The 54,992-nt window shown below is 67.2% G+C and carries 55 protein-coding genes and 2 pseudogenes (1 of these 57 running past the window's edge); 23 read left to right on the top strand and 34 right to left on the bottom strand.

All coding sequences use genetic code 11. The features are described 5' to 3' along the window. From cpaB to ACE3SG_RS11090, 9 genes are all read right to left on the bottom strand, one after another. Positions 1-656, bottom strand: partial view of a Flp pilus assembly protein CpaB gene (cpaB, locus tag ACE3SG_RS11130; protein WP_374564980.1) — the 5' portion only. It extends 274 nt beyond the left edge of the window; 656 of the gene's 930 nt are visible here — the first part of the coding sequence; it begins with the start codon at positions 654-656; its stop codon lies off the left edge, out of view. Positions 657-674: 18 nt separating this feature from the next. Continuing rightward, positions 675-908: a Flp family type IVb pilin gene (locus ACE3SG_RS11125; protein WP_374564978.1), complete on the bottom strand. Its 234-nt coding sequence runs from the start codon at positions 906-908 to the stop codon at positions 675-677. Further along, a complete protein-coding gene (locus ACE3SG_RS11120; RefSeq protein WP_374564977.1) occupies positions 905-1,582 on the bottom strand; it encodes a hypothetical protein in 678 nt (225 codons plus the stop codon). Before ACE3SG_RS11120 ends, ACE3SG_RS11125 begins: the two co-directional genes overlap by 4 nt. Before the next feature lie 38 nt (positions 1,583-1,620). Further along, a complete protein-coding gene (locus ACE3SG_RS11115; protein ID WP_374564976.1) occupies positions 1,621-2,409 on the bottom strand; it encodes a TadE family protein in 789 nt (262 codons plus the stop codon). Continuing rightward, complete coding sequence (locus ACE3SG_RS11110; protein ID WP_374564974.1) at positions 2,406-3,314, bottom strand: hypothetical protein; 909 nt, start codon at positions 3,312-3,314, stop codon at positions 2,406-2,408. Before ACE3SG_RS11110 ends, ACE3SG_RS11115 begins: the two co-directional genes overlap by 4 nt. Continuing rightward, complete coding sequence (locus ACE3SG_RS11105) at positions 3,311-4,786, bottom strand: hypothetical protein (RefSeq protein WP_374564972.1); 1,476 nt, start codon at positions 4,784-4,786, stop codon at positions 3,311-3,313. Before ACE3SG_RS11105 ends, ACE3SG_RS11110 begins: the two co-directional genes overlap by 4 nt. An 80-nt stretch (positions 4,787-4,866) precedes the next feature. Further along, positions 4,867-5,730: an OmpA family protein gene (locus ACE3SG_RS11100; RefSeq protein WP_374564970.1), complete on the bottom strand. Its 864-nt coding sequence runs from the start codon at positions 5,728-5,730 to the stop codon at positions 4,867-4,869. A 79-nt stretch (positions 5,731-5,809) separates the two neighbouring features. Beyond that, positions 5,810-6,046 carry a hypothetical protein gene (locus ACE3SG_RS11095; RefSeq protein WP_374564969.1) on the bottom strand — a complete coding sequence of 79 codons (237 nt, stop codon included), beginning with the start codon at positions 6,044-6,046 and terminating at the stop codon, positions 5,810-5,812. Positions 6,047-6,175: 129 nt separating this feature from the next. Beyond that, positions 6,176-6,466 carry a Flp family type IVb pilin gene (locus ACE3SG_RS11090; protein WP_374564967.1) on the bottom strand — a complete coding sequence of 97 codons (291 nt, stop codon included), beginning with the start codon at positions 6,464-6,466 and terminating at the stop codon, positions 6,176-6,178. 346 nt (positions 6,467-6,812) lie between these two features. On the opposite strand from ACE3SG_RS11090, the gene lnt reads away from it, so the two are divergent. From lnt to ACE3SG_RS11075, 3 genes are read left to right on the top strand one after another with little or no spacing between them, the layout of a single operon-like run. Next, entirely contained in the window at positions 6,813-8,435 is a 1,623-nt protein-coding gene (lnt, locus tag ACE3SG_RS11085; RefSeq protein WP_374564965.1) for an apolipoprotein N-acyltransferase, read from the top strand. After that, positions 8,432-9,181 carry a TadE/TadG family type IV pilus assembly protein gene (locus ACE3SG_RS11080; protein WP_374564964.1) on the top strand — a complete coding sequence of 250 codons (750 nt, stop codon included), beginning with the start codon at positions 8,432-8,434 and terminating at the stop codon, positions 9,179-9,181. Before lnt ends, ACE3SG_RS11080 begins: the two co-directional genes overlap by 4 nt. Positions 9,182-9,194: 13 nt before the next feature. After that, on the top strand, positions 9,195-9,578 hold the full coding sequence (locus ACE3SG_RS11075) for a hypothetical protein (protein WP_374564963.1): 384 nt from the start codon (positions 9,195-9,197) through the stop codon (positions 9,576-9,578). Here the strand turns inward: ACE3SG_RS11075 and ACE3SG_RS11070 are convergent. Then, a complete protein-coding gene (locus tag ACE3SG_RS11070) occupies positions 9,559-9,792 on the bottom strand; it encodes a hypothetical protein (protein WP_374564962.1) in 234 nt (77 codons plus the stop codon). The genes ACE3SG_RS11075 and ACE3SG_RS11070 overlap by 20 nt on opposite strands. Here ACE3SG_RS11070 and ACE3SG_RS11065 point away from each other — a divergent pair. Both ACE3SG_RS11065 and ACE3SG_RS11060 read left to right on the top strand, forming a co-directional pair. Continuing rightward, positions 9,785-9,979 carry a hypothetical protein gene (locus ACE3SG_RS11065; protein WP_374564961.1) on the top strand — a complete coding sequence of 65 codons (195 nt, stop codon included), beginning with the start codon at positions 9,785-9,787 and terminating at the stop codon, positions 9,977-9,979. The two genes, ACE3SG_RS11070 and ACE3SG_RS11065, sit on opposite strands and share 8 nt — an antisense overlap. A gap of 65 nt (positions 9,980-10,044) precedes the next feature. Next, positions 10,045-10,953: a hypothetical protein gene (locus tag ACE3SG_RS11060; protein WP_374564960.1), complete on the top strand. Its 909-nt coding sequence runs from the start codon at positions 10,045-10,047 to the stop codon at positions 10,951-10,953. 90 nt (positions 10,954-11,043) lie between these two features. Here the strand turns inward: ACE3SG_RS11060 and ACE3SG_RS11055 are convergent, their stop codons facing one another. Beyond that, the gene (locus tag ACE3SG_RS11055; protein WP_374564959.1) at positions 11,044-11,844 is read right to left on the bottom strand and encodes a hypothetical protein; all 801 of its coding nucleotides are present in this window, start codon (positions 11,842-11,844) and stop codon (positions 11,044-11,046) included. Between the two features lie 185 nt (positions 11,845-12,029). Between ACE3SG_RS11055 and ubiA the strand changes: the two genes are divergently transcribed. Next, positions 12,030-12,950: a 4-hydroxybenzoate octaprenyltransferase gene (ubiA, locus tag ACE3SG_RS11050; RefSeq protein ID WP_374564957.1), complete on the top strand. Its 921-nt coding sequence runs from the start codon at positions 12,030-12,032 to the stop codon at positions 12,948-12,950. 33 nt (positions 12,951-12,983) lie between these two features. On the opposite strand, the gene ACE3SG_RS11045 is transcribed toward ubiA, so the two are convergent. Both ACE3SG_RS11045 and proC read right to left on the bottom strand, forming a co-directional pair. Next, complete coding sequence (locus ACE3SG_RS11045; RefSeq protein ID WP_374564955.1) at positions 12,984-13,442, bottom strand: DUF3617 domain-containing protein; 459 nt, start codon at positions 13,440-13,442, stop codon at positions 12,984-12,986. A gap of 106 nt (positions 13,443-13,548) precedes the next feature. Next, a complete protein-coding gene (gene proC, locus ACE3SG_RS11040; RefSeq protein ID WP_374564954.1) occupies positions 13,549-14,376 on the bottom strand; it encodes a pyrroline-5-carboxylate reductase in 828 nt (275 codons plus the stop codon). A 183-nt stretch (positions 14,377-14,559) separates the two neighbouring features. Between proC and ACE3SG_RS11035 the strand changes: the two genes are divergently transcribed. The 3 genes from ACE3SG_RS11035 to ACE3SG_RS11025 all read left to right on the top strand — a co-directional run bounded on the left by ACE3SG_RS11035 (position 14,560) and on the right by ACE3SG_RS11025 (position 18,195). Next, positions 14,560-15,834 carry a Glu/Leu/Phe/Val dehydrogenase gene (locus tag ACE3SG_RS11035; RefSeq protein ID WP_374564953.1) on the top strand — a complete coding sequence of 425 codons (1,275 nt, stop codon included), beginning with the start codon at positions 14,560-14,562 and terminating at the stop codon, positions 15,832-15,834. Between the two features lie 152 nt (positions 15,835-15,986). Further along, complete coding sequence (locus ACE3SG_RS11030; protein ID WP_374564952.1) at positions 15,987-17,108, top strand: CsgG/HfaB family protein; 1,122 nt, start codon at positions 15,987-15,989, stop codon at positions 17,106-17,108. 103 nt (positions 17,109-17,211) lie between these two features. Next, entirely contained in the window at positions 17,212-18,195 is a 984-nt protein-coding gene (locus tag ACE3SG_RS11025; protein ID WP_374564951.1) for a Bug family tripartite tricarboxylate transporter substrate binding protein, read from the top strand. Between the two features lie 40 nt (positions 18,196-18,235). On the opposite strand, the pseudogene ACE3SG_RS11020 reads toward ACE3SG_RS11025, so the two are convergent. Next, a pseudogene (locus tag ACE3SG_RS11020) lies at positions 18,236-18,784 on the bottom strand (aldehyde dehydrogenase family protein); the annotation flags it as partial. Between the two features lie 144 nt (positions 18,785-18,928). Beyond that, positions 18,929-21,922: pseudogene (locus ACE3SG_RS11015) on the bottom strand (L-glutamate gamma-semialdehyde dehydrogenase); the annotation flags it as partial. A gap of 154 nt (positions 21,923-22,076) precedes the next feature. On the opposite strand from ACE3SG_RS11015, the gene ACE3SG_RS11010 reads away from it, so the two are divergent. Next, positions 22,077-22,571, top strand: coding sequence for an Lrp/AsnC ligand binding domain-containing protein (locus ACE3SG_RS11010; RefSeq protein WP_329718860.1), 495 nt, complete (start codon positions 22,077-22,079; stop codon positions 22,569-22,571). 224 nt (positions 22,572-22,795) lie between these two features. Beyond that, on the top strand, positions 22,796-23,125 hold the full coding sequence (locus ACE3SG_RS11005; RefSeq protein WP_374564949.1) for a hypothetical protein: 330 nt from the start codon (positions 22,796-22,798) through the stop codon (positions 23,123-23,125). A 17-nt stretch (positions 23,126-23,142) separates the two neighbouring features. Here the strand turns inward: ACE3SG_RS11005 and ACE3SG_RS11000 are convergent, their stop codons facing one another. Next, on the bottom strand, positions 23,143-23,844 hold the full coding sequence (locus tag ACE3SG_RS11000; protein WP_374565263.1) for a YggS family pyridoxal phosphate-dependent enzyme: 702 nt from the start codon (positions 23,842-23,844) through the stop codon (positions 23,143-23,145). Positions 23,845-23,937: 93 nt separating this feature from the next. On the opposite strand from ACE3SG_RS11000, the gene ACE3SG_RS10995 reads away from it, so the two are divergent. The 4 genes from ACE3SG_RS10995 to ACE3SG_RS10980 all read left to right on the top strand — a co-directional run bounded on the left by ACE3SG_RS10995 (position 23,938) and on the right by ACE3SG_RS10980 (position 27,890). Beyond that, on the top strand, positions 23,938-24,981 hold the full coding sequence (locus tag ACE3SG_RS10995) for a type IV pilus twitching motility protein PilT (protein WP_374564948.1): 1,044 nt from the start codon (positions 23,938-23,940) through the stop codon (positions 24,979-24,981). Positions 24,982-25,015: 34 nt separating this feature from the next. Beyond that, a complete protein-coding gene (locus ACE3SG_RS10990; RefSeq protein WP_374564947.1) occupies positions 25,016-25,690 on the top strand; it encodes a cyclic nucleotide-binding domain-containing protein in 675 nt (224 codons plus the stop codon). A 34-nt stretch (positions 25,691-25,724) separates the two neighbouring features. After that, positions 25,725-26,861: a PilT/PilU family type 4a pilus ATPase gene (locus ACE3SG_RS10985; RefSeq protein ID WP_374564945.1), complete on the top strand. Its 1,137-nt coding sequence runs from the start codon at positions 25,725-25,727 to the stop codon at positions 26,859-26,861. A gap of 141 nt (positions 26,862-27,002) precedes the next feature. Further along, the gene (locus ACE3SG_RS10980) at positions 27,003-27,890 is read left to right on the top strand and encodes an NAD(P)-dependent oxidoreductase (protein ID WP_374564943.1); all 888 of its coding nucleotides are present in this window, start codon (positions 27,003-27,005) and stop codon (positions 27,888-27,890) included. A gap of 39 nt (positions 27,891-27,929) precedes the next feature. Here the strand turns inward: ACE3SG_RS10980 and ACE3SG_RS10975 are convergent, their stop codons facing one another. From ACE3SG_RS10975 to ACE3SG_RS10965, 3 genes are all read right to left on the bottom strand, one after another. Then, a complete protein-coding gene (locus tag ACE3SG_RS10975) occupies positions 27,930-28,556 on the bottom strand; it encodes a BON domain-containing protein (RefSeq protein WP_374564942.1) in 627 nt (208 codons plus the stop codon). Positions 28,557-28,603: 47 nt separating this feature from the next. Further along, complete coding sequence (locus ACE3SG_RS10970) at positions 28,604-29,212, bottom strand: SIS domain-containing protein (protein WP_374564941.1); 609 nt, start codon at positions 29,210-29,212, stop codon at positions 28,604-28,606. A 65-nt stretch (positions 29,213-29,277) separates the two neighbouring features. Then, positions 29,278-29,703 (bottom strand): YraN family protein, encoded by a 426-nt coding sequence (locus ACE3SG_RS10965; RefSeq protein WP_374564940.1) that lies wholly within the window; start codon positions 29,701-29,703, stop codon positions 29,278-29,280. Here ACE3SG_RS10965 and rsmI point away from each other — a divergent pair. Further along, entirely contained in the window at positions 29,702-30,649 is a 948-nt protein-coding gene (rsmI, locus tag ACE3SG_RS10960; RefSeq protein ID WP_374564938.1) for a 16S rRNA (cytidine(1402)-2'-O)-methyltransferase, read from the top strand. The genes ACE3SG_RS10965 and rsmI overlap by 2 nt on opposite strands. A gap of 8 nt (positions 30,650-30,657) precedes the next feature. Here the strand turns inward: rsmI and ACE3SG_RS10955 are convergent, their stop codons facing one another. After that, on the bottom strand, positions 30,658-31,074 hold the full coding sequence (locus tag ACE3SG_RS10955; protein WP_374564937.1) for a hypothetical protein: 417 nt from the start codon (positions 31,072-31,074) through the stop codon (positions 30,658-30,660). Between the two features lie 132 nt (positions 31,075-31,206). Between ACE3SG_RS10955 and tldD the strand changes: the two genes are divergently transcribed. After that, on the top strand, positions 31,207-32,670 hold the full coding sequence (tldD, locus tag ACE3SG_RS10950; RefSeq protein ID WP_374564935.1) for a metalloprotease TldD: 1,464 nt from the start codon (positions 31,207-31,209) through the stop codon (positions 32,668-32,670). Between the two features lie 22 nt (positions 32,671-32,692). Here the strand turns inward: tldD and ACE3SG_RS10945 are convergent, their stop codons facing one another. From ACE3SG_RS10945 to ACE3SG_RS10935, 3 genes are all read right to left on the bottom strand, one after another. Continuing rightward, positions 32,693-33,460, bottom strand: coding sequence for a hypothetical protein (locus ACE3SG_RS10945; RefSeq protein WP_374564934.1), 768 nt, complete (start codon positions 33,458-33,460; stop codon positions 32,693-32,695). A 101-nt stretch (positions 33,461-33,561) separates the two neighbouring features. Continuing rightward, a complete protein-coding gene (locus ACE3SG_RS10940) occupies positions 33,562-34,923 on the bottom strand; it encodes a hypothetical protein (protein ID WP_374564933.1) in 1,362 nt (453 codons plus the stop codon). A gap of 251 nt (positions 34,924-35,174) precedes the next feature. Then, the gene (locus ACE3SG_RS10935) at positions 35,175-36,572 is read right to left on the bottom strand and encodes a sulfatase (protein WP_374565262.1); all 1,398 of its coding nucleotides are present in this window, start codon (positions 36,570-36,572) and stop codon (positions 35,175-35,177) included. Positions 36,573-36,883: 311 nt separating this feature from the next. On the opposite strand from ACE3SG_RS10935, the gene ACE3SG_RS10930 reads away from it, so the two are divergent. Next, a complete protein-coding gene (locus ACE3SG_RS10930) occupies positions 36,884-38,020 on the top strand; it encodes a 3-deoxy-7-phosphoheptulonate synthase (RefSeq protein WP_374564932.1) in 1,137 nt (378 codons plus the stop codon). A gap of 19 nt (positions 38,021-38,039) precedes the next feature. Here the strand turns inward: ACE3SG_RS10930 and ACE3SG_RS10925 are convergent, their stop codons facing one another. Then, positions 38,040-38,636, bottom strand: a complete 597-nt coding sequence (locus ACE3SG_RS10925) for a cob(I)yrinic acid a,c-diamide adenosyltransferase (protein WP_374564931.1) — start codon at positions 38,634-38,636, stop codon at positions 38,040-38,042. Between the two features lie 116 nt (positions 38,637-38,752). On the opposite strand from ACE3SG_RS10925, the gene ACE3SG_RS10920 reads away from it, so the two are divergent. From ACE3SG_RS10920 to ACE3SG_RS10910, 3 genes are all read left to right on the top strand, one after another. Next, positions 38,753-39,118 carry a YciI family protein gene (locus ACE3SG_RS10920; RefSeq protein ID WP_374564929.1) on the top strand — a complete coding sequence of 122 codons (366 nt, stop codon included), beginning with the start codon at positions 38,753-38,755 and terminating at the stop codon, positions 39,116-39,118. A gap of 147 nt (positions 39,119-39,265) precedes the next feature. Next, a complete protein-coding gene (locus ACE3SG_RS10915) occupies positions 39,266-39,679 on the top strand; it encodes a YciI family protein (RefSeq protein ID WP_374564928.1) in 414 nt (137 codons plus the stop codon). Positions 39,680-39,754: 75 nt separating this feature from the next. Beyond that, complete coding sequence (locus ACE3SG_RS10910) at positions 39,755-41,071, top strand: RNA polymerase sigma factor (protein WP_374564927.1); 1,317 nt, start codon at positions 39,755-39,757, stop codon at positions 41,069-41,071. Positions 41,072-41,123: 52 nt separating this feature from the next. Here the strand turns inward: ACE3SG_RS10910 and ACE3SG_RS10905 are convergent, their stop codons facing one another. Further along, on the bottom strand, positions 41,124-42,068 hold the full coding sequence (locus tag ACE3SG_RS10905) for a hypothetical protein (protein WP_374564926.1): 945 nt from the start codon (positions 42,066-42,068) through the stop codon (positions 41,124-41,126). Positions 42,069-42,404: 336 nt separating this feature from the next. On the opposite strand from ACE3SG_RS10905, the gene ACE3SG_RS10900 reads away from it, so the two are divergent. Continuing rightward, complete coding sequence (locus ACE3SG_RS10900; protein ID WP_374564925.1) at positions 42,405-43,811, top strand: FAD-binding oxidoreductase; 1,407 nt, start codon at positions 42,405-42,407, stop codon at positions 43,809-43,811. Positions 43,812-43,827: 16 nt separating this feature from the next. Here the strand turns inward: ACE3SG_RS10900 and ACE3SG_RS10895 are convergent, their stop codons facing one another. The 6 genes from ACE3SG_RS10895 to ACE3SG_RS10870 form a co-directional block, all read right to left on the bottom strand. Beyond that, positions 43,828-45,444 carry a SpoVR family protein gene (locus ACE3SG_RS10895; RefSeq protein ID WP_374564923.1) on the bottom strand — a complete coding sequence of 539 codons (1,617 nt, stop codon included), beginning with the start codon at positions 45,442-45,444 and terminating at the stop codon, positions 43,828-43,830. Beyond that, positions 45,441-46,724 carry a YeaH/YhbH family protein gene (locus ACE3SG_RS10890; protein ID WP_374564922.1) on the bottom strand — a complete coding sequence of 428 codons (1,284 nt, stop codon included), beginning with the start codon at positions 46,722-46,724 and terminating at the stop codon, positions 45,441-45,443. Before ACE3SG_RS10890 ends, ACE3SG_RS10895 begins: the two co-directional genes overlap by 4 nt. Positions 46,725-46,762: 38 nt before the next feature. Next, entirely contained in the window at positions 46,763-48,685 is a 1,923-nt protein-coding gene (locus ACE3SG_RS10885) for a PrkA family serine protein kinase (RefSeq protein WP_374564921.1), read from the bottom strand. Between the two features lie 125 nt (positions 48,686-48,810). Beyond that, positions 48,811-48,981, bottom strand: a complete 171-nt coding sequence (locus tag ACE3SG_RS10880) for a hypothetical protein (RefSeq protein ID WP_374564920.1) — start codon at positions 48,979-48,981, stop codon at positions 48,811-48,813. 110 nt (positions 48,982-49,091) lie between these two features. Beyond that, the gene (locus tag ACE3SG_RS10875; RefSeq protein ID WP_374564919.1) at positions 49,092-50,018 is read right to left on the bottom strand and encodes a ParB/RepB/Spo0J family partition protein; all 927 of its coding nucleotides are present in this window, start codon (positions 50,016-50,018) and stop codon (positions 49,092-49,094) included. Positions 50,019-50,033: 15 nt separating this feature from the next. After that, entirely contained in the window at positions 50,034-50,603 is a 570-nt protein-coding gene (locus ACE3SG_RS10870; protein WP_374564917.1) for an RBBP9/YdeN family alpha/beta hydrolase, read from the bottom strand. A 101-nt stretch (positions 50,604-50,704) separates the two neighbouring features. Between ACE3SG_RS10870 and argC the strand changes: the two genes are divergently transcribed. Next, a complete protein-coding gene (argC, locus tag ACE3SG_RS10865) occupies positions 50,705-51,646 on the top strand; it encodes an N-acetyl-gamma-glutamyl-phosphate reductase (protein WP_374564916.1) in 942 nt (313 codons plus the stop codon). 65 nt (positions 51,647-51,711) lie between these two features. Here argC and ACE3SG_RS10860 read toward each other — a convergent pair whose 3' ends face one another. The 3 genes from ACE3SG_RS10860 to rsmG all read right to left on the bottom strand — a co-directional run bounded on the left by ACE3SG_RS10860 (position 51,712) and on the right by rsmG (position 54,748). Then, positions 51,712-53,331 (bottom strand): S41 family peptidase, encoded by a 1,620-nt coding sequence (locus ACE3SG_RS10860; protein WP_374564914.1) that lies wholly within the window; start codon positions 53,329-53,331, stop codon positions 51,712-51,714. Between the two features lie 80 nt (positions 53,332-53,411). After that, entirely contained in the window at positions 53,412-54,203 is a 792-nt protein-coding gene (locus ACE3SG_RS10855) for a ParA family protein (protein WP_374564912.1), read from the bottom strand. A 125-nt stretch (positions 54,204-54,328) separates the two neighbouring features. Continuing rightward, a complete protein-coding gene (gene rsmG, locus ACE3SG_RS10850) occupies positions 54,329-54,748 on the bottom strand; it encodes a 16S rRNA (guanine(527)-N(7))-methyltransferase RsmG (protein ID WP_374564911.1) in 420 nt (139 codons plus the stop codon). Positions 54,749-54,992: the final 244 nt, after the last annotated feature.

Raw genomic sequence — 54,992 nt, 5'->3', positions numbered from 1 at the left:
GCGACGATGATGCGGTTGGCGTCGTACGGCGACACCTCGAGCGTGACGGTCGAGAACGAGCGCTCCTTGCCGGACTCGTCATCCCGCTTGGTCAGCGATTGGTCGGTGGCCAGCACGGTCACGTTGGACAACAGCGGCGCGGTGACGTCCACGTCTTCGGAACCGGCATTCACCGGGCGGGCCGAATAGATCAGGTCGATTCGGTCGCCCGGACGCAGCATGCCCGAAATCGAGTTGACGGCATCGACCTCGAATGTCAGTGCCCGCAGGCCTTTCTTCAACGTGGCAGAAAAGACCTGCCCACCATTGCCCTCGGAATGCACCGGCAACAGCACGTCGCCGCGCTTGATCGGCACCGCCAGGCGCTGATGCTCCATGGAGGCGAACTGATCCGGTCGAATTGCATCGGCATGCACGAACTCTGCCGGCATCTCGCGCACCGCCATCGACTCGGACGAGATCGTTTCTCCGCGCTGCAGATCACGCTTGGCGACCACCACGCTGACGGTCTGCTTGCCGCTGTTGGCCGCTTCCTCGAGCTGCGCCATGCGGCGCTGGATCAGGTGGTTGCTCATCACCACGGCGCCGACGCCAAGCGCGATCGCTACGCCCAAGAGGAGCCAATTGGTGTTGATCTTTGGTTTCTGAAATGCCATGGAGCACGCCCATCCCCCTCAGGGGAGCGAAATGTAGTAGGTGAGATTGCGAAAGAAGGCCCGGATCATCTCGGTCAGGTACTGCGCACCGGTCTTGCCGTCGAACTCGAGCACGAACAACGCGGAAGCCAGCACGGCGCCGATGAGGGCGTACTCGACCATGGCCTGCCCGCGCTGGGACGAACCCAGCCGGCGCCAACGGTGCACGCAGGCCATTGGCGACTTCGTCAGCGACACATGGAGATGCTTCATGGGCGTGCTCCGTCCACAGGGCCGAGCAGGTTGACGGTGAGGTAGGTGCGGCGGTCGGTTGGGCGCCAGGTCATGGCGAGATCCACCGACTGCGGAGGCTTGCTGAAACTGGCCAGCCAGGTCTTGATGCCGTCGCGGTCGACTGGCGACTGCTTTTCGAAGGCCACTTGCCAGCCCCGCCGCAGCCATTCGCCACGCCAGCGTGAAATGTTCAGGTCGAAGCTTTCGTTGCTGACCATCGAGACCAATTGGCTGCGCTGATTGCCGTCGATCGACTCGGTGATCTGCGTGATCCGCGTGTCGGTGAACCGGGGCAGCTGGGACGGGAACGGATCCTTGCGCACGCCGCCGAAATGGGCGGTGCTGATCAGCCCCTCGCTACCCGAAGGGCTGCGCGGCCTGACCTGGACGGCGACCTGGAAATCGTCCACCAGGGTCGACATGCCTTGCCACCCGCCCGCGTTGGTTTCGCGCGGCGGGCCGGCCTTGGCACCGGCCCATCGTGCCCGGTAGAAGTCGAGCACTTCGCTGGGCGTGAGGTCCGATTCGAATCGCTCGACGCGGCTGGGCAGGCCATTGACCACGGCATCGCGCGCCACCCATTCCGATTTGGAACGCGGCGGGTCGGGCACGTCGGGCCAATTGGGGCCGGCCAGGGCAGGCGTCGCAAACATGGCAGACATCACCCAGCACACCCATCGTTGTGTCTGGGCTATTTGCATGCGCTGTTGTCGGGCGCGCCATCGAGACGCTCGTGGGCCACCACGTCCGGCTTGATGCAGCCGATGATCGGCCCTTCGGGTTCGAACAGGCTGAGGGCTTCCTCCAAGAGGCCCTTCAAGACGCCGGGCACCTTGGACGTTGGCACAAGGGTCGATGCCGCGTCCCGCGTGGGCATCGACCCCCCGCTGTTGAGCGAGTCGCCGATGGCGGCGGTGGCCGCAGCGATGACGATCGGCTTGGGCGAATCCGACACCAGATCCAGCTTGTTGGCGAGCTTGACCTCCACCTGGGCAACCTTGCCCCCGTTGTAGCTCTTGCCGGCCGTCTTGGTCATGAGCCCCATGGCCTTGGCGGCACCGGCTGAACCCACCGGCGCATCCGTCCAGTTCACCGTGATGTTCTTTTCGGGTGTCGTCAGCAGCGGCGCGCCGCTCAGGTCGGTCCACAACGCCGGTTGACCTTTCTCCTTCTTCAGCTTGTCGATGCTGTCGTCCGACTGGAGATGGCCCTTGTTCAAATACTTGCCGTCGGCGAAGAAGCGGGTGCGCATCTGGTCTTCCAGCACACTGTTGCCCAAGCGGCTCTCGCTGGGTTCGCGCGCGCGCTGAAATGCCGCATAACGACTGGCCTGGGTGGCCGTCATCTGCAGGTCGCCGTAGCGGCCAGCGTAAGTGACGGCCATGAACAAGGGCGTTAGCACCGCCAACGCCACCAGGAATTCGGCGATTGATTGACCGCGCTGCATGGAACGGCCGGAATGGGCGCTCGAATACTTCATCGGTTATCTCCCAAAGGCGTCTTCGCCGGTTGAGCCAAGAAATTCCGCACGGCGATCGCGCCGAAACGATCGGGGGGAATGGGTGTGCCGTCGGTGAAGCCGACCAGGCGGTCGTTCAGGTAGGCGGTGTTTTCACCCAGCAGTTGATCCAATACGTCGCCTTCTGTCGATCCCGAACTCTTCAGTACGACCAGTTCGTGGTGCCCGTTGTGGACATAGATCGGCTGGCGTGCATAGAGACAGAAATCCGCTTCGGGGCTGCCCTTCTTGTGCCCTTGGGCCGCGACCCCTGCCTTGCGCAGGTCCTTGGCGATCACGTCTGAATCCCACACGCACGACGCGCCCCCGGCGTCCTCGGTCGGCAGCCCGGTGATGTCGTACACCTGGGGCTTCTTGCCACAACCCGCCCGCGGCGCGGCCACGTTGTTCACCGTCACCTTGGGCGGCTCCGGTTGGGCGTAGTCGAGCAGCTTGTTGACCGAGGTGCTGCTGCCCTGGGTGGCATTGCCGCAGAACTGCCCCGACCACGCCGACCGCTCGATGAACAACATCAGCTGGCAATTCGAGCTGGCAGGGTCCGCGGCCACGCGACGGACCGTGTGGAAGGTCGCATGGTTGGGGCCGTCGAAGTATTCCTCAGCCTCGACCACCGCCAGCTTGCCCAGGTAGGTGTCGGACGGCAGTTGCACCGGACCCGCGGGCAGCTTCTTGGCGGCGCGGCAGGCCTCGACACTCAGGCCGATGGCATTCTTCAAGCCCTCCACGTTGCCCGTGGCCACGCGGTGGACGTGGATCGGCGAACGGCTGTCCTGGGCCAGGCTCACCGTACAGGCGACTGCCAAGGCGGCGCCCATCACAGGGCCCAGCGCCTGATTCAGCGCCGACGATCCGGGCATCCACCTCATGGCTTGTCCTGCCCCCCTGGCGTGTAGAGCACCTTGTCGGGCAGCATGTCCATCGCCGCCAGCATGCCGGCCTTCTCGAGGGGCGTCAGGTCCGTCAACCGGGCCTGCCAGTACGGGCTGAACAGCGAGCCGTATTCCTTGGCGTTATCGGGGCGCCACAAGGGGCCGCCCGTCTTGTCGTTGGCCAGGCCGCGCTGCGGACGCTCGAAGAACACTCGGGACTTGGCCAAGGCGGTGTACTGGTCGGCCTCCGCCCGCTCCTTCATGTCGCCCGAACCCGTCACGGCCGGCGTGTCCTCACCCATGCCCATCTGGTTGGTCGTCAGCACGGCGGCCCGCGACTTGCGCGTGGCCACGATGAAGTCGACCCCCAGCGTGGCACGGGCCTTGGCCGACTTGTCCTTGACGTCCCACACCTCGGGCACGCCGCTCCAGTTCATGAACTTGCCGCCGTTGCCGCCGTGCGACGTCGCTTCTTCATAGGCGAACTTCTGCGCCATGCGCTTGGGCTCCCAGACCTCGCCGGCACTGCCATTCTTGTCGGCATTGGAGCGGCCCCAGCCGATCGGCTGGTACTCCTTGCACATGCCCGACTTGCAAGGCACCTTCTCCCAGAGCTCGAGGGTGTCCTCGGTCTCCCAATGGTTGAAGTCCTTGAGCGTGGAGCCGCCGCGCTTCTCGGTGCCGACCAGGCCCGCGTTGAGGTTGAAATACCACTTGCCGTTGCGCTCGGCCGAGAAGCGGTCGCGCGACTCCAGCACGACCTCGGCCGAATCCTTGCGGCCCGCACCGGTGTACTGGGTGGTGAAGTTCAGCCAGTCCTTCTCGTTGGCGATGAACGTGGCCGCGCGCACTTTGGGCCGCTTGTCGATCTCGACGCCCACGTCTTCATGGGTGCCAAAGTTCGTTCGGTTGGCTTCGACGACCTTGGTGGCGGCGTCTTCGGCCAACACCCCACCGACCTTGATAACGGCCATGTGCGCGTTGACGAGGGCGTACTTGGACGCTTCGATCAGCGGGATGATGGCCTTGTCGTCGACCTTGACCAGCACGTCGTGGACCTTGTTGGTCGCAGTGGCGAGCTTGTCGAGAATCTGGCCGATGACCTCGATCGGCGGAATGAAGATACCGACGATGTCGGCCAGCGTGCCGAAGTTGTTGGCGGTGGTGCCGAAGTACTGCAGCCAGCTCTCGATGCTGAGCATCTGGATCAGGAAGGCCTCATTGGCCACCATCGCCCGGTTGTTGTACGCCGCCAGGTTCAGCACGCGGGCCTGCACCGTGGAGGCGGCCAGCGCCGCGGCATCGGCCGCGTTGATGGTGCGCTGCTTGGCCACCGTGATCTGAGCCGTGCTGAACACGCCATACAGGATGGCGGCGCAAGCGACCATCGTGCCCATCAGCCAGATCACGGCCTGGCCGCGCAGATGGCGGCGTGACGGACCAGCGACTCTACGCACGGTGAACTTCATCGCATCTCCCTTTCCACATCCTGTGCCTCCCGAAGCCCTGGCGGCGGGGGACGCATCACGTTGCTCCACACCCCGAAGGGTCAGCTCTGTTTGACCAGCTCGACGCGACGGTTCTTGGCGCGTCCTGCCTCGTTGCGGTTGTCGGCAACCGGCGACTCCTGCCCGCGGCCCACGGCCACCAGGCGCTTGGCATCGACCCCCTGGGCGACGACGGCCTTCACAACGGCTTCGGCGCGCGCCTGAGACAGCTTCTTGTTGTCTGCCGCCGAGCCGACGTTGTCGGTGTGCCCTTCGATGTTCAGCTTCAGCTTCGGCTGCTGCTTCATCAGCAGCGCGATCTCTTTGACGGCGGCCACGCCGTCTTGCTTCAGCACCGCTTGATTGGTGTCGAAGTTGATGTAGACCGTCGCAAAGCCGTTGCTGACGATCTCTTTGGCCAGCTCCCCCGCCTGCACCGTTTGCGCCATGGCCTGGTGCTCGACGATCGTAAGGTAGTACTCCGACTCGTAGGGGACCTTGAGCAGCACGGAGACCGGCGCCTTGCCTGCCTGCTCGATGCGAAAAATCTGCTGGCCGGACACATCGGCATCCGGCGGCACGCTGATCAGCTTGCCGCCCAGCTTTTCGATCGCCGCCTTGTAGTTGCGATAGATCTCGATCTTGCTGCGCTCACTGCCCGGCTGCGAGTACACCAGGCGAGTCACCTTGCCCTCGAAGCTCATCGGGCCGGTGTATTTCGCGCCCTTCGCTTCGTGCAGGTCGTACTCGGGATCGAGCGTCACGGCATCGAAGGCCTTGACGGACTTGTCCCGAACCTCGTAGTTCGGCATGCCGCTGAGCAGAGGGTGGTCCCGGTAGTCCGTATCGCTGGCCAATGCGGCAGACGACTGCACAAACGCCAGGAGCAACAGCACCAGGCGGGCGCATCGCGAAATCATTCCCATGTCAACCTCTGATCGGGACCGAACGCCCAGGGCGCTCGCCGCGCCGCAATGCCCCCAAGCCGGGGACCCAAAGCTTCAGTTACTTCGTGTTGGCCGGCTCGGTGAAATTCTCGAGTCCGATCTTGGCCGCGGCCTCGACGGTCACCATCTTGCCGGTCGACACGGCGGACTTATTCGCGTTCTGGGCGTCGAGCCCGTCACCGCCCACGGCAGCGGCAATGCCAGCCGTCTGGTGCCGAACCGTGCGGCCAAACAGGTTGTAGACGCCGATCGCCGCAATGGCAATCAACGCCACGATGATGATGTACTCCGTCATGCCCTGACCGCGCTCTTGGCGGCGGCAACTCGTATTTGCACGCATCAACTTCTCCCACCGGCGACCCACAAGCAATGAGATGGGAGGGCGCACGCAGGCGCCACCCCCGATCGTTCAGCCCGTAACGGATTACTTCGGCTTGACGGTGGCGCCAGCCGTGAAGTTGTCGAGGCTCTTGACTGCGGCGGCTTCCTTGACGGATTCCTTGCCGTTATCGACGCCCTTCTTGTTGGCCTTCTGGGCTTCGGTGCCGGCACCGCCCAGAGCTGCAGCCATACCGGCCGTTTGGTTACGCACCGTGGCGCCGAACAGGTTGTAAACACCGATCGCCGCGACAGCGATGAGCGCCACGATGATGATGTATTCGGTCATGCCCTGGCCGCGCAGGTGGCGCAGCGACTTGCTGGCGAACAACTTCATGATGTTTCCTCACTTACATAGTTAACGAAGGTGCCCACAGCGTCGCCAGCCAATGACTTGCGAACAATCGTAGGACCGAACAAGCGCGAAACCGTTTACGAACGGCTCGCCGGCGCAACGATAGTCGTAGCCCTTAGCAGCAGGCATCCCCCTAATCCGGCCGTTTGTGCAACACAGAGTAAAAGTTTCGAAACAGTGATGCGGATGGCGTTTCAAGCTTGATTTGTCTTTCATCCGCCCTGAGACTCGCGCGCCGAGACGGCGTGTAGAGGGAGAAACAGTGCGGGCGACACCAGCCGCGATGACGCGAGGGCGGGCACAGCGAGCAATCGCAATGCCCCGCCAGATGCTGCGCATCAAGCCGCAGCGCGCGCGCATCGACGGCGCAGCGACCATGTTGTGGTGCGGATCCGGTTTGTCCGGCGCCGCGCTGGGCATCGGTGCGGCCTGGCCCTACATGTGGCCGGTTTGCTGGATCGCGCTGTCGTGCATGTGCGTGGTCGTGATCGCGGCGTCCAGGCGATCGCCGCTGCAAGGCTGTATTGCCCTGTCGGCGGGTTGGGTCGCCTGGCAGGTGGCGGGCACCGGCTGGATCGTTCTGGGCGTTCGAGAAGGCGCCCACACCGCGGCATGGCAGGCGGCCGTGCTGGCGTTCTTCGCCGTCACCCATTTGCTGCCAGCGCTCTCGGTGTGGCTGCTGCTCGACTGGGCAACGCACAAGGCCAATGCCCCCCATGACCGCGACCCCGTCCGGCTGGCGGTCAAATTCGGCCTCACCCTGGCATGCGCCGAGACAGTGCGCCAGTGGGGCTGGCTCGGCAGCGGGTACGCCAGCCTCGGGTCTGCCTTTGTCGACATGCCGGGGGCACAAGTGGCCATCCCGGTGGTGGGGGCCGCCGGTTGGGGCTGGGCAGTCTCATTCAGCGCCGTGCTGTCGGCGTGTGTGGTTTGGTTTCTGCTGGCCGGCGCGCGGCGCGCCACCGCCTGGGCTGCCTTGGGGCTGCTGATCTGCGTGCTGGCCTGGGCGGCACTCTGGCAAATGGAGAAATCCGACTTGCCCGCATGGATGCAGCCCCAAGACGTGGCTGATGTGGTAGCGCTGGCCGTTCAACCGCCGCCGCAGCGAGGCAAGCACTGGTCGCGCAAGGACCGTGACGAAGCGGTCGATCAACTCGAGTCAGCGCTGATGCAGGCTTCACCCGGCACCGTGGTGGTCACGGCGGAAACCTTCTTTCCCGAGCCCCCGCCGAAGGTGGCAGAAGGCAGCTGGCTGGACCTGGTGCAGCTGGTTCGAAAGCGCGACGTCCATGCGCTGCTCGGCATGCCCCATCTGATGCGTGACGACGAAGGCGTTCACATGATGAACACCGTGGTCCAGTTGTCACCGGACCGTCAATCCCTGTATGCCAAGGAGCGGCTGGTGCCGGGCGGCGAGTACCTGCCTTGGCCCGACACGCTGCGCCCCTTGTACGAGCAGATGTTCGACAAGGTGCGCAGCAGCCAGCGCGGCGGCCCGCCGGAGTTGACCGAACCACTGTTTGCCGGCGGCCAGGTGATCGGCACGTCGATCTGCCATGAGCTGTCGTTCCCGTTGACGATGGCGGCACGCGCGCGCCAGGCCAACTGGTTGGTCAACCTCGCCGACGACATGTGGGTGGACAACCTCTTGTACCGTGAACAGATGCTGACCGTGGCACGCGTGCGGGCCATGGAAGCCGGCAAGTATGTGCTGCGGGTCAGCCAGGGCGCGGCCTCCGCCTTGATTTCACCCCGCGGCCAGGTGACGGCTCGGGCACCCAACGCCCAAGCCCTTCTGCTGCCGGTTCGGCTGCAGGCCCGCGAGGGCATGACCCCCTACCACCGCGCTGCCCTCTGGCTGGCCGGAGCCCCCTTGTTGCTGGCCGGCGCATGGTGCGTGCTCGCACTGCTTCGCCGCACCTTCTTTACCCGTCAGGCGACTTCATCATGATCTATCGATTGCAACGCCTCCCTCTTCGGCGTCCGCGCCACGCTCGCGGCATCACGATGGTTGAATTCGTGATCGTCTTTCCGCTGGCAACGCTGTTTGTGCTCAGCCTGATCCAGTTCGGCATGGTCTACATGGCCAAACTGACGCTGAACCACGCCACCTTCATGGCCGCGCGGATCGGTTCCTTGCACAACGCGAACGAAGGCTACATGCGCGAAGCGCTGATCCGCGGCCTGATCCCGTTCTACCAGGACAACACGATCACGGGCGACAAGGAGCGGATGGCCAAGGCCTACCTGAAGTCACAGCTCGCCAACGCGGGCCTCAACCCATTCAGAGCCGAGATCGAAGTCCTGAGTCCTTCGAAGGACACCTTCTCCGACTTCGGCATCAAGGACCCGAAGACCAAGGTCACGTACATCCCGAACGACAACCTGGAGTACCGCGATCTGGCGCCCGGCTCGAAGTCCAGGCAGAACATCCGCGATGCCAATCTGCTCAAGATCCGTGTCAGGTACGGCTACGAAATGAAGGTGCCGCTGATCGGCGGCGTCATCTCGCGAATGATGTGCGGGGGCTCGATCGGCGTCGAGGCTTACGGCAACGTCAAGCCGTGGGATGCCCTGCTGGCCACGTCACCGACCGATTGCCTGAAGTACTACAAGCGCCCTCTCGGCGACGCGGTCTACATGCCGATCGAAAGTTTTGCGATTGTCGAAATGCAGTCGCGTGCTGAATCCAACTGAACAAGGAGTTTTTGTGCGGAAGATGAATCAATGGCCCTGGCGGGCTGGCCTGGCCGCTTGTGTGGCGGCCCTGACGGGCTGTGGTGGCGGCGGCAACGAATCCGGCCCGCCCGATTCGCTCTATGCAGCGCCCGCGAGCGTCGCGGTCGCCGGCCCCCAAGACGCGTGTGCCATTGGCGCAGGGCCGACCGTCTTTGTCTACGGCGGCCAGCCCCCTTATAAGCTCACCAACTCGATGCCCGAGGGCATGCAACTCGACAAGCAGACGGTCACCGCCAGCGGCCAGGGATTCGCCATCACGTTCATCAATGGCGTTTGCATGGAGAGCATTCCCGTCACCATCGAAGATGACGTGGGCCGTGTGTTTTCAGTGCCTGTCACCAACGCCAAAGGATAGTGAACCACAACCCCATCTCAAGCGCGCTGGCGGCTTGGCTGCTTGTCGTCTGGCTGCCGGCCGGCGCGGCGGCGCAGTCGTCGGACGGCGTTCGCGTCTGCCGAAGCGGGTCGGTTGAAATGATCGTGGGCGGCGCCGGGGCGGCGCCGTCGAACTGCTCCTCGTCGCCCGGCTTGGCGCCTGCGCCAGCCGGCGCATCCAAGGCGGTGGCCACCAACCGCGTCCGCCTCAACGAAGGCGAGTCCGAACGAAGACGCATCCTCGAGCTGGAGCTGCAACACGAACAGTCGGTGCTCAACAGCCTGCTGAAACAAGGCCCGAGCGCCGATTCGGCAACGCTGGCCCGCACCCATTCCAACCTGGCAGCGCTGCGTCAAGAGCTGGCCCGCGCGACACCGTGAACGCGGCGCGTGGGGCGCCTGGCCTGTCCAGGCAGCAATTGCTGGCCGTCTATGCGATGGCACCTTTGCTGGCGATCGCGGTCGTCGTCGATCTCGGAGCCTTTCAGGGCCGCCTGCGTGAGCTGCTGCCTGCCAGCCCGGCCGCGCTTCCGATCTACAGCTTGGTCTTTGGCTTCCCGCATGTCTTGGCCAGCTTCTTCCTGCTCGGCGACCGCGAACTGACGCGCGGGGCGATGCCCGTGCTGGTGCCGTCGGCAGTGGCGGCCGCCGTGGGCACCTTGCTGGCCCTCACCTTGCTGGACTCCAAACAGATCGCACTGGCGCTGATCCTGACGACCATGGTTCATGTGGTTGGCCAGCAGACCGGCATGGCGGCGGGGCAGGCCGGGTTGGCGCGCCTGCCGCACGGCCTGTGGCCCATGCGGATCTGGCGGGTGCTGATGGCGGGCGTGGGCTGCACCGCAGCCACGGCGATCGGCGGCGAGGCCATGGTTCCCGTCACCGAGCTGCCGGAGCCATGGCTGGTGGCGGCCGGCATGTTCTTGTTGGGCTCTGTGCCGCTGGGCGCGTGGCTCGCCTACCAGGCCCGGCGGCATGGCGGCGACGTGCGAGCCCTGCTGAGCATGCAGTTCACGGCCATCGTTGGCTACGGGCTGGTGGTGCTGGGCTACCCTTTGTTGAGCATCTGGTTGTTCCGCTGCGTGCACGACGTGACCGCGTTTCTCGTCTACGGCACGGTGGCCAACGCGCGGGCGCGCGCCGCGCCGGGGGCCAACAAGCTCTACGCATGGCTGGGCCTGCGCGGCGGCTGGATCGCCTGGTGCCTGTGGCCCCTGTCGATCGCGCTGACTTCAGTGGCGGCGCTGGCTCTCCCCGGCGGGGTGCTGGTCTGCCTGTCGTGGACCCACTACCTGGCCGAACACCGCATCTGGAAACACGGTTCGCCCTTGCGCCAGTGGCTCGTTCTGCGATAGCGCGGTGCAAGGGCATCGAGCCGTCGAACGCGCCCGACGACAAGCACGCCCAACACGGCGGCCCGACGCCGCCGCCGGGTCATGCCATGTTCAAGGCTTGTCGATGCGTGTCGTGAAGCCGATCTGCTTCCACCCATCGGCCACGTCGACGGCATGCACGGCAACGAGGTAGCTGCCACCGTCCTTCAGAGGCTTGGCGGAAGGAAACTCCGCCGGATAGGCGATGCGATTCAGGAGCGTCTGCCCTTCACCCATCATGCAATCGGCGCTCGTGACCGAGGCGGCCAGGCACTTCTGATCGAACACGCGGACAAGGTAGTACACCGTATTACCCAGATTGGGCCACGACCAAGTCGGCGTGACGCCGCCGGTGGACGACACAACGAAGTTGGAAGGCGTCGTCACCGTTTCGCCGTACAGCTTCCATGTGCCGTTGGCGGCGATGTCATGGCTGCAGTCGTTCGGGCCGCTGACGTGAACCTTCCCACCGGCATTGGTGTAAGTGCCGCTGAATTGATCTTTCGCGCTGTCGTAGCTGCCCACGTAGGCACCACCGACCGGCGCGTTGTCGACAACGCCGGTCCACTGGCCGGTCATGCCCGTGTCGGTGCGCTGGCCAGTGACGGTGCCAATGTCGGCGCCGCCGATACAACCAACATATGAGAACGGCATCTGCCCCGAGAAGCTGCCGGGACCCGAGGGCAAGTTGAGGACCAGCGTACCAGGCGTCGGATCCTCGGGGTTGTTGAGCGGATCTTCCTGGTAGTAGCCGTAGTAGAGCTTGCCTTGCTCGGGCTCGACCTCATCGTCACTGCCGCCACCACAGCCGGCGAGCGAAGCCGCGGTGATGGCCACGGCGATGGCCGCTGCGGCACGGCGCAAGTTGAACAAGTCGGTGGGGCGTAGGTGTTGTCGGCGAGCCATGAGGGCAATCCCTGTTTGTTGTCGGTAGTCTGCGCAACGCAGGGGCTGCGGCAGCGGCCGACCAGCGCGTCGTCGAAGATCGCTCAAGACGTAACCGCAGGCTGCCTGCATCAGCGCAATGCCGCCTGCGAGGCGGCGCGACAATCCGCCGCATGGCCACTGCCTCTTCGACGAACCCCACGCCGCGCTCGCGCCTCGCGCTGTACCTCGACCTGATCCGCTGGAACCGCCCGGCCGGCTGGCTGCTGCTGCTGTGGCCATCGCTCGCCGCGCTGTGGATCGCGGCGGACGGCTTCCCGGGTTGGCATTTGCTCATCGTCTTCACGCTCGGCACGATCCTGATGCGCAGCGCGGGCTGCTGCGTCAACGACGTGGCCGATCGGGAGTTCGACAAGCATGTCAAGCGCACGGCGAACCGGCCGGTGACCAGCGGCGCCCTGCCGGTCAAAGAGGCGCTGGGCCTGGGTGCCGTGCTCGCGCTGCTGGCCTTCGGCCTGGTGCTGACGACCAACCCGCCGACCATCCTGCTGTCGGTCCTGGCGTTGGCGGTGGCCATCGCCTACCCGTACGCGAAGCGCTTTGTGTCGATGCCGCAGGCGGTGCTGGGGGTGGCCTTCAGCTTCGGCATCCCGATGGCGTTCGCCGCCGTGCAGGGCAGCCAGTTCTGGAACATCGCCGCCGTGGGCAACGCGGTGCCATGGCACGCCTGGTGCCTGCTCGCGATCAACCTGTTCTGGGTTCTGGCCTACGACACCGAGTACGCCATGGTCGATCGCGACGACGATCTGCGCATCGGCATCAAGACTTCGGCCATCACACTTGGCCGCTATGACGTGGCCGCGGTGATGGTCTTCTACGCGATCTATCTCGTCAGCTGGGGCTGGGTCACAACGCGCCTGGGCGTGCCGCGGCTGGTCTGGGCCGGCATCGCGGTTGGCGGCGCGCAGGCCGCGTGGCACTACACGCTGATTCGCGGGCGCTCACGCGACGGCTGCTTCAAGGCGTTCAGGCTGAACCACTGGGTCGGCTTCGCTGTCTTTGCCGGCACGGCGGTGGCACTGGCACGGCTCTGACCCCGCTGCGGCAGAGCCGCGCCTCTGGCGGCGTCAGCCCTTGCAGGCGCCGACGTTGTGGCCTTCGTGCTTCATGTAGATCTTCGGGATGACCATGCCGCTGCCGTTGCGATCGGCCAGGTTCGTCCCGACCATCGACATTTCGTAGCGATCGCTGCTGTAGCTGGCCTGCACGTCCACCGTGCCCGTGCCGCTGGGCTGCGGGCACTCGAAACGGCCGCTCGCCTTGCCAGCATCCGCCTTCACATTCACGGCGCGGCAGCCGGACTGGGTCGCCTCCGACACCATCTTCTGAATGCTCTCCTCGATGCTCCGGCTCGCTTCGGCCGGGGTCAGGCAGCCCTGGCTCGGCGGGACCTGGTTCCAATGCTGGCCGTCCGCCGAAATCGACGAGTTTCGGCTCCATTGACCCGGCTTGAGGTTCTCGGCCTGGGCGGCCGTCGTCAGAGCCAATGCAGCCGTCAGCAGGGCGAGTCGTTGCGAGGTGTTCATATCGGGTATCTCCTAGATCAGGGGCAGCACTCCAACGCAGGTCACGCGCGATGGGTGCACAGCACCCTGCAGCGGGTGCGTATCGGCAGGTAACTGGTGCTGAGGCTCAGGCGCCGAATTCGTCGCCCAATTCCTTCGCCCGCCGCGCCGCCGCATGCAGCGCCTGGACGAATGCTTCCATCACGCCGCGCTCGTCGAGCGTGGTGATCGCGGCGTGGGTGGTGCCGCCCTTGGAGGTCACGTTCTGTCGCAGCACCGCCGGCGCTTCGGTGCTCTGCGCCGCCAGCGCCGCAGCGCCGGCGAAGGTGCCGACAGCCAGAGTTCGCGCCTGCCCGGCAGACAAGCCTAACTCGTTACCCGCACGCATCATCGCTTCGACGAAGTAGAAGACGTAGGCCGGGCCCGAACCGGACAGCGCGGTGACCGCGTCGAGCTGCTCTTCGCGCTCGACCCACAGCAGCTCGCCGGTCGGCGCGAGCAGGCTTTCGACCATCTGGCGCTGATCGGGCGTCACCGCGGCGCTGGCGAACAGGCCCGTCATGCCACGGCCGATCAGCGCCGGCGTGTTGGGCATCGTGCGCACGACGCGGGCACTGCCCGTGGCATGCGCGATCGCAGCGCTGCGGATGCCTGCCATCACCGACAGCTGCAGCGCGTTTTTCACGTGCGCAGCGCACGGCTGCGCGGCCTCTTTGAACAGCTGCGGCTTGACCGCCCACACCACCAGCGCAGCGCTGGCCAATGCAGGGCTCGCCGCCGCTTCGACCACCACGCCGAACTGCCGGCGCAGCTTGTCGGCCTGGGCCGCGAAGGGCTCGATCACGTGGATCGCGGAGGGCGCATGGCCCGACTGGATCAGCCCGCCGATCAGGGCCGATGCCATGTTGCCGCCGCCGATGAAAGCGATGGTCGCGGAAGTGAGGTTGGACGTCATGGCCCGGCAGTGTAGAGGTCGCGCGCCCTGTACACATGAGCAGATGCGGATGGGGTTATGCAAACAATGCATGCAGCTCGGAGACAAATTCGGCCCTCTCTTCACTAGAGTGCCGACCCATGCCGCGGCGGCTGACTCACGAGGTGAGCCACCGCTGTATTCACCTCTTGGAGTCCACGAGAAATGTCCAGCCCGCTTTCCTTTGTCCACCCGACCGCCGACAGCCCCTGGGGCACCTACCTGTCGCAAGTCGACCGCGTCACGCCCTACCTGGGTCACCTGGCCCGCTGGGTCGACACGCTCAAGCGCCCGAAGCGCGCGCTGATCGTCGACATCCCGATCGAGCTGGACAACGGTACCGTCGCCCACTTCGAGGGTTACCGCGTGCAGCACAACATGTCGCGCGGCCCGGGCAAGGGCGGCGTGCGCTACCACCCCGACGTCACGCTCGAAGAGGTGATGGCGCTGTCGGCCTGGATGAGCATCAAGAACGCCGCGGTGAACCTGCCGTACGGCGGTGCCAAGGGTGGCATCCGCGTCGACCCGAAACTGCTGTCGACCAAAGAGCTGGAGCGCATGACGCGCCGCTACACCAGCGAGATCGGCATCATCATCGGCCCGCAGCAGGACATCCCCGCGCCGGACGTGAACACCAACCCGCAGATCATGGCGTGGATGATGGACACGTACTCGATGAACGTCGGCGCCACCGCCACCGGCGTCGTCACCGGCAAGCCGATCCACCTCGGTGGCTCGCTGGGCCGTGTCAAGGCCACCGGCCGCGGCGTGTTCGTCACCGGCCGTGAAGCCGCCCGCCGCATCAACCTGGACCTGAACGGCGCCAAGGTCGCGGTCCAGGGCTTCGGCAACGTCGGCTCGGCCGCCGCCGAGCTGTTCGCGCAAGCAGGCTCGAAGATCGTCGCCGCGCAAGACCACACCGGCACGATCTACAACGGCAGCGGGTTCGACCTCGCCGAGCTGATCCCCCACGTCAAGGCCACCGGTGGCGTCGCCGGCTTCAAGGGCAGCGAGCCGATGGGCAACGAGGAGTTCTGGGACGTCAAGGTCGACATCCTGATCCCCGCCGCGCTCGAAGGCCAGATGACCGCCGACCGCGCCCGCCGCACCAGCGCCAAGCTGGTGCTCGAAGGCGCCAACGGCCCGACCGTGCCGGCCGCCGACGACATCCTGGCCGACCGCAACATCCTGGTGGTCCCGGACGTGATCTGCAACGCCGGCGGTGTGACCGTCAGTTACTTCGAGTGGGTGCAGGACTTCTCCAGCTTCTTCTGGACCGAAGACGAGATCAACCTGCGGCTGGACAAGATCATGGTCGGTGCGCTCAAGCGCATCTGGGACGTGGCCGATCAGCACCAGATCACGCTGCGCACCGCCACCTTCGCGGTGGCCTGCGAGCGCATCCTGGCCGCCCGCGAAGAGCGCGGCCTGTATCCCTGATATTGGGGGGTCGGCGCAGTCGCTGTCATCGGCGGCGCTAGACTTCGCGTTGCAGCCTGGCCGGCCCGAAAGTGGCCGGTCGGTGCGTCAAGCCGGGCCCGCGCCCGGCTTGCGTCTTTTTGAAGAATCCTCCAAGGATGGGAGCCCCCCTGATGAAACAACGCCTGACGACGCTTGGCGTCCTGCTGATCGCTGCCAACGCGGCCTGGGCTGGTAATTCAAAGCCTTCGATCGAACACTGCGATCGAGAAATGGGCAGCCTGGCAGTCTCGGAGGTGCAGGACTACATGCTCACGCGGCTGTCCTACTACAAGCTGGGTTCGCCGAGCACGATGCTGCGCATGATCGCGCAGGAGTCGGGTTGTTTTGCCGTCGTCGAGCGCGGCGCAGCCATGCAGAACCTGCAACAGGAACGTGCCCTGGCAGCCGGTGGGCAGTTGCAGCAGGGTTCGAACCTTGGCGGCGGCCAGATGCAGGCGGCCGACTTCGTGATGACGCCAGCCGTGCAGTTCAGCGATGAATCCGGCGGTGTCGGCGGCTCCGTGAGCAACCTGCTCAGCCGGGCAGGCGGCCTTCTGGGCCAGATCAGCAGCGTCGCGGGCGGTGTGAAGTTCAAGGAAGCCGAAACCACGCTGCTGGTCGCTGACGTGCGCTCGGGCATCCAGGTGGCCAGCGCCGAAGGCAAGGCCACCAAGATGGACTTCAGCGTCGATGCCTGGGGTTGGGGTGATCTTGGTTGGGCCTCCGGCGGCGGCTACAGCAAGACGCCCGAAGGCAAGCTGATCGCCGCCAGCCTGCTCGACAACTTCAACAAGATCGTCCAGCAGATCCGCAACAAGCCGCAACTGATCCGCAACACCTCGGCCGCCTCGGTGCAGAACGCCTCGCAGTCGATTGCCGCGACCGGCAGCGGCTCGGTGGGCCAGCCGTCTGCAGCGCAGTTGGCCGCGACGCAGACACCCCCCTCGGTGGGGGGCGCGCTCCCGGCCACGCTGGTCGGTGCTTTCTCAGGCCAGTTCAGCGGCGGCGACAGTGGCGTCTTCTCCATCATGGTGGCCAATGACGGCCGCATCAGCGGCGTCGGCCAATCGGCGAACGGCACCAGCTTCAATGTCGTGGGCACGGCCAGTGCGGGCGGATCGATCGTGATGACCGGCAACGGCCAGACCGGCACCACCCAGTTCACCGGCGTGATCGATCCCAACAGCGGTTCACTGGTCGGCACCTGGCGCTTGAAGAAGCAGCAGGGCAGCTTCAACGGCCGCAAGCAGTAAGCAGCCCATTGCCTTCGATACGGGCCACCTTCGGGTGGCCTTTTTCATGTCCGGCTGCGGAACAATCGGCATCCCGTCCTGAGCCGCCTCGAAAGACCCACCCATGCCTTCACGCCGTCTCTTGCTGTCCCTGCTGCCCCTCGCCGCGGCGCTGGCCGCGCCACTGCCCGCGTGGGCTGAAACCGCCTGGCCCAGCAAGCCAGTGAAGATCGCCGTGCCGGCGCCGCCGGGCAGCTCGCTGGACATCATCGCCCGCCTGCTCGGCGATCGCCTCGCCGAGCGCTGGGGCCAGCCGGTGGTGGTGGAGAACAAGCCCGGTGCCGGCGGCATGCTGGGCACCGATGTGGCGGCCAAGGCCGCGCCGGATGGCCACACGATGGTGCTGTCGTTCAATGGCCCGATCGCGTTCGCGCCCTTTCTCTACAACAAGGTGCCTTACGACGCCGCCAAGGACCTGGCGCCGGTGGTGATGACCACCTCGCAACCCAACGTGCTGGCGGTGAATGCAGTCAAGGTGCCGGCCAGGACGGTGAAAGAGTTCGTCGACTGGGCCAAGGCGGCCAACGGCGCGATGAACTACTCGTCGCTCGGCAACGGCAGCTCGGCCCACCTGACGATGGAGCTGTTCCTCGCCGAGGCCGGCCTGAAGGCCACGCACATCCCGTTCAACGGCTCGCCGCCGGCGGCGATGGCGGTCGCGCAAGGCGAGACGGATGCCACCTTCATGGTCGCGCCGGCGCTGCTGCCGCACGTCAAGTCGGGCAAGGTGCGCCTGATCGCGGTCAGCAGTGCGTTGCCGGTCGAGTCGATGAAGGATCTGCCGACGCTGGCCTCGGCCGGCTACAAGGCGGTCGAGTCGATGGCCTGGAACGGCCTGTTCGTGCCGGCCGCGACGCCACCTGCGGTGATCGCCAAGATCAATGCCGACGTCAACACTGTGCTCGCCGAACCCGCGGTGCGCAGCGCGCTCGACAACCAGGGCCTGACGCCGGTCGGTGGCAGCGCGGCCGATTTCAAGCGCGTAGTCGACGCCGAGCAAAAGCGCTGGGCGCCGATCATCGCGAAGATCGGCGTCAAGCTGGACTGAGCAGCCGGCGGCCGGGCCTGGATGGGCCCTGGCCGCGGGCTCAGTGCAGGCCGGCCAGCAGCGCCGCGTTGCCGCCTGCCGCTGCGGTGTTGATCGTCACCGTCTGCTCGGCGCAGAAGCGGTACAGCTGGCGCGCGCTGGTCGCCTCTTGCAGCGACAGCAGCGGCACGATCGCGCCGTCTTGCGCCGCCAGCTGGCGGGCCAGGCGCGGCAGCCAGTCGGCGCTGGTGGCGCAGACCCCGGCCACGCGGCGCTCGGCGGCCAGCGCCGTGCCCAGCGTCTCGGCGCTGCCACCCAGGCCTTGCAGCGCCCCCTGGGGCAACCCGGCCTGCTGCAGGGCCTGCAGCCAGGGCCTCGCGGCGGCCAGCACCGCCTCGTCGGCCACCCACGCCACCGTGTTGCCGGCCACCAGCGCCGCCGCCGCCGCGGTGGCCAGCTCGGCCGCCGGCGCCGCGCCACCGATGAAAGCGAAGACCCCGCGCCCGTGCAGCCGCAACTCGTTGCTCTCGCCGGTCGGGCCGGGCAGCGCGTGCGCAGCCAGCCGGGTCTCGGCCTGCGCGGCCAGCGCGCGCCAACGGGCCGCCAGGTCGGCATCGGTCGTTGCCAACCCATCGGCCGCGTGGCGCAGCCAGCCGGCGCGGTCGGCCAGCGGCGTGGCACCCCACGGCGCCTGCTGCGCGACGAGGCCGTCGACCACACGCCGGGCCGTGTCGATGGCCGCCGGCGCTGGCGCCGCGGCCGGCAACACGGCCGGGCCGGGGGCCGCCACGGCGGGCGCGCCGGCCTCGGCGCCGAAGCGCAGCACATAGTGCGGCCCACCCGCCTTCGGGCCGGTGCCCGACAGGCCTTCGCCGCCAAACGGCTGCACGCCGACCACCGCACCGATCATGTTGCGGTTGACGTAGACGTTGCCGATCTGGGCCAGCTTGGCCAGGCGCTCGGCGCGGCTGTCGATGCGGGTCTGGATGCCGAAGGTCAGGCCATAACCCAGGGCGTTGATCTCGCGCACCAGCGCCTCGGGGTCGCCGCCCCAGCGCACCACATGCAGCACCGGCCCGAAGATCTCGCTCTTCAGGTCGCCGACGCGTTTCAGCTCGAACGCCGCCGGCGCCACCAGGCGCGGGAAGGCCGAGGCATCGGCCGGCGTCTCGCCCAGCAGCTTGGCTTCACGCTTCAGCCGCTGCACATGGGCGGTGATGCCCTGGAACGCCTCGTCGTCGATCACCGGGCCGACATCGGTCGACAGGTCGGCCGGGTCACCGACGCGCAGCTCGACCATCGCGCCCTTGAGCATCTCGATCACGCCGTCGGCAATGCCCTCGTGCACGCACAGCAGGCGCAGCGCCGAGCAGCGCTGGCCGGCCGAGCGGAAGGCGCTTTGCACCACCGCGTCGACCACCTGCTCGGGCAGCGCGGTCGAGTCGACGATCATCGCGTTCAGGCCGCCGGTCTCGGCGATCAGCGGCACCGGGGCGCCGCCCTTGTCGGCCAACGTGCGCTGGATGATGCGGGCAACCTGGGTCGAGCCGGTGAAGCAGACCCCGGCGGTGCGCACATCGGCCACCAGGGCGGCGCCGACCGTCTCGCCCGGGCCGTGCAGCAGCGCCAGCGCATCGGCCGGCACACCGGCTTCGTGCAGCAGCGCGACCATGCGCGCCGCCACCGCCGGTGTCTGCTCGGCGGGCTTGGCGGCCACGCTGTTGCCGGCGGCCAGCGCGGCCACCACCTGGCCAGCGAAGATCGCGAGCGGGAAGTTCCACGGGCTGATGCAGACGAAGACGCCGCGGCCGCTGCTGGCTTCGGTCTGGGCCGCCACCTGGTCGGCGTAGTAGCGGCAGAAGTCGACCGCCTCGCGCACCTCGGCCACGCAGTCGCCGAGGGTCTTGTGGGCCTCTTTGACCAGCAGGCCGCAGTACTCGGCCAGGCGTGCATCGAGCAGGTCGCCGGCCCGGCGCACGATCGCCGCGCGCTCGACGGCCGGCCGCGCGTTCCAGGCGGCAAAGCCTTGCTGCAGCCGCTGCATCGCGCTGTCGATGTCGCCGCGGGTGGCCTCGGGGATGCGCTCGACCTGGGTCGCGGCAATGGCCGCCGTCAGCGGCGCGCGCTGGGCCAGGCAGGTGATGTCGGCGCCGGTGGAGTTCAAGCGCCGCACGACGCCGTTCTCGCCGTACAGGTCGACCGGCAGCGGTAGGCCCTCGGTCGCCTCGGGGGCGCCGGCGTGGGCCTGGCCGAGCGGCGACGCGAGCAGCTCTTCGGGCACCACGCGCGGGTCGGCCAGCTGGTGCACGAACGACGAATTGGCGCCGTTCTCGAGCAGCCGGCGCACCAGGTAGGCCAGCAGGTCGCGGTGCTCGCCGACCGGCGCGTAGACGCGGCAGGCCATGCGCGGGTCTTTCAGCAGCTCGCGGTAAACGCCGTCGCCCATGCCGTGCAGGCGCTGCATCTCATAGTGCGCGCCGGGCTCGGCGCCGGCCTCGCGGGCCATGCAGACGATCGCCGCGACGGTGCCGGCGTTGTGGGTCGCGAACTGCGGGTAGATCACGTCGCGGTGCGCCAGCAGCGCCTTGGCGCAGGCCAGGTACGACACATCGGTGTGCGGCTTGCGGGTGTAGACCGGGTAACCGGGCAGGCCCAGCTCCTGCGCGCGCTTGACCTCGCCGTCCCAATAGGCCCCCTTGACCAGGCGGACCATGAAGCGCAGGCCGTGGCGGCGGGCGATCGCCGCCACCTCGTCGACCACCGCCAGCGCGCGGGTCTGGTAGGCCTGCACCGCCAGGCCGAAGCCGCGCCATTGCGGGTAGGTCTTGGCGATGCGTTCACCCAAGGCCTCGAGCAGGTCGAGCGACAGCTCGAGCCGGTCGACCTCTTCGGCGTCGATCGTCAGGTTCAGCTGCGCCGGCGCAGCCCGCTCGACGAGCAACCAGACACGCGGCAGCAGCTCGGCGAACACGCGCTCGCGCTGGGCGTCTTCGTAGCGCGAGAACAGCGCCGACAGCTTGATCGAGATGCCGTCGCTGGTCTCCGGGCCGGCGCGGCCGGCGGTGGCGGCGATCACGTCGATCGCGTTGGCGTACGAGGCCAGGTAGCGCTCGGCGTCGTGTTCGGTGCGGGCGCCCTCGCCCAGCATGTCGTACGAATAACGCAGGTTGGGCTGCTCGCGGCGCTGCGCGGCGGCCTCGCCCATCGCCTCGCCGATCGTGCGGCCGAGCACGAACTGCCGGCCCAGCAGCTGGATCGCCCGCACCGTGGCGGCCACGACCGTGCGGGCGCCCAGGCGCTTCAGCAAGCCGGGCTCTTCCTCAGCCTCGGGCAGGAACTTCTTCGACAGCGCGATCGCGGTGGCCGACAGGCTGGCCAGCATGCCGCCCGAGCCGTCGGCGCTGTCGAACTCGGCCCGGCCCAGCTGGTCGGCCGTCAATGCGACGGCGGTCTCGACGTCGGGCACACGCAACAGCGCCTCGGCCAGCCGCATCAGCGCCAGGCCCTCGGCGCTGGAGATCGGGTATTCCTTCAGCAGCGATTCCATCGCCCAGAACGGTGCCGGCTTGTCACGCACCGCCAGCACCCAGGGCTTGGCCAGTGCGACGACGCCGGCCCAGTCGACCCCGGGCGCCAGGCGCTGGCGCGCGGCCTGCAGCGCCTCGTGTTCGCGCACATACGGGAAGGGCAGGCGGGCCCGGGCCGGCGGAGCGGCGAACGGGGTTTGCGACGGGGTGACAGCGCTCATGAGGGTGCTTTCAAGCCGGGCCTCGCCGTAACACGCTGATTCAGCGGCCGGGGGCTATGGCGGTAGAAATCCTGACTGGAAGGATTGGCAGCTTACGCGGACAATTCCTGAAAAAGATTCGGAGTTCCCAGCCTGTGACGAAGTTTTCTCAAGCATGCAGCCCACGATAAACGACCAAAGCCTCGCCGAACGCGGGCTCGACAAGATCGATCTGAGAATCCTGCGCGTTCTACAAAAGGACGGACGGATCAGCAACCTGAAATTGGCCGAGGAGGTGCATTTGTCGCCCACCGCGGTGCTCGAACGGGTCAAGCGCCTGACGCGCGACGGCTTCATCCTCGGCTATGAAGCCCGCCTGAACCCGCTCAAGCTGGGCGCCGGGCTGATGGTCTTCGTCGAGGTGCTGCTGGACCGCACAGTGCACGACGTGATGGACAGCTTTCGCGCGGCCGTGCAGGTGCGGCCCGAGATCCTCGAATGCCACCTGGTCGCCGGCGGCTTCGACTACCTGCTGAAGACCCGGGTCTCGGACATGGCCGCCTACCGCAGCTTTGTCGGCGACGTGATCTGGTCGCTGCCGGGCGTGCGCGAAACCCGCACCTACGCGGTGATGGAAGAAGTGAAGAACAGCACGTCGCTCAGTTTCTGAGCCGGCGGTCATAGGGGCCTTGGCCGCTTCCGAGCGGCCATGCGCATCCCACTCGGCGGGCGGATGGCACCTGGCAGCCTGCAAGGCGCGGCGGTTTTCGCCACCGGCGAGCCCCATTTTGGGGGGGTACCCCTCCCTCATGCGGGCGATGGCGCGGGGGGTGGGGTCTGGCGGACGATCTCGTTCATGCCGGCTGAACCGGCGAACCATACGAGGGAACCGCCGTGACCAGCCCCGCCATCCACCTTGCCGCCCACCTGCGCCTGCCGCCTTTCCTGTCGCGCCTGCCGATCGAACGCCCGGCCCCGCGCGGCTGGCCGGCCTGGTTGCCAGCCCCGGCCAACCGACCCGACGACGTGGCGCTGCAGACCGGGCATGAGCCGACGGTCTCGATCGACGAGCTGCCGCAGACCCTGGGCGTCGAGCCGATGCTGCCCGGCCCGGTGGCCGCCGGCGGCTGGTACGACTCGAGCCTGGACCTGAAGCTCGGCCTCGAGGTGCAGGACCTCGGGCCGGTCGAATGGCTGGACGAGTCGGACGGCGTGTTCGCCTGAAACGCTGCCCGCGGCGGCTACCCGCGGGCGCCGAAGATGGCGCTGCCCACGCGCAGCAGCGTGGCGCCTTCGAGCACCGCCGCCTCCAGGTCGGCGCTCATGCCCATCGACAGGGTGTCCAGCGCCAGGCCTTGATCCCGCAGGGCCACGAAGGCCTCGTGTAGCCGCCGGTGCGGCACCCGCTGCGCCGCCAGGCCGTCGACCGGCTCGGGGATCGACATCAGCCCGCGCAGCCGCAGCCCCGGTAACGTTGCCACGGCCTGCGCCAGCGCCGGCAGCTCGTCGAACATCACGCCGCTCTTGCTGGCTTCGCCGTCCACATTGACCTGCAGGCAGATGTTCAACGGCGGCAGGTTCGCCGGCCGCTGGGCCGACAGGCGTTCGGCGATCTTCAGCCGATCCACCGTATGAACCCAGTCGAAGGCCTCGGCCACGACCCGTGTCTTGTTCGATTGCAGGGGGCCGATCAAATGCCATTCGAGTTGGGGCCGCAAATCAGCCAGCGCTTCGATCTTGGTCAAGGCCTCTTGCACATAGTTCTCGCCAAATGCGCGCTGACCGGCGGCCGCGGCCGCGCGCACCGCGTCGGCCGGGCAGGTCTTGCTGACCGCCAGCAACGTGACATGCTGTATCGGCCGTTGGCACTCGGTGCAAGCACGGTCGATCCGGTGCCGCACTTGGCGTAAGTTCTCAGCGATACTGCCCAGGTTCGTGCCCATCATTGCCTGAGCATAAGACACGAGCATCGGGCACCAGGCCGCGCCCCCATCGGCCACCTGGTGTCACCTCGAGACAAGCCGCCCTAACTGCCCATGGACATCACCCAGCTGCTGGCCTTTTCGGTGAAAAACAAGGCATCGGACCTGCACCTGTCAGCCGGTCTGCCGCCGATGATCCGCGTGCATGGCGACGTGCGCCGCATCAATGTCGACCCCATGACGCACAAGCAGGTGCACGCCATGGTGTACGACATCATGAACGACACCCAGCGCAAGCAGTATGAAGACACGCTCGAATGCGACTTCAGCTTCGAGGTGCAGGGCCTGGCGCGCTTTCGCGTCAACGCGTTCCACCAGAACCGCGGCGCGGCCTCGGTGTTCCGGACCATTCCGTCGAAGATCCTGACGCTGGCGAACCTGAACTGCCCGCCCGTCTTTGCCGACCTGGCGCTGAAGCCACGCGGCCTGGTGCTGGTGACCGGGCCGACCGGCTCGGGCAAGTCGACCACGCTGGCCGCGATCATCGACCACCTGAACGAGAACGAGTACGGCCACATCCTGACGCTGGAAGACCCGATCGAGTTCGTGCACGAATCGAAGAAGTGCCTGATCAACCAGCGCGAGGTCGGCCCGCACACGCTGAGCTTTTCGAACGCACTGCGCGCCGCGCTGCGCGAAGACCCGGACGCGATCCTGGTCGGCGAGCTGCGTGACCTGGAAACGATCCGCCTGGCGCTGACCGCGGCCGAAACCGGCCACTTGGTGTTCGGCACGCTGCACACGTCCAGCGCCGCCAAGACGATCGACCGCGTGGTCGACGTCTTCCCCGCGGCCGAGAAGGACATGGTGCGCGCGATGCTGTCCGAGTCGATGCAGGCCATCATCTCGCAGACGCTGTGCAAGACCAAGGACGGCAACGGGCGCGTCGCAGCGCACGAGATCATGCTGGGTACCGCGGCCATCCGCAACCTGATCCGCGAGAACAAGATCGCGCAGATGTACTCGTCGATCCAGACCGGCCAGAACCTGGGCATGCAGACGCTGGACCAATGCCTGGCCGAGCTGGTGCGACGCAACGTGATCAGCAGCGCCGAGGCACGCGTGAAGGCGAAGTTCCCGGAGAACTTCCCCGGCTGAGGCCGCGGGCGGCGGGATCGAGGAGAGACAGCACATGACAGTCGGTGGCTTCCTGTTCCGGTGGTGGCGGCCGGCCAAGCCGAAGCCGGTGGCTCGGCAGCGCGCCGACGATTCGGGTTTCTATGCCACCCAGTTCGTCGACCGCCACGACGACGCGCGCCGCGTCGCCTCGTGGAAGCAGCGCCCGGTCGACATGCGCGAGCGCAAGCACGACGAATCCAGCGGCATCAACGCGCTGGTGCGCCTGTTCAGCCACGACCGTGCGATGGCGGCGCTGGGGCCGCAGCAGCTGCAGGCGCTGGCCAGGCAACTGGACTACGTCGAGCTCGACGCCGGCAAGCGAATCTTCAGCCAGGACGAGCAAGGCGACTACCTGATGATCGTGCTGCAAGGCGCCGTGGCCGAAGAACGCGCGCAGCCCTCGGGGGCCAAGGTGCGCCTGGGCGAGGTTCGCGCCGGCGAGGTGCTCGGCGAGCTGTCGGTGATCGACGGCGGCACGCGCCTGAGCTCGTGCACGGCGCTGACGCCCGTTCACCTGGCGGTGCTGGCCCAACCGACGCTCGACCGCCTGCTCGAAGAAGAGCCGCGCCTGGCCGCCGCGCTGCTGGGCTGGCTGGCCAAGCGGCTGTCGCTGCGCCTGCGCCAGGTCAGCGCCCGCGTCTCGGTGCTGCTGTCCCGCATGCCCGCTGCCGCCGAACCGCCGCGCTGAGCCGGCCACCTTTCCTGTATTTCGGAGATCCACCATGGAACGCGACCAGGCCTCGAAATTCGTCAGCGACCTGCTGCGCCTGTTGGTCACCCGCAACGGCTCGGACCTGTTCCTGACCGCCGACTTCCCGCCCGCGATCAAGGTCGACGGCAAGGTCAGCAAGGTGTCGCCGCAGCCGCTGTCGGGCGCCCACACGATCACGCTGGCCCGCGCGATCATGAACGACAAGCAGGCCGCCGAATTCGAACGCACCAAGGAGTGCAACTTCGCGATCTCGCCGGCCGGCATCGGGCGCTTTCGCGTCAGCGCCTTCATGCAGCAAGGCCACGTCGGCATGGTGCTGCGGACGATCCCGGCGCACATCCCGACCGTCGACGAGCTGGGCCTGCCGACGATCCTGAAAGACATCGCGATGACCAAGCGCGGCCTGGTCATCATGGTCGGCGCCACCGGCTCGGGCAAGAGCACCTCGCTCGCGGCGATGGTCGACTGGCGCAACGAAAACGCGCAAGACCACATCATCACCGTTGAAGACCCGGTCGAATTCGTCCACCCGCACAAGAACTGCATCATCACGCAGCGCGAGGTCGGCATCGACACCGACGACTGGGACATCGCGCTGAAGAACTCGCTGCGCCAGGCACCGGACGTGATCCTGATGGGCGAAGTACGCGACCGCAAGACGATGGAGCTGGCGGTCGCCTTTGCCGAAACCGGCCACTTGTGCATGGCCACCCTGCACGCCAACAGCGCCAACCAGGCGCTGGACCGGATCATCAACTTCTTCCCCGAAGAGCGGCGCGACCAGCTGCTGATGGACATCTCGCTGAACCTGAAGGCGATGATCTCGCAGCGCCTGATCCCGCGCCAGGAGGGCAAGGGCCGCCGCGCCGCGGTCGAGATCATGCTGAACACGCCGCTGATGGCCGATCTGATCTTCAAGGGCCAGGTGGGCGAGCTGAAAGAGCTGATGAAACGCTCGCGCGAACTCGGCATGCAGACCTTCGACCAGGCGCTGTTCGACCTCTACGAAGGCCAGGTCATCTCGTACGAAGACGCGCTGCGCAACGCCGACTCGGTCAACGACCTGCGGCTGCAGATCAAGCTGAACAGCCAGCGCGCGCGGGTGTCCGATCTGTCGGCGGGGACGGAGCATCTCACGATCGTTTAGCCCTCACGCCCCCTGCCGGGGGCTGCCCCCCGAGGGGGCTCGCGCAGCGGCCCGGCGCAGCCGGATCCGCGCACGCCACTTGGGGGCGGCGGCTGCTGCGCAGCGCCGCGATGGGCTTCACTTCATGCACGGAGCATTTGAATGAAGACGTACGAACCGATTGCGCCGCGGCGCGTGGCCTTTCTTGGTTTGGGTGTGATGGGTGGGCCGATGGCGGCGCATCTGGCGGCGGCGGGGCATGCGGTGACGGTCTACAACCGCACGGCGGCGAAGGCGCAGGCGTGGGTGGCGGAGAACGGCGGCGCATCGGCGGGCATGCCGCGTGCGGCGGCCGAGGGCGCCGAGTTCGTGTTCGCCTGCGTGGGCAATGACGACGACTTGCGGGCGGTCGCGCTGGGGCAGGACGGCGCATTCGCCGGCATGGCGCCGGGGGCCATCTTCGTCGATCACACCACGGCGTCGGCCGACGTGGCGCGTGAGCTGCACGCCACCGGCCTGCAACATGGCATCCACTTCGTCGACGCGCCGGTATCGGGTGGCCAGGCGGGCGCCGTGAACGGCCTGTTGACCGTCATGTGCGGCGGCGATGCGAAGCCTTTCGACGCGATGAAGCCGGTGGCGATGGCCTACTCGCGGGCGGTGACGCTGCTGGGCACCAGCGGTGCGGGCCAGCTGGCGAAGATGGTCAACCAGATCTGCATCGCCGGGCTGGTGCAAGGCCTGGCCGAGGCGATCGCCTTCGGCCAGAAAGCCGGGCTCGACATGGCCGCGGTGCTCGACGTGATCGGCAAGGGCGCCGCCCAGAGCTGGCAGATGGACAACCGCGGCAAGACCATGGTCGAAGACAAGTTCGACTTCGGCTTCGCGGTCGACTGGATGCGAAAAGACCTGGGCCTGGTGCTCGACGAAGCCCGCCGCACCGGCGCCCGCGTACCGGTGACCGCCCTGGTCGACCAGTTCTATGCCGACGTGCAGGCCCAGGGCGGCGGGCGTTGGGACACGTCGAGCCTGATCCGGCGCTTGAAGTGAGCGCTTGGCGCGCCTCGGTGGCGCGCCAGGGTCTCGCGGCTACTTCTTGGCCTCGAGCGCCTTCAGCTCGGCGTCGCTGATCATCTCGAACACCCGCACTACCTTCTGCACCCCGCTGACGGTGCGGGCCACCTCGGCGGCCTTGTCGGCTTCTTTCTCGGTCACCCGGCCCATCAGGTACACGGTGCCGCGCTCGGTGACGACCTTGATCGCGTTGGCCTGGACGTTGCCGTTGTCGATGAACGCGGCCTTGACCTTGCTGGTCAGCAGCGCGTCGTTCGAGCGCGCGGTCAGCGAGCTGAAGCCCATCACCGCGGCCTCGTTGACGGTCGAGCGCACGTTCTCGATCGCGGCGATGGCCTTTTCGGCGGCTTCGCGGTCAGCCTCGGACGCGACCTCGCCGGTGATCAGCACGAGTCGGTTGTAGCTGGTCACGTTCAGGTGGGCGCGCTCGCCCAGCGCCTCTTTCAGGCGCGGGCCGGCCTTGAATTCGATCGCCTGGTCTTCCAGCTGGGCGCCCGAGGTACGGCGGTCGTTGTAGAGCAGCGCGCCAGAGGCGACCGCGCCCCCGATGAGCAGTGGCGCGCAGGCGCTGGTCAGCGCCGTGGTGACAGTGGCCAGGGCCAGCGTGGCCAGCAGGGAAATACGTCGAGGCATGGTGGTCATGGTGAATGCAGGTTGAAAGCGGTCGATGACAGGCAGAGTCGTTCGGCTCAGCTTGGTTCGGCATCGCCCAGCAGTTGAAGATCGATCGCGTCGCACAGCGCATGCAGCACCAGCAGGTGCAGCTCGTGCACGCGGGCCGGCCGCTCGTGCGGCACGGCGATCCAGACATCGGTTTCGCCCAGCAGGGTCGGCAAGGCCGAGGCCTCGGCCGCGGGGCCGCTGAGCAGCACGACGCTCATCTCTTTGGCATGGGCCTCGCGCACGGCAGCCAGCAGCGCCGCGTCTTCGCCACCCGCACTGCAGGCCAGCAGCAGGTCGCCCGGCTGCCCCAGCGCGCGCACCTGCAGCGCCAGGCCCAAGGCACTGTCGCCGGCCAGTTCGCCGGTCGCCTGCAGGGGCTGCGCCAGGCTTGGGCCCAGCGCCAGCGCGGCCAACGGCGGGCGTTCACGTTCGAAACGCAGCATCAGCGCCGAGCACAGCCACTGCGCCAGCATCTGGCCGCCGCCCTGGCCACAGGCCAGCAGCTTGCCGCCCGACGTGAGGCACCCGACGGCCGCCTGCGCCGCATCGGCAATCGGGCGCGCCAGGCCGTCGGCCACCTGGTACATCAGGTCGGCACATTCGAAAAACTGCTGCTGGATACGGGCTTCGAGCATGGGCGCCGATGATAAGGGGCCGGCCCTGTGCTGCCGTGACGGCCACGCCGGGTCAGGGCCCCGGCTCAGGCCGCGTCGAAGGCCGCGCGCAGCCAGGTCAGCTCGTCGCCATCGATGGCCACCACGTCGAAGCGGCACGGCGGCAGGCGCGGCAATCTCGCCAGGTAGTGCTGGGCAGCGTAGACCAGCCGGGCCTGCTTGGCGGCCGAGACACTGGCCGCCGCGCCACCGGCCTCGCGGCTGCGGCGGGCGCGCACCTCGACAAAGACCAAGGTGCCGTCGCGGTCGCGCAAGATCAAGTCGACCTCGCCGGCGCGCCGCGACGGGCCCCGCGCGACCCGATAATTGCGCTCGACCAGCTGCAGGCCTTGCTGCAGCAGATGGGCCAGCGCCCGCGCTTCGCCGCTGGCGCCGGTGGCCTGCCGGCTCGTGGCCGGCGCCCCTTCCGCCGAGGCGGCCTCCACGCGCTTGGGCTTGGACTTGAAGAACATGCACTCCCCTTCCCCGCTTGCGCTGACGCAGGCCGCCGCCCAGGTGGCGGGTGGCCAGCATTACCCGGTGTCCGCGCTGTACGTGGTGGCCACGCCGATCGGCAACCTGGCCGACTTCAGCCTGCGCGCGGTGCACGTGTTGGCGCTGGTCGATGCGGTGGCCTGTGAGGATACCCGCGTCACCGCGGGGCTGATGCGGCACCTGGGGCTGGACAAGCCGCTGATCGCGCTGCACGAGCACAACGAGCGCAGCGCCAGCGAACGCGTGCTGGCGCGGCTGGCTGCGGGTGAGCGGGTGGCCTATGTCAGCGATGCCGGCACGCCGGCCGTGTCGGACCCGGGGGCGGTGCTGGTCGAGCAGGCGCGGGCCGCAGGCTGGCGGGTGCTGCCGATCCCAGGCGCCAGCAGTGTGGTGGCGGCGCTGAGCGCGGCCGGGCATGCCCCATCCGGCACGAACGACAGCGCGGCGTTTCACTTTGCGGGCTTCCTGCCGCCCAAGGGCGCCGAGCGGCTCGCGGCGCTGGACGCCGCACTGGCCCAGCCCTGCGCTTGCGTGCTGTTCGAGGCACCCCATCGCGTGGCCACCCTGTTCGACCAGCTGGCCGAACGTGCACCCGCGCGGCGAGTGACGGTCTGCCGCGAGCTGACCAAGCAGTTCGAACAGATCGAGACGCTGGACGCCGCCGCGCTGCCCGCCTGGCTGGCGGCCGACCCGGTACGGGCCAAAGGTGAGTTCGTGCTGGTGCTGCACGCGGCCCCCATCGCCCCCACGGCCGAGGGCGACGACGCCGTCAGCGACGCCGCGCAGCGCACGCTGACCGTGCTGCTGCGCGAGTTGCCGCTGAAGCAGGCCGTGGCCTTGGCGGCTGAGATCAGCGGCGCGCCGCGCAACGCGCTGTATGCGCGCGCGCTGGCGGGCAAGCGCTCAGACAGCGACGCTGGCTGAGCCGCCGCTCACTGGACCGGCTTGGGGTTCGTCGGCACCGAAGGCGTTGCCGGCTTGGTGGCGCCGTCGTGCTTCTGACGGTAGATGTCCTTGTCGGCACGGTGCTGCATGCGGCGGATGTGCTGACGCTCCTGGGTCGACACGCTGCCATCGGCGGCGGCCTTGTTCTGCGCCCGATCGACCGCCTTCTGCTCGGCGTGCAGGCGCTGGGCCTCACGCTTGGTGATCTCGCCCGACTGTTTGCCGGCGACGATCCGGTCGTGCTGGTTCGCCTCGTGCTTGTTGATCACCGGGGTGTTGGTGCCACGCGGCACCGGCTCGGTGGTCGGCACCGAGGGCGGGACAGGGGTCGGCGCGGCTTGGGCAAAGCTGGTGGCAGACACGGCCGTCAGTGCGGCGGCAGCGAGGAAATGGCGCAGGTTCATGTTGATCCTTTCGTGGTCGGTCGCCGATCGGCGGCACCACCCCACAACGTCGGCCGCTAGCGCCGCGCCGACCGCCGAGTGCAAAGCCATGTAAAGCAAACGTGACGAGGCGGCACTGCCTACAATCGGCCGATGATCGCCCGCGAACCCACCCTCGAGCGCCTGGGCGTTGCCCAAGGCCTGTTGCTGGACCCTTACCAACTCAGCGAGACCACGCTGGCGCGGGCACTCGGCGTGATCGCCGAACACCGGGTCGACGACGCCGACCTGTATTTCCAGTACACCCGCCACGAGGGCTGGAGCCTGGAAGAAGGCATCGTCAAGAGCGGCAGTTTCTCGATCGACCAGGGCGTCGGCGTGCGCGCGGTGGCGGGCGAGAAGACCGCCTTCGCCTACTCCGACGACATCTCCGAGGCGGCCTTGTTCGACGCGGCCCGCACGGTGCGCGCGATCGCCGCAGCGGGGCAAAGCAAACGCATCAAGGTCGGCGGGCCGACCAAGGTGGCCGGCAGCCGCACGCTGTACGCGCCGATGGACCCGATCGCGACGCTGGACAGCACGCAGAAGGTGGCGCTGCTGGAGCGTGTCGAAAAGATGGCCCGCTCGCGCGACCCGCGCGTGGTGCAGGTGATGGCCGGCCTGGCCGCCGAGTACGACGTGGTGATGGTCGCCCGCGCCGACGGCACCCGCGCCGCCGACGTGCGGCCGCTGGTGCGCCTGTCGGTCACCGTGATCGCCGAACAGAACGGCCGGCGCGAGGTCGGCTCGGGCGGCGGCGGCGGCCGTTTCGGCTTGGGCTACTTTCAGGAAGCGCAGCTGGTCGAGTATGTCGACCAGGCCGTCAACGCCGCGCTGACCAACCTCGAATCACGCCCCGCCCCGGCCGGCGAGATGACCGTGGTGCTGGGTTCGGGCTGGCCGGGCGTGATGCTGCACGAGGCGGTCGGCCACGGCCTTGAGGGTGACTTCAACCGCAAGGGCTCGTCAACCTTCTCGGGCCGCATCGGCCAGCGTGTCGCCGCCAAGGGCGTCACCGTGCTCGACGACGGCACGATCGCCGACCGGCGCGGCTCGCTCAACATCGACGACGAAGGCAACCCGACGCAGCGCAACGTGCTGATCGAAGACGGCATCCTGCGCGGCTACATGCAAGACAGCATGAATGCGCGCCTGATGGGCGTGAAGCCGACTGGCAACGGCCGCCGCGAAAGCTACGCCCATGTGCCGATGCCGCGCATGACCAATACCTACATGCTGTCGGGCGACCGGACCAAGGAAGAGATCGTCGCGAGCATCAAACGCGGCCTGTACGCGACCAACTTCGGCGGCGGCCAGGTCGACATCACCAGCGGCAAATTCGTCTTCTCGGCCTCCGAGGCCTTCTGGGTCGAGAACGGCAAGGTCCTCTACCCGGTCAAGGGCGCGACCCTGATCGGCAACGGCCCCGAGGCGATGACCCGCGTCAGCATGGTCGGCAACGACATGCAACTCGACACCGGCGTCGGCACCTGCGGCAAGGACGGCCAGAGCGTGCCGGTGGGTGTGGGGCAGCCGACGCTGCGCATCGACGGGATCACGGTGGGCGGGACGGCCTGAAGCCAGGCACCCCGCGGGTCGGTCAACCCCTGCTCGGGGCAGAACTGCCGACCTTGTTGAAATCACGCTCCCAGCCCACCTGTTCGCGCAGCGTCGTGGCGGGCGCGCCGCCCACCATCGTGTGGGCAGGGATGTCGTGCACCACCAGGGCGCCGGGCTGCACGATCGCGCCGTCGCCGATGCGCACGCCTGGCATCAGCATTGCGCGGCGCTGCACCAGCACATGCCGGCCCAGGTAGGTGCGCCGACGCTCGCCGTTGATCAACTCGCCGCTGATCTGGTCGATGATCGGGTGCGGATCGTTGCACTGGATCAGCACATCCTCGATCAGCTGACAGTCCTCGCCGATCACCAGATCGGCGTGGTTGACGATGATCCGCGACTGGCCGATGGTCGCGCGATCGCCGATGAACACGGTAGGCCGGCGGAACAGCTGCATGCCGACACGCACGTTGGTGTCGACACCGACAAAGACCTTGATGCCGTCGTCGCCCAGCGTCAGGTTGAGTTGCCCCTTGGGGCTGAGCGCCGTCAGGTGCACCCCGCTGAAGTGCTTCTTGCCGCCATGGATCGTCAGTTTGAACGGCGCCTGCGCCGGCTCCATGTCCTCGGCCACCGTCAGCACGCAGGTGTCGTCGAACATGGCCCCCAGGCCGCTGCCCTGCGGCGTGTTGCGCAGCAACACACTGCGCAGGCGCTTTTCGTTCGACAACGGCGCATGGCGAACCAGCGACGGCGGCAGCGGCATCAGGCGGAGCAAGGGCTCCAGCAGCAAAGGTTGGTCGAACATGGCAGGCCGCGGGAAGGGTCCAGAAACAGCGAAGCCCACCATCACGGCAGGCTTCGGCATGATAAGTGAGGCGCCCGCGCGGACGTGGCCGTGCAGCCCCCTCAGCCTTGGGGCCCGACGTACAGGCTCTTGAAGCCACCGCCGATCTGCACCCGGTGGTCGCTGTCGGGGTTGTAGACCTCTTGCCCCACGTGGCCGGACAGCAGCACCCAATCGTCGCGACGGTTCCAGCCGCTGCCCCAGACCTTGGCCAGTTGGCCTTCGGTGAGCGTCGACATGTCGACCCCCAGTTGGCGCGCAGCCACGATGCGCAGCACGTTGGCCAGTTGGTCGAAGCCGATCGTCACGTCGAACGTGCGGCCCGAGAACGCCTGGTGCTGGGTGGCCGACCCCTGCGACACGAACAGCGGCAGCTTGGTCTTCGAATCGGCCGTGATCGTGCCGCTGGCATAGATCGGACCATCGACGATCGGAATGCCGCCTTGCGCGGGGTCGAACCAGACATCGCCGTTCTTGAACCAGCTCACCTGCGACCAGTCACTGACGCCTGAGCGAGCAATCGCGGTGTTGAACAGGTACTGGATTTGGCAGGGCTGGCCGGATGTTTCCTTCATGCAGCTGCGGTTCAGGAAGGTGGCCATCATCTGCTGCTTGACCTGCACCGCCTGGCTGCCGGTCGTTTCGAGCTGCACGGCGCCCAGGCTCTGCACACTACGCACCCGCGCCGACGCGCTGCCGGTCCAGGGCTGCAGCGGATCGGCCGCGCCCCACGCCTGGCGGAAGTTGATGAAGGTGCCGGTGATGAACGCATTGGCGCCGGCGCCGTTCTGGCCAGCAGCGCCATAGGGGCCGAAGAACGGCGTCGCGCCGTCGTCTTGCTTGCCGGAGGTGGTCAGCATGCCGACCGCACCGGCGTTGTCGTCGGCATTGACGAACACGGCGGACGCACCGTCGCGATCCTGCGCCTGGCTGTCGCATCCACCGGCGTGGCCGGACGGTGTCCAGCGCAGTGCCGGCAGCGCTGCGGCGTGGGGCAGCGTGGTCAACCCCGCCACGCGAGCCAAGCGGCTGTCGGACAGCGCGGTCAACGGGCCCTCGGTGCCCCCGGCGCAGCCCTGGGCCTGGCCAAAGAACATGATCTTCAAGCCTGGCTTCAGCGCCGTCTTCGGGTCGTTCGGGTTCCAGGCGGCGAACAGGGCACTGCCCCCCGAAATGCGATCAAGGGCCCCGGCAGCGGCCAGTGCCGAGGTGGGCCGGAAGTACAGCGCATCAGGGCCGTCCTGGGGCGTGGGGCCGGTGCTGCCGCCATCGTCGGGAGGCGGCAAGGCGCCGCCATCGATACCACCGGTGCCGCCACCCGTGCCGACATCGGTGCCACTGCCCGTCGGCGCCTGGTCGGCCCCCGCGCCGCCACCGCCGCCACACGCAGCGACCAGCAGTGCCACAGCGAAGATCGATGCCAAACCTGCCTGCCTTGGTGCTGCCGCAGAGAAAGAACCCGTGTTGTACCCGAACGCCTGCATGGCCAACCCCTTGCCTGTCGCGCGGCGCCATCGCGGCCACGCATGCGGGTTGTTTCGGTCGCTCGGAGCAAGGCTTGAAGCGGAAAAGACAGCCTTTCGGGCCTGCTTTTACGCCTCAAGTCGGTCAGCTCGGTGTCGATATGGGGCTGGAGAAATCCGGTCCCCACCCGCGAGGGGCGGATGGGGATCGCTCAGGGCTTGGGCGGCATCAGCGCATCCAACTGCGCCATCAGGGCCTCGTGCAGGCCGTCCGAGGCCAGGTTGTGCAGTTCGCCCGGGTCATTGCGCTCGTCGTACAACTCGCGCTCCCCGCTGGCATAGCGGATGTAGCGCCAGTCCGCGGTGCGGATCGCATGGTCGTGCTGATCCTTGGTGGTCAGCACCGGGTGGTCCCATGGCAAGCTGGGGTTGGCGATCAGCGGGTTCAGGCTGATGCCATCCATCGCATAGGCCGGTGCCACGCCGCAGCGGTCGAGCAAGGTCGGCGCCAAGTCACGCAGGCTCACGCACGCGTCAATGCTCACGCGCGCGGTTTGGCCCGGCATGCGAATCAGCAGCGGCACACGGGTGGCGCGCTCCCACAGCGCCAGTTTCTGCCAGTGGAACTTCTCGCCCAGGTGGAAGCCATGGTCACTCCAGACGACGACGATCGTGTTGTCGGCATACGGGCTGGCATCCAATGCAGCGATCAGGCGCGCGAGCTGCGAGTCGACCCACGTGATGCTGGCCAGGTAGGCCTGCACCGCATCGGCCCACAGGTTCTGGCTGGTGATGCAGTTGTGGAAATTGAACTTCAGCGCGGCCGCCTTGCCTGCCGCGCCAAGGTCATCCAGGTCGTCCGGCGGGGCCGGTGGCAGGACCAGCGTATCTTTTGGATACATGTCGAAGAAGCGCTGAGGCACATACCAGCCCACATGTGGCCTGGCAAAGCCCACCGACAAGAAGAACGGCTTGTCGTGCGCGGCATTGAGGAAGTCGATGCCGGACTGCGCATACTGGTAGTCGGGCTGGGCAGCATCGCCGTTGGGCGCGGGGCCCCAGTCGAACGCCCCTTCACCAACCGGCGCCGGGCACACCTTGTTCGCGTAGGGCATCGTTGCCGGCAAGGGCTGGGCGACGTGGGTCGAATAGATGTGGTCGACCTTGCCATAGCGCTGCTTGATGTAGCCCGCGGTGGCAAACATGTCGTCGACCTGCTTCTTGCCCGGGTTCACCCCGAGAAAGGTCTGATCGAGGTAGTAGACCCCCGTGTGCTCGACCGACAAGCCGGACAGCACGTTGGCACGTGACGCCGAGCACACCGGGGCATTGCAGTAGGCCCGCGAGAAGACCGACGACCGCCCAGCCAGCGCGTCGAGTGCCGGGGTTTTCACCTGCGGGTGGCCACCCAGGAACCCCACCCAGTCGTTCAAGTCGTCGATCGAGACGAACAGGACGTTCGGTGGCGGTGGCGGTGGCGGTGGCGGTGGCGGTGGCGGTGGGGGTGGGGGTGGGGGTGGGGGTGGGGGTGGCGGTGGCGGCGGCGGTGGTGGCGTATTCCCATGGGGCTCCGAATCGCCCCCACCACCACATCCAGACACGGCGGCCATCAACGCCGCCAAATGCAACAACACACGCCGCTTCACCACCATCGCTCCCACTTAGAACAAGCGGCGGAGCATATCGAAGCCGTGGCAGGCTCAACCCATGCTACATTTAGATTTACACATGCGAGCTCAACGATTTTTCTTTGCGTACTTTTGGTTCTCGCCCCGTCAGGCGGCTGGAGAGGCAATCGCGCGCAACTGAAAGAAACAGCAAAGCAAGCGAAACACCCCAAAAGACCGCCGGCGACCCCGGCGGTTTTTTTTCGCCGGGCCGGCCTCTCCCGCATCGACGACAACGCCCTGGAAAGACGACGATGAACGCCAAAGCCACCGCCACCGCAACCTCGCACGACCACGCCCGCTCGGGGCTGGTGCTGAGCGAGCGCACCAGCGAAACCGACGACCAGCGCATCGAGGACGTCACCCCGTTGCCGCCGCCCGAGCACCTGATCCGCTTCTTTCCGATCGCCGGCACGCCGACCGAGAAGCTGATCAAGCACACCCGCAGCGCGGTGCGCCACATCATGAATGGCAAGGACGACCGACTCCTGGTCATCATCGGCCCTTGCTCGATCCATGACCCGGCCGCGGCGCTGGAGTACGCGCGCCGCCTGGCCCCCGAACGCGCGCGTTTCGCCGACACGCTCGAAATCGTGATGCGGGTCTACTTCGAGAAGCCGCGCACCACCGTCGGCTGGAAGGGGTTGATCAACGACCCCTACCTCGACGAGAGTTACCGGATCGACGAAGGCCTGCGCATCGCGCGCCAGTTGCTGGTCGAGATCAACCGGCTCGGCGTGCCGGCCGGCAGCGAGTTCCTCGACACGATCAGCCCGCAGTACATCGGCGACCTGATCAGCTGGGGCGCGATCGGCGCGCGCACCACCGAAAGCCAGGTCCACCGCGAGCTCGCCTCAGGCCTGTCGGCGCCGATCGGCTTCAAGAACGGCACCGACGGCAACCTGAAGATCGCCTGCGACGCGATCCAGGCCGCGGCGCGGCCGCACCACTTCTTGTCGGTGCACAAGAACGGCCAGGTCGCGATCGTCGAGACCAAGGGCAACAAGGATTGCCACGTGATCCTGCGCGGCGGCCGGCTGCCGAACTACGACGACGGCAGCGTCACGGCGGCCTGCCAGGCGCTGGTCGAGGCCAAGCTGAACCCGGCGCTGATGGTCGACTGCAGCCATGCCAATTCGAGCAAGCAACACCAACGCCAGATCGACGTCGCGAAGGACATCGCCGGCCAGCTGCGTGCTGGCAGCCGCCGCATCTTCGGCGTGATGGTCGAGAGCCACCTGGTGGACGGGGCCCAGAAATTCACCCCCGGCAAGGACCAGCCGGGCGCCCTCGCCTACGGCCAGAGCATCACCGACGCCTGCATCGGCTGGGACGACTCGGTCGGCGTGCTGCAGGTGCTGAGCGACGCGGTGAAGGCGCGCCGCGTCTGAGCCGCCGCGGGCTTCGCGTTCAGGCGGCGCCGTCGGGCTCCGCTTGGTTCGCTTTCAGCAACCGCTCGCTGTGCCAGTAGACATCGTCGCCGCCCAGTCCGTCGAGGTTGGCCCGGTTCAGCACCCGCGCCAGCACGAACAGCAGGTCCGACAGCCGGTTCAAGTACTGGCGCGGCGCGGTGTTCACCGCTTCGATCGCCGCCAGCGCCACCACGGCCCGCTCGGCACGGCGGGCGATCGTGCGCGCCACGTGGGCGATCGCGGCACTTCGCGTGCCGGCCGGCAGGATGAACTCGGCCAGCCGCGGCAACTGCGCGTTGTAGTGCGCCAACGCCTGGTCCAGCCGCAGCACCGCGTCGGCCTTCAGCAGCTCGTAGCCCGGAATCGACAGCTCGCCGCCGAGGTTGAACAGCTCGTGCTGGATCGTGATCAGCAGCTCGCGAATGTCGTCGGGCAGCGGCTCGGCGAGCAGCACACCGAGCTGCGAGTTCAGCTCGTCCACATCGCCCATCGCGGCGATGCGCAGGTGGTCCTTGGGGACGCGCTGCCCATCACCGAGCCCGGTCGTGCCGTCGTCACCCGTGCGGGTGGCGATCTGGGAAAGTCGATTGGCCATGGGCCGAGTGTAGATTGCACGATTGGCCTGGCCCGCGTTGGTGTGAATTCGACATGGTCAAATCGACCGATCGGCTTCGCCGCCGAGCTCACCATCCAGCCTCAGGGAGTGTTGCCATGCGCTACATGCTGTTGATCGTCGAACCCACCGGCCAGCGCGAAACCCGCACCCGCGCCGAGGGTGAAGAGGCATACGCCCGCATGCGCCGGTTCGGCGACGCGTTGCAGGCCGAAGGCAAGCTGCTGGCGGTGGAGTCGCTGGCCGCGCCAGCCCGGGCAACGCGGGTGCAAGTGCGCAAGGGCCAGGCCCAGTTGCTCGACGGCCCGTTTGCCGAAGCCAAAGAAATGGTCGGCGGCTTCTACCTTGTCGATTGCGCTGGGCCCGAGGAGGCGCTGGAGATCGCCCGCCGCTGCCCAGCCGCCGAGTGGGCCACGGTCGAGGTGCGCCCGGCGGCGCCGTGCTTCGAGGAATCGAACGCCTGAGGCCCGCGCCGGCGCGGCCACCCGCGACCGCGGCACTGCCCGCCGCTCTGAACGCCATGAGCTACTTGGCCCCGGCTTGTCGAATTGGGCCCGCCCGCTTCGTCGTGCTGGTGTACGCCACCATTTGACAGACTCAGGAGAACGACGATGCGGTTCATGATCATGGTGCGGGCCAACGCGATCAGCGAATCTGGAGCGATGCCCGATGAGGGCCTGATGGCCGCGATGGCCACCTACCACGAGCAATTGGCCAAGGCGGGCGCGCTGCTCGATGCCAATGGCCTGAAGCCCAGCGCCCAAGGCTGGCGCGTGCGCTACCAGAACGGCCGCCCGACCTTGGTCGACGGCCCGTTCACTGAAACCAAAGAGCTGATCGCCGGCTACACGCTGATCCAGACCCGCTCGCGCGAAGAGGCCATGGAATGGGCGCGGCGCTTCCCGGCCCCCCTCGGCGCCGAGATGGACTGCGAGATCGAGGTGAGACCGTTGTTCGAGCTGGACGACTTTGCGCCCAACGAAGCGGTGCAGCGCTTCAAGGAGATGCAGGTCGACGACCGCTGACCTTGCGAAGCCTCCGATGCCCACCCAGATCTGGACGCTGACCTGCAGGGCCCCGAACGCGGCGCCGCCGTTGGCATGACCGCCCCGACCCAAGCGGCCACCCACCGTGCGATCGACGCGGTCTGGCGCATCGAACAAGCGCGCATCGTGGCCGGCGTCGCACGCATGGTGCGCGACATCGGCCTGGCCGAGGAGCTGGCGCAGGACGCGCTGGTCGCCGCCCTCGAACACTGGCCGAACGACGGCGTGCCGGCCAACCCAGGAGCCTGGCTGATGACCACCGCCAAGCACCGCGCGCTCGACCGCCTGCGCCGCGACAAGAACCTGGCGGCCAAGCTGGAACAGATCGGCCTCGACCTTGAGGCGCGCGAAGCGCTCGTCGTGCCCGACTTCGTCGACGCGCTGGATGCCGCGCGGCAGGACGACATTGGCGACGACCTGCTGCGCCTGGTCTTCACCGCCTGCCACCCACTGCTGTCGCCCGAGGCGCGGGTGGCGCTGACGCTGAAGCTGCTGGGTGGCTTGACCACGGCGGAGATCGCCCGTGCCTACCTCGTGCCCGAGCCGACGATCGCCCAGCGCATCGTGCGGGCCAAGCGCACTTTGTCGGAAGCGCGCGTGCCCTACGAAGTGCCCCGCGGTGAGGAGCTGGGACCGCGACTGGCCTCGGTGCTGGAGGTCGTCTACCTGATCTTCAACGAAGGCTACACCGCGACCGCCGGCGATCACTGGATGAAGCCGCCGCTGTGCGACGAAGCCTTGCGACTGGCGCGCATCCTGGCCGAGTTGGCGACCGAAGAACCTGAAGCGCACGGCCTGACGGCCCTGCTCGAGATCCAGGCCTCGCGTACCGCCGCTCGCACCGATGATCAAGGCCGTCCGGTGTTGCTGGCAGACCAGAACCGTGCCCGTTGGGACCACCTGCTGATCCGGCGTGGCCTGGCCGCGCTGGCCCGTGCGGAACAGCTCGCCGCGCGGCGGGCGCGCCCGCTCGGCCCCTATGCGCTGCAAGCAGCGATCGCCGCCTGCCATGCCCGCGCACCCACCGCTGAGGCCACCGATTGGACGCGCATCGCCGCGCTCTACGACGCCCTGGCCCAGGTGATTCCGTCACCGGTGGTCGAACTGAACCGCGCCGTCGCCGTCAGCATGGCCTTCGGCCCGGCAGCCGGCCTGGCCATCGTCGACACCTTGGTCGACGAGCCTGCGCTGAAGAACTACCACTGGCTGCCCGCGGTGCGCGCTGACCTGCTGGTGAAGCTGGGCCGCCGCGAACTCGCCTGCGCGGAATTCCTGCGTGCGGCCGGGTTGGCGAAGAACGAACGGGAGAAGGCGTTGCTGAACGAGCGGGCAGCAAACACGGCATCCCATGAAAAAGCCCGGCCGCATTGAGGGCGGGCCGGGCTGATCGTCATGGGGTTCGACGGGCATCAAGCCCGTGAGATCACGGCGTCACGTTGATGGCGGGCGTGTCCAGCATCGAGCTCAGATCGTCACCGTAGTAGATCGCGTAGTAGCGCGAGTTGCCGGCGTAGTCGCTGATGTTCAGTGTCGTGGGCACGTAGGCGCCCACATCGAGGCCGGAATAGATCTGCCCGCCCAGGGTCAGATCAACTTCCGTCTTGCCACGGGCGGAAACGTAGCCCTGCAGGGTGAAGCAGTTCCAGTACTGGTCGTTCAGGCAGTACTCGACCGAAGCCGTGTAGATGCCGGCCGTGCCGACATCCGCCAGCTTGAGCTGCACGCCCGCGCGAGCCGGCGTACCCGGCAGCATGCCGCCCGGCGGGGTGGAGCGAGACACGGTGGGGGTCAGGTTGATGCCACCGGTCTTGAACTCCGGTGCCGATTGGTCACCAGTCGCACCGACGACAGTGAAGGTGGAGCGGCTGCTCATGGCAGCGATCGCGGCCTCGTCGTAGAAGGTGCCGTAGTTGTTGGCGTCACGCACGTTCACGCTGTAGACGCGCCACGTGCCGTTGTCCGACACGCCGTCCATGCTGATTGCCAGGTCCAGCTCGGCGCGCTTGGACGGGAACGAGTTGTACCAAGTGTTCGAGGCGGTCTGCCCGGACGGACCCATCAGCGTCACGCTGATCTCGGCGACGCCGGACAAGTTGTCCGCGGCGGTCAGCGTGACGACGGCTTGCGCGAACTTGCGGCTGGCATCGACCTTGCCACCGACAGTGACCTTCTTGAGCAGGGCCGGCTTGATGTCGTAGTTGTATTCGGCCGAGTTGGCTCGTTGGGCGGCTTCGCTCTTGGCGACGCGTGCCTGTTGCTGCGCGCCAAGCTTCGAGAAGTCGGCGCCTGTCGAACCCGCCTGGGCGACCCCTGCGGCGGTCAGGGAAGCAGCGGCCAGCACGGCCAGGCGAATGGAATTTACACGCATGTTCAGCTCTCTCCGGTTTAGAGACTGTCAATGGGAATGGAAGATCACGCCCGGCCCCCCCATTTTTCCGGTCTCGGGCGAGGCAGGATTTAACCTGCCGGATCCCCGCCGAGATCTGCACGAATTAATGAGTTTCAAGGCGAGGTCAACCCAACCCCCTAATTTGAAGATTCTGGGGATCGGGTTGAATACGAATTGTCGCGTACCAATGGCCCAGGCGATGAGCCACGGACTGGCCTGCCACCGGTCAAGTCTGCCGGGAGACTTGAGTCCACTGCAGAGATGGTGTGCAAGGCCGCCATGGCGACCGCGGCAAGCCAGTCGCACAATCACTCAATGAACGCCCTGCACGAATCGCCCGCGCCGTGCCCCTGGCCTGACGCCATGCACGATGCACTCGCCGCACATTTCGCCGCACGCCTGTCCACGGCCTTGGCCGTGCGCGAGCAGCACGGTCGCGACGAATCCCCGTTCGACGTGCCGCCGCCGGACGCGGTGGTCTTCGCCGAGTCCACCGAAGACGTCGCGTTCGTCGTCAGGCTGGCAAGCGAACACGGCGTGCCGGTGATTCCGTACGGCGCCGGCTCGTCGCTCGAAGGCCATCTGCTGGCGGTGCAGGGCGGCGTCAGCATTGACGTGTCCCGCATGGACCGCGTGCTCAGGATCAACCCGGAAGACCTGACCGTCACAGTACAGGCTGGTGTCACACGTGAGCAGCTGAACCGCGAGGTGCGCGACACCGGGCTGTTCTTTCCGATCGACCCCGGGGCCAATGCGTCGATCGGTGGCATGGCCGCCACCCGCGCGTCCGGCACGAACGCGGTGCGCTACGGCACGATGCGCGAGAACGTGTTGGGCCTGACCGTCGTCACCGCCTCGGGCGACGTGCTGCACACCGGCACGCGCGCGCGCAAGTCCAGCGCCGGCTACGACCTGACACGCCTGTTCGTCGGCAGCGAAGGCACGTTGGGCGTGATGACCGAGATCACGTTGAAGCTGTATCCACTACCGCAGGCGGTGTCGGCCGCGGTCTGCCACTTCCCCGACGTGGCCAGCGCCGTCAACACGACGATCCAAATCATCCAGATGGGCGTGCCCATCGCGCGCTGCGAGCTGCTCGACGCCAACGCGATCAGGGCCGTGAACCGAGCCGAGAAAATGACGTTGGCCGAGTCACCGATGCTGCTGATGGAGTTCCACGGCAGTGAAGCGGGCGTTCAGGAACAGGCCGAGACCGTGCAGGAGATCGCGGCCGAGTTCGGCGGCCAGGCCTTTGAATGGGCGACGACGCCCGAGGTACGCACGCGCTTGTGGACCGCCCGACACCGCGCCTACCTGTCGGGCTTGCAGATGAAGCCCGGTTGCCGCGCCGTGACCACCGACGCCTGCGTTCCGATCTCGCACTTGGCCGAGGCGATCGTTGACTCGGTGGCCGAGGTCGAGGCCTCCGGCCTGCCCTATTTCATCGTCGGCCATGTGGGCGACGGCAACTTCCACGTCGCCTACCTGATCGATCCGGCCATCCCCGCCGAGCGAGAGTTGGCCGAACGACTCAACCATCAACTGGTGCAACGCGCCTTGCGCCTCGAAGGCACTTGCACCGGTGAGCACGGCGTGGGCCTGCACAAGCAGGGCTTTCTGGTCGAAGAAGCCGGCGCTGGCGCCGTGGCGATGATGCGGGAGATCAAGCGGGCGCTGGATCCGCGCAACATCATGAATCCGGGCAAGATCTTCTCGCTCTAGCCGCGGGCATGAAGCCTCAACTCGGCGCCGGCACACTCCACCTTCGCGTCACATCGCCCTTGGCATTGACGCTCTCGAGCTGCACGCCAAAGCCCCACAGCCGCGCCGCGTGCTTGAGCACTTCGTGTGCGCCGTCGTCCAACGGGCGGTCGTTGTGCTGGGTGTGGCGCAGGGTTAGGGAACGATCGCCGCGCAGGTTGACGTTCCAGACCTGGATGTTGGGTTCGCGGGCGCCGAGGTCGTATTGGCGTGACAGGGATTCGCGCACGCGGCGGTAGCCGCTGTCGTCGTGGATCGCGCTGACTTCGATCTCGGTGTCCTTCTCGTCGTCGGTGATCTGGAAGAAGCGAAAGTCGCGCATCAGCTTCGGGCTGAGGAACTGGCCGACGAAGCTTTCGTCCTTGTAGTTGCGCATGGCCTGGTCCAGCGTCGGCAGCCAGGGCTTGCCGGCGATGTCGGGGAACCAGGCGCGGTCTTCGTCGGTCGGGTTTTCGCAGATGCGCTTGATGTCGGTGTACATCGCGAAGCCCAGCGCATACGGGTTGATGCCCGAGTAGTTGCGATCACCGACCTTGGGCTGGTAGACGACGTTGGTGTGCGACTTCAGCCACTCGATCATCACGCCGTCGGTCAGGAAACCGTCGTCGTACATCGTGTTGAGGATCTTGTGGTGCCAGAAGGTCGCCCAGCCTTCGTTCATCACCTGCGTCTGGCGCTGGGGGTAGAAGTACTGCGCGATCTTGCGCACGATGCGCACGACCTCGCGCTGCCAGGGCTCCAGCAGTGGCGCGTTCTTCTCGATGAAGTACAGCAGGTTCTCTTCCGGGTCTTCGGGGAAGCGCCGGGTCTGCTGCGCCTCTTCGGCCTTCTCGATCCGCTTGGGCAGCGTGCGCCACAGGTCGTTGACCTGTTGCTGCGCGTACTGCTCACGGTCCTTGCGCATCGCCAACTCTTCGGCGAGCGATTTCTTGCTCGGGCGGCGGTAACGGTCGACGCCGTGGTTCTGCAGCGAGTGGCAGGAGTCGATGAACTCTTCGACGGTGCCCACGCCGTAGCGCTCTTCGCATTCTGTGATGTAGTTCTTGGCGTAGACCAGGTAGTCGATGATCGACGACGCATCGGTCCACATGCGGAACAGGTAGTTGCCCTTGAAGAAGCTGTTGTGGCCGTAGGCGGCGTGGGCGATCACCAGCGCCTGCATCGCCATCGTGTTCTCCTCCATCAGGTAGCTGATGCAGGGGTTGGAGTTGATGACGATCTCGTAGGCCAGGCCCATGTGGCCGCGGCGGTAGTTCTTCTCGGTCGAGATGAACTCCTTGCCGTAGCTCCAGTGGCGGTAGTTCACCGGCATGCCCACGCTGGCGTAGGCGTCCATCATCTGCTCGGCGGTGATGATCTCGAGCTGGTTCGGGTAGGTGTCCAGGCCGAAGCGGCGCGCGGTGGCCTTGATGACCTCGTGGTACTGCTCGATCAGCTCGAACGACCAGTCGCTCGGGTCTTCCAGCGGCCGCTCGGGCCGGGTGGGCGGAGGCAAGGGGCCGTCGAGCGCACTGCGCGGCTTGCGCCGGTCGCCCCCGGCCGGAATCTTCGAAGCGTTGTGCACGAAACGGCGGTCCTGTGAGTACTCGGTCATTTCGGGGCCCCTTCTTTCTTGAAGAGGTCGCGGAACACCGGGTAGATCTGTGAAGCCTCGGTCGCCTTGCGCATCGCGAAGTGCTTGTGCGTCTCGACCAGGCGGGTGTATTCCTCCCAGAGGTTCTGCTCTTCTTCCGCCACCTGCACATAGGCGTAGTAGCGGCAAGCGGGCAGCAACTTCTCGGCCAGCAACTCGCGGCAGCGGCCGGAATCGTGGTGCCAGTTGTCACCGTCGCTGGCCTGGGCGCCGTAGATGTTCCATTCGCCCGGGTGGTAACGCGCCTTGATGATGTCGTGCATCAGTTCGAGTGCGCTGGACACCACCGTGCCGCCGGTTTCGCGGGCGTGGAAGAAGTCTTCTTCGCTGACCTCCTGGGCCTGCGTGTGGTGGCGGATGAAGACCAGGTCGATCTTCTCGTAGTGCTTCGTCAGGAACAGGTACAGGATGATGAAGAATCGCTTGGCCAGGTCCTTGCGCGCTTCGTCCATCGAGCCCGACACGTCCATCAGGCAGAACATCACCGCCTTGCTGCTGGGCACCGGCACCCGCACGCGGTTGCGAAAGCGCAGGTCGATCGGGTCGAGAAAGGGGATGCCGGCCAGCTTGCCGCGCAGTTCGATGATGCGCTTCTCGGCCTCGGCCATCTCCTTCAGCGCCACCGGATCGTCCGAGTGGTGGCGCTTGATCTCGGCCACGCGCGCTTCCAGCGCATGCAGCTCGCGCCGCGCGTCGCCGCCCAGCGCGATGCGCCGGCTCAAAGCACCGCGCATCGAGCGCACGATGTGCAGGTTGTTCGGTGTGCCGTCGCTCGAATAGCCGGCGCGGTGCGTCTTCCACTCGGGCACCTCGGCCAGCTGCGTCTTCACCAGGTGCGGCAAGGCCAGGTCCTCGAAGAAGACCTGCATGAACTCTTCCTTGCTCAGGCTGAAGGTGAAGTCGTCTTCACCCTCGCCCGAGTCGCTGGCCTGGCCCTTGCCGCTGCCCTGCCCGCCACCGCCCTTGGGGCGCTGGATGCGGTCGCCGGTGACGTACTCCTTGTTGCCCGGGTGGACCATCTCGCGCTTGCCGCCCTGGCCGTGGTGGAACACCGGCTCGGAGATGTCCTTCTTCGGGATGCGCACCTCTTCGCCGCGCTCCAGGTCGCGGATGCCACGGCCATCGACCGCGCGCTTGACCGCTTCGCGGATCTGGTCCTTGTAGCGGCGCAGGAAACGCTCACGGTTGCCGATCGACTTGTTCTTGCCGGCCAGTCTGCGGTCGATGATCTGTTGAAGCATCGCGTCCCTCGTCAGTTATGGTCGGAACGGTCTCGGCTTCAAGAAGATTTCCGCACGCGCAGATACCACTCGCACAGCAATCGAACCTGCTTGGCCGTGTAGCCCTTCTCGACCATGCGTTGCACGAAGTCCTCGTGCTTCTTGGCCTCGTCGGCGCTGGCCTTGGCATTGAAGCTGATCACCGGCAGCAGCTCTTCGGTGTTCGAGAACATCTTCTTCTCGATCACCGCCCGCAGCTTCTCGTAGCTCGTCCACACCGGGTTGTTGCCCGCGTTGTTGGCGCGCGCACGCAGCACGAAGTTGACGATCTCGTTGCGGAAGTCTTTCGGGTTGGCAATGCCGGCCGGCTTCTCGATCTTCTCCAGTTCCGCGTTCAGGCTGGCGCGGTCGAAGACCTCGCCGGTGTCGGTGTCGCGGTACTCCTGGTCCTGGATCCAGTAGTCGGCGTAGGTGACGTAGCGGTCGAAGATGTTCTGGCCGTACTCGCTGTAGCTCTCGAGGTAGGCGGTCTGGATCTCCTTGCCGATGAACTCGGCGTAGCGCGGCGCCAGCTGCTCCTTGATGAAGCCGATGTACTTCTGCTCGAGCTCGGCCGGGAACTGCTCGCGCTCGATCTGCTGCTCGAGCACATACATCAGGTGCACGGGGTTGGCCGCCACCTCCTGGCTGTCGAAATTGAAGACCTTGGACAGGATCTTGTAGGCAAAGCGGGTCGAGATGCCGCTCATGCCCTCGTCCATGCCGGCGTAGTCGCGGTACTCTTGATAGCTCTTGGCGCGCGGGTCGGTGTCCTTCAGGTTCTCGCCGTCGTAGACCTGCATCTTCGAGAACAGCGACGAGTTCTCGGGCTCCTTCAGCCGCGTGAGGATCGCGAACTGGCTCATCATCTTCAGCGTGCCCGGAGCGCACTTGGCCTCGGCCAGCGACGAGCCGCGGATCAGCTTCTCGTAGATCTTGATCTCTTCCGAGACGCGCAGGCAGTAAGGCACCTTGACGATGTAGACACGGTCGAGGAAGGCCTCGTTGTTCTTGTTATTGCGGAACGCCTTCCACTCGCTCTCGTTCGAGTGCGCGAGGATCACGCCGTCGAAGGGGATCGCGCCGAAGCCTTCGGTGCCCTTGAAGTTGCCTTCCTGGGTCGCCGTCAGCAGCGGGTGCAGCACCTTGATCGGCGCCTTGAACATTTCGACGAATTCCATCAGCCCCTGGTTGGCCAGGCACAGGCCACCGGAATAGCTGTAGGCATCTGGGTCGTCCTGCGCGTAGGTCTCGAGCTTGCGGATGTCGACCTTGCCGACTAGGGCCGAGATGTCCTGGTTGTTCTCGTCGCCCGGCTCGGTCTTGGTCACGCCGATCTGCTTGAGCACGCTCGGGTGGCGCTTGACGACCTTGAACTGGCGGATGTCGCCGCCGAATTCTTCGAGCCGCTTCACCGCCCACGGGCTCATGATGCGGTTCAGGTAGCGGCGCGGGATGCCGTACTCGCTTTCGAGCAACGGGCCGTCCTCGTCGGCGTTGAACAGGCCCAGCGGCGACTCGTTCACCGGCGAGCCCTTGATCGCGTAGAACGGCACCAGCTCCATCAGCTGCTTCAGCCGCTCGGCGATCGAGCTCTTGCCGCCACCGACCGGGCCCAGCAGATACAGGATCTGCTTTTTCTCTTCCAAGCCTTGCGCGGCATGGCGGAAGTACGACACGACCTGCTCGATCGAGTCTTCCATGCCGTAGAACTCGGCGAACGCCGGGTAGATCTTGATGACCTTGTTGGCGAACAGGCGCGACAGGCGCGGGTCGTTGCGCGTGTCGACCATCTGCGGCTCACCGATGGCCTTGAGCATGCGCTCGGCAGCCGTGGCATAGGCCAATGGGTTGCGCTTGCACTCGGCCAAGTAGTCCGCGAGAGAGATTTCCTCCTCGCGGGTGCGCTCGTACCGGGCGGCGAAGCTGCTCATCACGTCCATGCAAGACCTCCTGTCAATGTGCGTCAGGGCGGCGCTGCGCGAGGGCTCCCTCCGGCGCGGCGTCTGGGAAGTTCTGATGGCGTCCCGGCTGTACGGACCCGGGCGTCATCAGAGCTTTCCGGTCTTCAGGTCATGCAACGCGCGAGAGCGCGCTGACGGTGACAGCTTGTGCTTTTCTCCTGCAGGCAATCGAGCAAAAAGCGGGCCACAAGTTCACCAAATCGGCCCACCACATCGGCCAGTGTGCTCACGCTTGGTTCGCGAGCCGCCTGCGTCATCCGTTCACGCAGGGCCATGCGGTTGATCTGTTATATCTCGTTTCGCGTCGGCTGGGCTAGAGGCCGATGAATTCACGCCACATGCAACGTGGCACGCTGCACAGGCGTTGCCATGAGGGCGAGAATGTTCAGCGCTCGCGTGCACCCAGCTTGTCGAGCAGCCCCGACAGCTCGTCCAGCGAACCGAAACGGATCGCGATCTCGCCTTGTTCGCCGCGCTTGGTCTTGCGCTGCACGCGAATCTCGACATCGGCCGTCAAGGCATCGGCCAGCTGCTCTTCCAGCCGCACAATGTCGCGCGACTTTTCTTGCGCCACACGCAGCAGCGGTGTCTGGCGGCCCGGGTTCAGGGCTTTGGTGGCCAGCTTCTCGGCGTCGCGCACCGACAGTTTCTTGGCCACGATCTCGTTGGCCGACAAGATTTGCTGCGCATTGCCCAGCGGCAACAAGGCCCGCGCATGGCCCATGTCCAGGTCGCCGGCCATCAGCATCTGCTGCACCGGCACGGCCAGGTTCAACAAACGCAGCAGGTTGCTGGCCGCGCTGCGCGAGCGGCCCACGGCCTGTGCCGCCTGTTCGTGGGTCAAGCCGAACTCGTCGACCAGGCGCTTCAGGCCTTGCGCCTCTTCGAGGGGGTTGAGGTCTTCACGCTGGATGTTCTCGATCAGCGCCATCACGGCGGCGGCTTCGTCCGGCACCGCCTTGACCAGCACCGGCACCTCGCCCAGGCCCGCCAGCTGCGCCGCCCGGTAACGCCGCTCGCCGGCGATGATCTCGTAGCGCGCCGCGCCGGTGGCCCCCTGGTCGGACGCGCCCAGCGGGCGCACCAGGATGGGCTGCATCACGCCCTGGCTCTTGATGCTCTCGGCCAGCTCGTACAGCGAGCCCTCGTCCATCCGTGTGCGCGGCTGGTACTTGCCGGCCTGCAGCTGGCCGACCTTCAGCACACTGGGGTGGCCGGCAGCGGCTTCGGCGTCGGGGGCGGACTCACTGACCTTGGGGCCGAGCAGGGCTTCCAGGCCCATGCCCAGGCCCTTGGGTTTTTTGGTTGCCATGGCCGGTATTGTCGGTCAAGGCTTGTCGGCGACCGGCGCTGGCGCCAGCGCCAACAGCATCGCGCGCCCCTCGGGCCACTCACCCAGGCCCGACTCTGCGTTGATGTGGCCACGCGCACCGATGGCCGATGCCGGCGCGCCCCAGGCCTGCGCCAGCCACTGCGCCTGCGGCGGGGCGCAGAAGGGGTCGTCGTCGCTCCACACGACCCGCGCCGGGAACGGCAGCGCAGCGGCCACCGGCGGCCACCAGCCGCGCAGCTGGGGCGGCGTGTCGGCCCGACCCAGGTCGGGCGGCGCCACCAGCAGCGCACCGCGCACACGCCCGGTGTGTTGGGAGTGCGCGGCCCAGGCGGCCACCAGGTGGCAGCCCAGGCTGTGCGCGGCCAGCAGTGCGGGCCGTGCGTCGTCCAGCAGCACCTCGTCGAGCCGGGCCATCCAGTCGCCGCGGCGGGGCCATTGCCAGTCGGCCTGCTGCACGCGGGTGTCGCCGTGGCGCTCTTCCCACCGCGTCTGCCAATGGCCGGGGCCCGAATCGAGCCAGCCGGGCAACAGCAGCACGCGCACATCGTCGTTGGTCAGGTTCATCGCGTCGCAGCCCGAGGGCTTGCCGTATGCTTCAGGGAATCCCCTGATTCTGGGCCACGGCACCGTGCGGCCCGCCACTTTCACCACCACAAGGATTGCCCATGACCACCCGCGTGTTCGTCGACGGCCAGGAAGGCACCACCGGCCTGCGCATCCATGAATACCTGGCGCTGCGCGGCGACATCGAGGTGCTGAAGATCGACGCCGAGAAGCGCAAGGACGCCGCCGAGCGCGCGCGCCTGCTGAACGCCGCGGACGTGGCCTTCTTGTGCCTGCCCGACGCCGCGTCGCGCGAGGCGGCGGCGATGGTCACCAACCCACATACCTGCCTGATCGACGCCAGCACCGCCCACCGCACGGCCACGGGCTGGACCTTCGGGTTGCCCGAATTGGCCCCCGATCAGCGCGAGCGAATCCGGCAGTCCAAGCGCATCTCGAACCCGGGCTGCCATTCGACCGCGTTCATCCTGTTGCTGCGGCCACTGGTCGACGCCGGGCTGGTGCCGGCCGAGACCCTGGTCAGCGCCACCTCCATCACCGGGTATTCCGGTGGCGGCAAGAAGATGATCGAGCAGTACCAGGCCGGCGGTGACCGCTCGCTCGATGCACCGCGGCCCTATGGCCTGGGCCTGCAGCACAAGCACCTGCCGGAGATGAAAGCCCACACTGGGCTGCACACGGCACCGGTGTTCATGCCCATCGTCGGCCCTTTTTACAAGGGTTTGGCTGTGAGTGTGCCCTTGCATCTCTCGCAGTTGCCGGGCATGGTCAGCGGCGCCCGGCTGCACGATGCACTGTCGGCCCGCTATTCGCATGAGCGCTTCATCCGGGTGATGCCGCTGTCGGACCCGGCCACGCTGGAGACCGGGTTCTTCGACGTACAGGCCTGCAACGACACCAACCTGGTTGACATCTTCGTCTTCGCCCATGAGCGCCAGGCGATGCTGATCGCCCGGCTCGACAACCTGGGCAAGGGTGCCAGCGGCGCGGCCGTGCAGGCGATGAACGTGCACCTGGGCAAAGAAGAAGGGCTCGGCCTGTAAGACCGAGCCCCTGGGGTCACGGGCGGCAGGCCTGGCCTGCACCGCCCTCTTCTTCTGGTGGCGCGTCAGCGGCGCGGCAGCACGATGCGGCTTTCGCGCTCCAGGCCCCGCAGCAGGCGCGGCTGGGCATGGGCACCCAGCCCCAGGGCCGAGCGGCGCGCGGCCTGCGCCGCGGCCAGGCTGCAGGCGTTGTGCTGCAGGTTGTACAGCGCCGCGCTCAGCATGCCTTCGCCGGCGTCGCCCAATGCGTGGGCAAAGTCGTCGCCGGCCGGGCAGGTGGCGGTGAAGCCGTCGGCATAGTCGCCGTAACCCTTGGCGTTGACGCCCTTGAACTCGATCGGGAAGTACGAGATGCCGCAGTTGTCCTTGGCGGTGAAACCGTAGGGCTTGCCGCAGGTCGTGCCGCCGATCACGCGCACGTCGATGTCGACACCGCGCAGGCCGTTGATGATCGCTTCGCTGGCCGAGCAGGTGCCGCTGGTCGTGATGACCGTGACGCGCGACAGGTTCAGCGTCGGCAGCGGCTGCTGGTTCGAGCACTCGAAGTTCGCGTCGAGGATGCACGACGCGGTGAAGAACGGCGTCTTCGCGTCTTCGCTGTTGGTCTCGGCGCTGCGCTTGCTGTTGTACTGCAGCTGCTCGAACACCTTGCCGCTGGTCGGGCCGCTGCCGGCGATCATGTAGGCCAGTTCGCTGGCCAGGTACAGGTAGCCGCCGCCGTTGTAGCGCAGGTCGAGCACCAGGTCGGTGACGGCCGCGGCCTTCAGCGTGTTGACCGCGTCGATCAGCTTCTGCTCGGAACTGGCGATGTGGTCGTTGAAGACGACATAGCCCACCTTGCTGCCGGCGTTGTCGAGCACCATCGTCGTGGGCACCGGGTCGGTGACCACGGTCGCGCTGGTCACGCTCTTGCTGACCGTGCCACCCCCGGCACGGCTGAATGTGAAGCTGTGCGTCTGGCCGTTGGCGCTGGGGAACAGCGCGGCGTTCAGGGTGTCGATGCCCGCATTCGTCATGCTGTCGGCGCTGACGCCGTCGGCCGTGACCAGCAGATCACCGCGCAGCAGGCCGGCCGCGGCGGCGGGTGAGCCCGGCTCGACGAAGGCGATCCGGATGCCGCGGGGCGTGCTGTTCCAGGCGTCAGCTAGCCACTGGATGCCGTAGCCTGAGCTCGAGCCGGAGTTGATCAGGTCGTTCCATTCCTTGGTGGGCATGGTGAAGCTGAACTCGTCGCGCAGCTTGCCCGACGCCGTGTGGTTCGGCGTTTTTTGCGCTTGGAAATAGTTGTCGAGCGATTCGTAGACGTGGGAGGTGTCGCTGAACAGCGCGTTGTTCGCATCGACACTGGGCATTTCGCTGTACCAGAGGTAGGCGTCGCTCATGTAGCTGTGCAGCCAGGCTTTTTCGTTGGCCAGGCTGCCGGTGGACGTGGGCGCCGACGCATCGGCCCGGTACGGGTTGGTCGGCGCGCAGACCTGCGCCGTGTCGCTGGCCGGCGGCGGTGGGGGCGGCGGCGGGGAGGGAAACGGAGAAGTACCCCCGTCGCCGCCGCCGCCACAACCGCCCAGCGCGGCGCTCAAGGCCGCCATCGCGAACAGCGCCGCCAGGCGAACGGCCGGCCGGGCATGGGGCGACGGGAGGCGCCGCGAGGTCTCGGCGGCGGTTGCAGCAGTGGTCGGATTCAAGAACGTCGTCCCTGTGGTTGTAGGTTGGGAGAAAAACATCGCCCCGCGGATTGGACGGGTGGCGCCGGGGCGCCGCGCGGTCACGCGGGCGCGACGGTGGAAGCGCTGTTGCCCACGCGCTCGACCATCTCGCGCGCGAAGTCGACGAAGGCCTGCGCGCCCTTGGCGGCCGGGTCGAACACGACCCCCGGCAGGCCATAGCTGGGTGCTTCGGCCAGGCGCACGTTGCGGGGGATCACGGTGTTGAACACCTTGTCGCCGAAGTGCGCCTTCAGCTGGTCGCTGACTTGGGTCTGCAGGGTGATGCGCGGATCGAACATCACACGCAGCAACCCGATCAGCTCCAGGTCGCGGTTCAGGTTGGCGTGCACCTGCTTGATGGTGTTGACCAGGTCGGTCAGGCCTTCGAGCGCGAAGTACTCGCACTGCATCGGCACGATCACGCCGTGGGCGCTGCACAGGCCATTGAGCGTCAGCAGGCTCAGCGACGGCGGGCAATCGATCAGCACGAAGTCGTAGTCGGCGTCGGCCGCTTTCAGGGCCCGGCGCAGGCGCTCGTTGCGGTGTTCCAGGGCCACCAGCTCGACCTCGGCGCCGGCCAGCTCACGGTTGGCGCCGAGCACGTCGTAGCCGCCTTGCTCTGACCGGGTGCGCGCCTCGGCCACGCTGGCACTTTCCAGCAGCACGTCATAGACGCTGGATTCGAGCTTGCGCTTGTCGACGCCCGAACCCATGGTCGCGTTGCCCTGCGGGTCCAGGTCGACCAGCAGCACCCGCTGCCCGACCCTCGCCAGGCCGGCGGCCAGATTGACACAGGTGGTCGTCTTGCCGACGCCGCCCTTCTGGTTGGCTATGCAAAAGATTCGGGACATGGGGGCGGATTGTCGCTTGAGACCCCGGCGCACGGAGGCCTCGGCGCGGCCCAGGCTGTGGACAAAGCTGTGGGCAGCCCGGTGGATTCGCTGGGGACGAGCGGTGGACAGTGAAATCCGCCCGCTCAGGCGGTGGCCACCGGCCGCAGCCACACCAGACAACGGGCGGCGTCCAGGCCAGGAACAGTCAAAGGTTCCACGTGAAACAGTTCGACGTCGGCAGGCACGCCTTCGCGTTCGTCCGCGGCCAGGTGCGCCTTCATCGCGGCCCAGCGGCCACCCGACGCCAGGCGCTCGCGGGTCAGATTCACGAAGTCGGCCAGGGTCGCGAAGGCGCGCGAGGTGATCAGGCCGAAGCGCTCGCCGGCCATCGCCTCGACCCGTTGGTGGCTGGCCTGCAGGTTCGGCAGGCCGAGCTCCGCGGCCACCTGGCGGATGAAGCTGACCTTCTTGGCCACCGCGTCGACGCAGGTCACCTGCCAGCCCGGCTCGCAGATCGCCAGCACCACCCCGGGCAGCCCGGCGCCGCTGCCGACGTCCAGCACCCGCAGCGGCGCGGCCGCCCCCCCCCCCCCCCCCACCCCCCCCCCCTGGCGCCCCACCCGCGGGATGATGGCCCAACACTCCCGCCCAGGCAGGGGGAGGCTCGCCGCCGGGGCCCGCCCGGCCGGGGTTGGGGCGATCATTACGTGGGCGGTGTTTGGTGTCCGTTTGGGCGGCGACAACTTCATGAGCGACGGCGCGGGCGGGTGCGTGTGGTGCGATCCGTGCCGGTGTGGGCGGGGGTGT

It is taken from the genome of Ideonella sp., from assembly GCF_041914305.1.
Taxonomy (GTDB): domain Bacteria; phylum Pseudomonadota; class Gammaproteobacteria; order Burkholderiales; family Burkholderiaceae_C; genus Ideonella.
The sequence above is the reverse complement of the archived record's forward strand: the minus strand, read 5'-3'. Positions and strand labels throughout refer to the sequence as shown.

Coding starts and splice junctions, on each gene's coding strand:
- ACE3SG_RS10910 (WP_374564927.1), top strand. CDS start 39,755: ATGACCGCCCCGACCCAAGCGGCCACCCACCGTGCGATCGACGCGGTC.
- ACE3SG_RS10995 (WP_374564948.1), top strand. CDS start 23,938: ATGGACATCACCCAGCTGCTGGCCTTTTCGGTGAAAAACAAGGCATCG.
- ACE3SG_RS10875 (WP_374564919.1), bottom strand. CDS start 50,018: ATGGCAACCAAAAAACCCAAGGGCCTGGGCATGGGCCTGGAAGCCCTG.
- ACE3SG_RS10955 (WP_374564937.1), bottom strand. CDS start 31,074: ATGAACCTGCGCCATTTCCTCGCTGCCGCCGCACTGACGGCCGTGTCT.
- ACE3SG_RS11045 (WP_374564955.1), bottom strand. CDS start 13,442: ATGAACACCTCGCAACGACTCGCCCTGCTGACGGCTGCATTGGCTCTG.
- ACE3SG_RS11000 (WP_374565263.1), bottom strand. CDS start 23,844: ATGGGCACGAACCTGGGCAGTATCGCTGAGAACTTACGCCAAGTGCGG.
- ubiA (WP_374564957.1), top strand. CDS start 12,030: ATGGCCACTGCCTCTTCGACGAACCCCACGCCGCGCTCGCGCCTCGCG.
- ACE3SG_RS10990 (WP_374564947.1), top strand. CDS start 25,016: ATGACAGTCGGTGGCTTCCTGTTCCGGTGGTGGCGGCCGGCCAAGCCG.
- ACE3SG_RS10925 (WP_374564931.1), bottom strand. CDS start 38,636: ATGGCCAATCGACTTTCCCAGATCGCCACCCGCACGGGTGACGACGGC.
- ACE3SG_RS10890 (WP_374564922.1), bottom strand. CDS start 46,724: ATGCTTCAACAGATCATCGACCGCAGACTGGCCGGCAAGAACAAGTCG.
- ACE3SG_RS11030 (WP_374564952.1), top strand. CDS start 15,987: ATGAAACAACGCCTGACGACGCTTGGCGTCCTGCTGATCGCTGCCAAC.
- ACE3SG_RS10920 (WP_374564929.1), top strand. CDS start 38,753: ATGCGCTACATGCTGTTGATCGTCGAACCCACCGGCCAGCGCGAAACC.
- ACE3SG_RS10855 (WP_374564912.1), bottom strand. CDS start 54,203: ATGTCCCGAATCTTTTGCATAGCCAACCAGAAGGGCGGCGTCGGCAAG.
- ACE3SG_RS11035 (WP_374564953.1), top strand. CDS start 14,560: ATGTCCAGCCCGCTTTCCTTTGTCCACCCGACCGCCGACAGCCCCTGG.
- lnt (WP_374564965.1), top strand. CDS start 6,813: ATGCTGCGCATCAAGCCGCAGCGCGCGCGCATCGACGGCGCAGCGACC.
- ACE3SG_RS11115 (WP_374564976.1), bottom strand. CDS start 2,409: ATGAAGTATTCGAGCGCCCATTCCGGCCGTTCCATGCAGCGCGGTCAA.
- ACE3SG_RS11080 (WP_374564964.1), top strand. CDS start 8,432: ATGATCTATCGATTGCAACGCCTCCCTCTTCGGCGTCCGCGCCACGCT.
- ACE3SG_RS10970 (WP_374564941.1), bottom strand. CDS start 29,212: ATGCTCGAAGCCCGTATCCAGCAGCAGTTTTTCGAATGTGCCGACCTG.
- ACE3SG_RS11105 (WP_374564972.1), bottom strand. CDS start 4,786: ATGAAGTTCACCGTGCGTAGAGTCGCTGGTCCGTCACGCCGCCATCTG.
- ACE3SG_RS11110 (WP_374564974.1), bottom strand. CDS start 3,314: ATGAGGTGGATGCCCGGATCGTCGGCGCTGAATCAGGCGCTGGGCCCT.
- ACE3SG_RS10935 (WP_374565262.1), bottom strand. CDS start 36,572: ATGGCCGCCGTGTCTGGATGTGGTGGTGGGGGCGATTCGGAGCCCCAT.
- ACE3SG_RS10975 (WP_374564942.1), bottom strand. CDS start 28,556: ATGACCACCATGCCTCGACGTATTTCCCTGCTGGCCACGCTGGCCCTG.
- ACE3SG_RS11025 (WP_374564951.1), top strand. CDS start 17,212: ATGCCTTCACGCCGTCTCTTGCTGTCCCTGCTGCCCCTCGCCGCGGCG.
- ACE3SG_RS11010 (WP_329718860.1), top strand. CDS start 22,077: ATGCAGCCCACGATAAACGACCAAAGCCTCGCCGAACGCGGGCTCGAC.
- tldD (WP_374564935.1), top strand. CDS start 31,207: ATGATCGCCCGCGAACCCACCCTCGAGCGCCTGGGCGTTGCCCAAGGC.
- ACE3SG_RS10985 (WP_374564945.1), top strand. CDS start 25,725: ATGGAACGCGACCAGGCCTCGAAATTCGTCAGCGACCTGCTGCGCCTG.
- proC (WP_374564954.1), bottom strand. CDS start 14,376: ATGACGTCCAACCTCACTTCCGCGACCATCGCTTTCATCGGCGGCGGC.
- ACE3SG_RS11120 (WP_374564977.1), bottom strand. CDS start 1,582: ATGTTTGCGACGCCTGCCCTGGCCGGCCCCAATTGGCCCGACGTGCCC.
- ACE3SG_RS10945 (WP_374564934.1), bottom strand. CDS start 33,460: ATGTTCGACCAACCTTTGCTGCTGGAGCCCTTGCTCCGCCTGATGCCG.
- ACE3SG_RS11095 (WP_374564969.1), bottom strand. CDS start 6,046: ATGACGGAGTACATCATCATCGTGGCGTTGATTGCCATTGCGGCGATC.
- ACE3SG_RS10885 (WP_374564921.1), bottom strand. CDS start 48,685: ATGGACGTGATGAGCAGCTTCGCCGCCCGGTACGAGCGCACCCGCGAG.
- ACE3SG_RS10895 (WP_374564923.1), bottom strand. CDS start 45,444: ATGACCGAGTACTCACAGGACCGCCGTTTCGTGCACAACGCTTCGAAG.
- ACE3SG_RS10930 (WP_374564932.1), top strand. CDS start 36,884: ATGAACGCCAAAGCCACCGCCACCGCAACCTCGCACGACCACGCCCGC.
- ACE3SG_RS10980 (WP_374564943.1), top strand. CDS start 27,003: ATGAAGACGTACGAACCGATTGCGCCGCGGCGCGTGGCCTTTCTTGGT.
- rsmI (WP_374564938.1), top strand. CDS start 29,702: ATGCACTCCCCTTCCCCGCTTGCGCTGACGCAGGCCGCCGCCCAGGTG.
- ACE3SG_RS10905 (WP_374564926.1), bottom strand. CDS start 42,068: ATGCGTGTAAATTCCATTCGCCTGGCCGTGCTGGCCGCTGCTTCCCTG.
- ACE3SG_RS10965 (WP_374564940.1), bottom strand. CDS start 29,703: ATGTTCTTCAAGTCCAAGCCCAAGCGCGTGGAGGCCGCCTCGGCGGAA.
- ACE3SG_RS10880 (WP_374564920.1), bottom strand. CDS start 48,981: ATGGCCCTGCGTGAACGGATGACGCAGGCGGCTCGCGAACCAAGCGTG.
- argC (WP_374564916.1), top strand. CDS start 50,705: ATGACCACCCGCGTGTTCGTCGACGGCCAGGAAGGCACCACCGGCCTG.
- ACE3SG_RS10915 (WP_374564928.1), top strand. CDS start 39,266: ATGCGGTTCATGATCATGGTGCGGGCCAACGCGATCAGCGAATCTGGA.
- ACE3SG_RS10900 (WP_374564925.1), top strand. CDS start 42,405: ATGAACGCCCTGCACGAATCGCCCGCGCCGTGCCCCTGGCCTGACGCC.
- ACE3SG_RS10870 (WP_374564917.1), bottom strand. CDS start 50,603: ATGAACCTGACCAACGACGATGTGCGCGTGCTGCTGTTGCCCGGCTGG.
- ACE3SG_RS11090 (WP_374564967.1), bottom strand. CDS start 6,466: ATGAAGTTGTTCGCCAGCAAGTCGCTGCGCCACCTGCGCGGCCAGGGC.
- ACE3SG_RS11125 (WP_374564978.1), bottom strand. CDS start 908: ATGAAGCATCTCCATGTGTCGCTGACGAAGTCGCCAATGGCCTGCGTG.
- ACE3SG_RS11100 (WP_374564970.1), bottom strand. CDS start 5,730: ATGGGAATGATTTCGCGATGCGCCCGCCTGGTGCTGTTGCTCCTGGCG.